Genomic DNA, 57,671 nt, shown 5'->3' with positions numbered 1-57,671 from the left:
TCAATCGCTGGGTTAACGGCTGGCCAACTGCGCGTATCAATTCCCTCTTTCGTCACTTCATTGAAAAAGTAACGTATTTCTTTTAGGGGTTGTTCATCCCGGGTTGAATTGAAATCGCCCGCCAGGATTTTAATTGAAGATGCGATATCCGGGAAATCTGTTGTTGCGTCACCAATGCTAATATCTAACAGGTAACGCGCCTGCTCAGTTCGCATGGTTGGATCTTTTTGCCAGTCGAGGTGAGTTACCATGATGATCGGTGCGGAATCAAAGCCGGGAACATCAATCTGCGCCAGTAATGCCACACGTTGTTCTGCATCACCCGACGGTAATTTCACGACCTGCGAATGCAGTATTTTATATTTGGAAAGAAGACCTAAGCCGTATTCACCGCCGTCAAAGTCGATAGCTTTTCCAAAGACATAATGCAGTTTATTAGCATCAGCGATTTTTTTGAGTTGATCAATTTTTTGGCTACGACCTGTTTTATTATCAACCTCCGGAACCGCAATAATATCGGCATTTATTCTTTCAATCGCCGAATTAAGTGCAGTAAAATCCGCTACATCAGCAGAGGCTTCATTTTTACCAATGTTATAGGTGGCAATCTTTAAATGAGGTTTTTGTTGCGTGTAAATTTTGTCGGGAACCCCACCTTTTTGAACTTTAAGTATCTCATTACCCGCAAGTTTTTCACTTGCCTGTGCATTTGCAAATAAACATCCCAGCGCAATCATCGTTAATGTAATTGTTTTTTTCATGTTATCTATTCTCCAAATAATAAAATAGTGTGCAGAGGATACTGGAGAATGTAGATCGTTGTTGTGATCCTTAACTCATACTTTTGACGCGATGAAAATTAACTTTCGCATGAATAATCTGCGTTCATTCCTTCTGAATCAAGGTAACTGTTCCCGTATCAGTGTTTACGGTTCCAATGCTGCCGCGTGCAAAGCTTGCGCGACTGCGTAACTTGCGATTACACTTTCGCTACCGATCAACATTCTGAAAAACAAAAGGAGGATACTTATGCTGTACTGTGAACGTTTTATCGTTTCACATGCTTTTGGCGATCGCCAGTGCTCAAGCGTTATCGGTATCGTGCTGCGATAACTTCTGCTTGAGCGAAGCTAACTTCTAAATCCCCTTCTCTCGGGCTTACCGGGTTATCGTCAGCGATGTTTGACGAGGCGTTTTCACGCCTGTAACTCTTGAGTAAGCAACAATGAGCACATTACTAACCGCACAATCCTTACACGTTGATACGGCATTCGGCACGCTATTCGACGATCTTTCCTTTACCCTGAAAAAAGGCGACCGCATCGGGCTTATCGGTTACAACGGCTGTGGCAAAAGCACGCTGTTAAAACTGCTCGACGGCACGATCTCGCCCACCAGTGGGGCAATCGCGCAGGCGAATCACTGTCATCTCGCTCGAGTGGAACAACATCTACCTGACGATATACTGCCGCTTACGCTGCAGGAAGCCGTTCTCGCTCAACTTCCCGAGCATGAACGCGCAGCTCAGCAGTGGCGGGTTGAAGCACTGCTTGCCGAAATGGGGTTCACGCCGGAGAATTTATCCCTGACAGCACAAACGCTGAGCGGCGGCCAACATACGCGTCTGCTATTAGCGCGGGCGCTGATGCGAAATCCTGACTTACTGCTGCTGGATGAGCCGGGTAACCACCTGGATTTGCCCACATTACTGTGGCTGGAACAGTTCTTACAGAACTGGTCTGGCAGTTTTGTGGTGGTTTCTCACGACCCGCAGCTGCTGGACGCGGTGACTCACGGAACGTGGATCTTGCGCGATCGCACTCTCCATGCTTTTGATCTGCCCTGTAGCGCGGCGCGTCAGGCGCTGGCAGAAAGAGACGTCAGCGATGCTTTGCGCCATAAGGCTGAACAAAAGGAGATCGACCGTGTGGCCGCCAGCGCCAGGCGGCTGGCTACCTGGGGGCGGGTCTACGACAACGAAGATCTCTCCCGCAAGGCCAAACAGATGGAAAAACAGGTACAACGCCTGAAAGAGGTACAGACGGAAGTGACGTCAGGGAGTCAGTGGAAGCTAACATTGCAGGGGGATGCTCTGCGTGCGGATCGTTTGCTGGAGATGACAAATCTGTCCGTAGCCCCTGCTCCCGGCGCTGATACGCTGTTTTCCATTGCCGGTATCCGGTTAAAAAGTGGCGATCGCGTGGCGATTGTCGGGCGTAACGGTTGCGGGAAATCGTCGCTGTTAAGGCTTATCTGGCAACAGTTTCAGTCACAGATGGCATCACCTTCACTGGTGTTACACCCGCGCGTTACGCTTGGGTATTACGACCAGACGCTGCATCAGCTCGCAGACAACGATTCGTTATTTGACGCGCTGGAAGCGTTTGCCCCGCAGCCGGAGATTCGCAAGATGGCGCTGATTAGCGCGGGTTTTCCGTGGGTCCGACATGCGCAGCGAGTCAGTACATTAAGCGGCGGTGAACGATCCCGGCTGCTGTTTGTGGGTCTGACGCTTGCGCGCTACAGCCTGCTGATGCTCGATGAACCCACCAACCATCTGGATATGGAAGGTAAAGAGGCGCTGGCAGAAACGCTGCAAAGTTATAACGGCGGCGTGTTGCTGGTCAGTCACGACCGTCAGCTTATCAGCCAAAGCTGTAACCGGTTTTGGTTAATCGACAATGGCGAACTGAGCGAATGGCACGATCTGGACGCGGTCAATGCGCGTATTCGGGAAACATCCTCTGAGATAACTGTTCCCAAAACGGTGGTCGAAGCGAGGGCCGAAATCAGCGTTGACAGCGATGGATTGCTGGAACAACTCCTCGAGCTGGAGCAACGTCTGGCCGACGATCTTGCGCGCAAGCCAAAACATCAAAAGCCGTTGTTACAGGCACAATGGCGAAAGGAGATTGAGCGTCTGAACTCACAACTGGAGTAAACTCTGGTGCCGGATGGCGAACGCTTATCCGGCCTACATCAGCAAAATGCGCGTGTAGGCCAGCCATCCGGCAATTCTTGCGTGACGCTTTCCAGATATTCCCCTTCTCCCTTTTTCTTTTTGCACATTCGCCGCAAAATTTAAAACATCGCAATCCTGGTGTTGCGCTTAAAGGAACATTAATGGTAATGTTCCTCTTGAAGGAACAAGGAAGATATGGATGATCATGAACTTCAGACACAAAGGATTGCGCGATTTGTTTCTTCATGGGCGAACATCAGGCGTTATGGCGAAACATGTCCGACGATTACGACACAGGCTTGCCGTTATTGATGCGGCTAGTAAGGTTACAGATATCAATATGCCCGGTTATAAGCTGCATCCTCTGGTGGGTGAGCGTGACGGCATATGGGCAATTTCTGTTTCAGGTAACTGGCGTATTACGTTTGAATTCGTCAATGGCGATGCGTACATACTGGACTACGAGGACTATCATTGATGAAGATGGCAAATCATCCCCGTCCTGGGGATATCATTCAGGAAGCGCTGGACGAACTCAATGTCAGCCTGCGCGAGTTTGCCAGGGCTATGGAAATTGCACCTTCAACGGCAAGTCGACTATTAACCGGGAAAGCGGCCCTGACGCCTGAGATGGCGATTAAACTCTCTGTGGTGATTGGCAGTTCACCTGAAATGTGGTTAAACCTGCAAAATAGCTGGAGTCTGGCAGAGGCCCAAAAAAACGTGGATACTTCACGCCTGCGTAAGCTGGCAGTACAATGATAAAAGTAAATGCCGGATCAACTTTTGCCATCCGGCATGCTAATTATTGCTGCGGTTTTTTCTCTTTCCAGGCCTCCCAGGCCTGTTTGATCTCTTGCTTCGCCGTAACGGCATCGTTGAAACCGTTTAATTCGACCTTCTTGCGCCCTTCCGGCAGATCTTTGTACACGCGGAAGAAAGATTCCAGACGTTGAACTTCAATCTTTGGCAGATCGCTCAGCTCTTTGATGTTGTCATAAGTAGGGTCAATTTTACTGGCCGGTACGGCAACAATTTTGTCGTCCTTTTCACCGCCGTCGATCATCTTCAGTACGCCAATAGCGCGCAGCTTAATCAACGTTCCCGGAGCCAGCGGCGCGCGGGTATAAAAGATAACATCCAGCGGGTCGCCGTCACCGGCTAAAGACTGGGTCAGAGAACCGTAGTTGGCGGGATAGGCAACCGGCATGGACTGGAAGCGATCGGCAATGATAAAACCGGTTTTGGCGTCAGTTTCATATTTGATTATTCCACCTGCCGGGATTTCGGTCACGGCATAAAACTCTTCCGGGTTATTCTCCGGCTGCGGAAATTCGAGGACATTCTGCGCCTGAGCGGATGCACAGAGAAATAGGCTGACTGCGAGTAATTTTTTCACCAGATGCATTGTCTTTTAACTCTTCTATTATTGGAAAGACAACACCTTACGTTCAGCAGATGACAGAAACATGACGTTTTTTTGGCAAAAAAATGGCGCTACATCGGTAGCGCCATTACGTACAGGGAACGTCAGGAGTTAGTTAACCCCTTCCTCGCTCTCTTTTTTCGCTTCTTGTCTTTCAACTTCGCGATACCAGCGCGGGTGATGTTTCTTTGCCCAGCGACGGCTCACTTTCCCTTCAACCATGCCTTTAATCGATCCTTTCACCCAGAATGCCATATACATATGGATGAGGATGGCGTGCATCAGGATAATCCCCGCCGCCGCATGGATCAGCAGGCTATAGCGCACAACCTGCATCGGGAAGAACTGCGCAAAGTACGGACGCCAGATAATGATACCAGTAATCAACAGCACGAAAATCATGCTCATGATTGACCAGAACATCATTTTCTGCCCGGCGTTGTACTTGCCCACGTCCGCCACTTTATGTTCATTGCCTTTCAGCACTTCCACAATGTTTTTCAGCCACGGGATATCTTTTTTATCCGGGATGTTGTGGTGAACAAAGCGTACAAACATGAACATCAGCGCCACGAAGATCAGTATGCCGAAGAACGGGTGCAAAATGCGTCCCATCTGCGGCGTACCGAAGGTCTGCGTCAGCCATTGCAGAGTCGGGAAGAAAAAAGAAATCCCCGACAACGCCACCAGGAAGAAGCAGATCACCACCGTCCAGTGACAGGCGCGGTCGATAAACTTCGTGCGCACAATCATTTTCGACTTACTCATGATGATCCTCCTCGTCGTCGTCCACTTCCTTATTCGGGCCGATACCAATGTAGTGGTAAATCAGCCCGGCGAAGGTGGCGATAAATCCGGCAGCGGCCAGCGGTTTCAGCGCCCCTTTCCACAGATTGATAGAGGTATCGATCTGCGGATCTTTCGGCAGGCCATGATACAGCTCCGGCTGGTTGGCATGATGCAGAACGTACATAACGTGCGTACCACCCACACCTTCCGGATTGTAGAGACCGGCGTGTTCGAAACCGCGTGCCTTCAGTTTTGCCACGCGCTGTTCGCCCATTTCCAGCATTTCCTGCTTAGTGCCGAAATGTATTGCTCCGGTCGGACAAGTCTTCACACAGGCAGGTTCCTGCCCGACGCTGACCCGGTCCACACACAGCGTACATTTATACACGCGGTTATCCTCTTTATTGAGGCGCGGAATATTAAATGGACACCCGGCAATACAGTAGCCGCAGCCAATACAGTGTTCTGACTGGAAATCGACAATCCCGTTGGCGTACTGGATGATAGCTCCGGCAGACGGGCATGCCTTCAGGCAGCCCGGATCTTCACAGTGCATACAGCCGTCTTTACGAATCAACCACTCCAGCTTGCCGTTCTGTTCGGTTTCGGTAAACCGCATCACCGTCCAGGACTTGGCGCTAAGATCGGCGGGGTTGTCATACACCCCGACGCAGTGGCCGACTTCATCGCGGATATCGTTCCACTCTGAGCATGCCACCTGACAAGCTTTACAGCCTATACAGGTGGAAACGTCGATCAGCTTCGCGACCTCCGCTTTATAATCACGGGCCTGAGGCGGCGGCGTGATGGAGTTTGTTGCGGACCTTTTGATGATGTCCTGCGTTTCCATAGACATATGTTCGCCTCCCTTACGCCTTCTCGATGTTAACTAAAAACGCTTTGTATTCCGGCGTTTGCGAGTTTGCATCACCGACATTCGGCGTCAGGGTGTTGGCGATATAGCCTTTACGCGCGACTCCTTCAAAGCCCCAGTGGATTGGGATCCCAACCGTTTCAACCTGCTGACCGTTGACGTTCAAAGTACGCAGACGACGGGTCACCACGGCAACTGCGCGAATAAATCCACGCTTGCTGCTGACTTTCACGTGATCGCCGTTGTTGATACCTTTCGCTGCCGCCAGCGTTTCGCTGATTTCCACAAACTGCTCTGGCTGGGCAATCGCATTCAGCAATGCGTGCTTGGTCCAGGTATGGAAATGTTCGGTCAGACGATAGGTCGTCCCGACGTACGGGAAGTCCTGTTTCGTACCCATGCGGAGCTTATCCGCTTCGTACAGACGCGCTGCCGGGTTGGAGATCACGTTCGGGTGCAGCGGGTTAGTACCCAGCGGTGTTTCCATCGGCTCGTAGTGTTCCGGGAACGGACCTTCCGCCATCTTATCGATAGCAAACAGACGCCCCAGCCCTTCCGGCTGCATGATAAACGGATTGGTGCCGCTGCCTGGCGCCGCAGTATTGAAGTCCGGGATATCGTTCCCCGTCCACTTCGTACCGTTCCACTGGATAAGCATGCGTTTTGGATCCCACGGTTTACCCTGTGGATCCGCCGAAGCGCGGTTATACAGCACGCGACGGTTCAACGGCCATGCCCAGGCCCAGCCCAGCGTATTACCGAGACCTGACGGGTCGGCATTATCGCGATTGGCCATCTGGTTGCCCTGCTCGGTCCAGCTACCGGTATAAATCCAGCAGGACGATGACGTAGAACCATCATCACGCAGCAACGCAAAGCTGTTGAGCAACTGACCTTTTTTTGCAACCAGCACGCCGTTGGCATCATAGAGGTCTTCCAGCGCATAGCCGTTGTTCTCTTTTGCCACTTCCTCTGAGTGCGGTTCGTCCGGCTGCTTATAGTTCCAGCTCATTTTCAGAACGGGTTCTATCGCTTTACCGCCTTCAGTGCGATACATGTCGCGCAGACGATGGTAAATACCGGCCAGAATTTCGCCGTCGTTGCGGGCTTCACCCGGTGCGTCCTGACCTTTCCAGTGCCACTGCAGCCAGCGGCCGGAGTTGGCGATAGAGCCGTCCTCTTCCGCAAAGCAGGTCGATGGCAAACGGAAGACTTCGGTCTGAATAGATGCCGGATCGACGTCGTTTGATTCACCGTGGTTCTGCCAGAACGTTGAGGTTTCGGTCACCAGCGGATCGATAACCACCAGATACTTCAGTTTGCTCAGGCACTGCACCACTTTGTTTTTGTCCGGGAAGGACGCAACGGGGTTAAAGCCCTGACAGATGTAGCCGGTGACTTTTCCGCTATCCATCATGTTGAAGTATTTGATGACGTCGTAGGACTGATCCCACTTCGGCAGCCACTCAAAGCCCCAGTCGTTCTCTTTCTGCGCCGCATTGCCGTAGAAAGATTTCATTAGACTGACGAAGAACTTCGGATAGTTACCCCAGTAGTTAACCTGGTCGGCCAACGTCGCTTTTGGCGTATTAGCAGCCAGATAGGTTTGCAGATCCGTCTGTTTCTCTGACGGCAGCGTCAGGTAACCTGGCAGACTGGTAGAGAGCAGACCTAAGTCGGTTAATCCCTGAATGTTGGAGTGACCACGTAAGGCGTTAACTCCGCCACCTGCCATCCCCATGTTGCCGAGCAGCAACTGGATCATCGCCATGGTACGGATGTTCTGCGCCCCTACGGTATGCTGTGTCCAGCCCAGCGCATACAGGAACGTAGTGGTGCGATCCGCCGCGCTGGTGGAAGCCAGTACTTCGCAGACTTTCAGGAAGTCTTCTTTCGGTGTACCGCAGATGTTTTCCACCACATCTGGCGTGTAGCGGGAAACGTGCTGTTTTAGCAGATTCCACACGCAGCGAGGATGGCTTAACGTTTCATCGCGTTTCGCGTAGCCGTTTTCATCGAACTGGTAGTTCCAGGACGATTTATCGTATTGGCGTTTTTCCGCGTCATAGCCGCTGAACAGACCGTCTTCAAAAGCAAAGTCATCCCGCACCAGCAGGCTGGCGTTGGTGTAATGCCTCACATATTCAGCGTTAATTTTGTTGTTTTCAATCAGGTACAGCAAGACACCGGACAGGAACGTAATGTCCGTGCCGGAACGAATTGGCGCATAGATATCCGCCACCGAGGCTGTACGAGTAAAACGAGGGTCAACAACAATCAGCGTGGCATCATTGTTGTTTTTGGCTTCCATCGCCCAGCGGAATCCCACCGGATGTGCTTCAGCGGCATTACCGCCCATCACCATCACGACGTTAGCGTTTTTAATATCAACCCAGTGGTTGGTCATCGCACCGCGACCAAATGTTGGAGCAAGACTTGCTACCGTTGGTCCGTGTCAGACGCGCGCCTGGTTGTCTACTGCCAGCATGCCGAGTGAGCGCACAAATTTTTGCGTCAGCATGCCAGTTTCATTACTTGCCGCAGATGCGCATAGCATCCCGGTTGAAAGCCAGCGGTTTACCGTTACGCCCTGCTCATTCTTCTCAATAAAGTTGGCGTCACGGTCAGTTTTCATCAGCTTCGCGATGCGGGTGAATGCTTCACCCCAGCTGATACGCTGCCATTTGTCGGAACCAGGAGCGCGATATTCCGGGTAACGCAGACGGTTTTCACTGTGCACGTAATCCAGTAATCCTGCGCCCTTAGGACATAATGCCCCGCGGCTCACCGGATGATCCGGATCCCCTTCAATATGGTAAATCGACTCTTTGGCGTTTTTTGCTCCATCTCCCAGGCTATACATTAATAGCCCGCAACCTACGGAACAGTATGTGCAGGTGTTTCGGATCTCTTTGGCGCGTAACAGCTTATAGTTTCGCGCCTGAGCCAGTGCCATTTTGGGTGCAAAACCCAGAGCGGCTACTGTTGTTCCCGCCATACCGCCCGCGCAGATTTTAAAAAATTGTCTGCGGCTGACGTCCATTGCTTTCCTCTTTTTTGCAGGGGTTCGTACAGGAAATCTCTCAAATTGCGCGAGCGCGGCAGTCTGAAAGATGCCATGTACAACTTCGCGACGAAACTATCAGCTATATCCATATTTTTTTTGCGTCAAATCAATAACGAAACGGTTCCGCTACTAAATAGTGCACTTTGTTTAACCTTTGTACCCATAAGGGAGTATGGGAAAGGCAATTGATTAGCGCGCTACGGTATAAAAGTGCTATAAATTTCAGCTTAATTTTTTGCCAGCACCATGGACAGACAATCAGAATGACAAAACAAAAAGCAACGTTAATTGGGCTCATTGCCATAGTGCTCTGGAGCACTATGGTCGGACTCATGCGTGGAGTAAGTGAAGGGCTGGGTCCTGCGGGCGGCGCGGCAATGATTTTTTCGTTAAGCGGCCTGTTACTGATTTTTACCGTCGGCTTTCCGAATATCAGGAAAATACCTGTTCGCTATTTAATCGCCGGTAGCGTGCTTTTTGTTAGCTATGAAATCTGTTTAGCGCTGGCTCTCGGTTATGCGGCTACTCGTCACCAGGCTATTGAAGTCGGTATGGTTAATTATCTCTGGCCAAGTCTGACGATATTGTTTGCTATTTTATTTAATGGTCAGAAAACAACCTGGCTGGTAATCCCTGGATTAATTATCGCATTGACCGGGGTGTGTTGGGTATTGGGTGGCGAAAATGGCCTTAATCTTGATGAAATTATCAGCAATGTTGCCAGCAGTCCGCTCAGCTATTTTCTCGCCTTTCTCGGCGCTTTTATCTGGGCAACGTATTGTACGGTGACCAATAAATATGCAAAAGGCTTTAACGGCATCACCGTATTCGTTTTACTGACGGCAGCAACTTTGTGGGTTTACTATTTTATTACCCCTCAACCGGAAATGGTTTTCAGTACTTCGGTGACGATTAAAATGTTCACTGCAGCATTAACGTTAGGATTTGCCTATGCTGCGTGGAATATTGGCATTTTGCACGGCAACGTGACCGTCATGGCTGTTGGGTCTTATTTTACCCCGGTGCTCTCCTCCGCGCTGGCCGCTGTGTTGCTCAGCGCCCCGCTGTCGCTTTCGTTCTGGCAAGGTGCGCTGATGGTCTGCGCAGGCTCTCTGCTTTGCTGGCTGGCAACGCGACGCGCCTGATAAAAAGTCGGGTTTTATCACAAACAAATAAAACCCGGCTATACTTTAGGCAAATTGATGAATAATATTTGTCCATTCCACCTGCGATTATGTTTATATTTGTTTAATTAAATGTTAAATATATGGTAACTAATTAACATTCGAAAGTATTACCTGGTTATTTATATCTCTTCACTTGTATATATTACACCTGCGAAATTAACACCATTTAAACCATAGCCTGCACAATAGTCCCGTATGTAAATATACCCATTCAGATCTGTCACATATTATGATTAATACAATCAGCTATATTATGTAGATCTGGATCACACAACTCCAAATATTTCGCAATAATATGAAACTTATTATTGAACTTATACCACTGCGTCATTTAAAAATAGTTTGCCATTGACGAACCCCTTCGTTTAGCAATGGTTTAGGAAACACACCAAGAAAAAATTATAAGGATTATTTAGAATGAAACTTAAATTAGTTGCAGTGGCAGTGACTAGCCTGTTGGCGGCAGGTGCGGTAAACGCAGCTGAGGTATATAACAAAGACGCAAACAAACTGGATATCTACGGTAAAGTTCACGCTCAGCATTACTTCTCTGACGACAACGGCAGCGATGGCGACAAAACCTACGCGCGTCTGGGCTTCAAGGGCGAAACCCAGATCAACGACCAACTGGTTGGTTTCGGTCAGTGGGAATATGAATTCAAGGGCAACCGTTCTGAAGATCAGGGTTCCGAAGCAGACAAAACTCGTCTGGCATTCGCTGGCCTGAAATTCGCTGAATACGGTTCTTTCGACTACGGTCGTAACTACGGCGTAGCATACGACATCGGCGCATGGACCGACGTTCTGCCAGAGTTCGGTGGCGATACCTGGACCCAGACTGACGTCTTCATGACCCAGCGTGCTACTGGCGTTGCAACCTATCGTAACACCGACTTCTTCGGTCTGGTTGAAGGTCTGAATTTTGCCCTGCAGTACCAGGGTAAAAACGCCCGTAGCAACGACAAAGAAGCTAACGGTGACGGCTTCGGTCTGTCTACGACTTATGAGTACGAAGGCTTCGGTGTAGGTGCAACCTATGCGAAATCTGACCGTACTGATTCTCAGAACAACCACAATGGTCTGTTCAAAGCTGACGGTAAGAACGCTGAAGTTTGGGCTGCTGGCCTGAAATATGATGCGAACAATATCTACCTGGCAACTACCTACTCTGAAACCCGTAACATGACTACCTTTGGTGGTACTGTTAACGGTAGTAAGATCAACGGTATTGCAAATCAAGCACAGAACTTTGAAGCTGTTGCTCAGTACCAGTTCGACTTCGGTCTGCGTCCGTCCATCGCTTACCTGAAATCCAAAGGTAAAGACATTGCATTCTTCGGCGACCAGGATCTGGTTGAATACGTAGACCTGGGTGCTACCTACTACTTCAACAAAAACATGTCTACCTTCGTTGATTACAAAATCAATCTGCTGGACGACAACAACTTCACCCGCGCTGCCGGTGTAAGCACTGACAACATCGTGGCTGTTGGTCTGAACTACCAGTTCTAATTTTGTTGTAGCCTGAATAAAAAGCCAGTCCTTCCAGGGCTGGCTTTTTCTCTTAATGTAGACTCGGTCATAAGGAGTATGCCGTGCAGACATTCACTGGTCGTTGTCTTTGCGGACAGAGTCATTTTACCGTCGACGTCGAAATGCTGGATGTCTATGCCTGCCATTGCACCCTGTGCCAGAAGTGGTCGGGCGGCATCGCTATGTATCTGGAAGCCAGCAGTCATCCGCTGATGTCGCCAGATTCAGCAGAACCTGCGCACTTTCCTTCTTCAAATCGTGGTGAACGTTTCTTTTGTTCTGGTTGCGGGTGCCCGCTGTGGTTTACCCTGACGGGCAGCGATCGCTATTTTGTGCCGTGGACGCTGCTGGAGCTTAATGAGGTAGATCGCCGCCGCCTGGTGTTAGCGGCAGAGATCTATACGGAAACGCAGCCCGCATTCTGGAGACTGACGGGGCAATACGCTCGACTCAGTGGGAAAGAAGTCGAAGAGATGGATTACCCCTGTCATTTAGCTCATTAGTTATTGACGCTGTACCTTTGCCAGACTGAACCACATTCCTACCGCTAATACGATAAGCATGCTGCCGGCGCTGCTTAAGGCTACGCTGTGCGACCAGGTAAAGGCTTCTTTAGCAGCCGACAGCAACGCCTCACTCAGCGACGATGGGAGCGAATGCGCCAACTGCACCGCCTCCCCCATTGACGATGAGGCTCGTTCTATCTCCTGCGGATTAAGGCCAACTGGCGGCAGAATCGAGGCTGAAAAGCTGCGGCTTAACAGCAAACCAAAGATAGCGATCCCAAGCCCGGCGCCCAGTTCATAAGCCATCGTCTCAATGGCGCCCGCGGCTGCGGCTTTTTCTGCCGGAGCTGCCGCCATGATAGCCGCCGTTGAGGCCAGGAGCGCACTCGCCGCGCTAAAACCGAGCAACGCCATTAATATCCAGGCTTGAATCTGCTGAGTGCTGAAATCCGTCATCGCCAGACCGTAAAAGCTCACAGCGCTCAGCGCCATACCCGCCGTGGCCACACACCGTAATCCCAGACGTGACACCAGCATGCCGGCAATCGGTCCGCTGAAGCCGCTTGCCAGCATCACCGGCAGCATAAAAAGGCCCGCCTGATAAGGCGTTAAACCATGAACAAACTGTAGCTCCTGAGCCATCAGTAACTCGAACCCTACCAGAGTTATCATCGCGGTCATCGCCATCACTACGCCGCTTAAGATAATGCGATGCGTGAACAACCGCATATCAATCATCGGGCGGGAAGCAGCTAGCTGGATACGGACAAACTGCCACAACAATAAAGCGCCGGTTAACAACGTCAGCGCGATCGCAACGGTCGCCGTATGCCCTTTCAGGGCGGTTTTAGCGCTGTAGACCAGCAGCAGAATGGCGACAATCAACATTATCGCATGACCAAAATTTAACGATTGATCGCGACGTCCGGCCTGACGCGGCACTAAGCGTGCAGTTAAGGCCATTACCACCAGGACAATCGGCACATTAATTAAGAACACGGATCCCCAGTAGAAGTGCTCCAGCAGCATCCCGCCAACGAGTGGGCCAAATGCCGCACCGCCAGAACCGACCGCGGCCCAGACGCCGAGCGCCATATTACGATGCCGTTGCTCTGCGAACGTGGCGCGAATCCCCGCAAGCGTTGCCGGCACAATCATCGCCGCGCCAATCGCCAATACCGCCCGGGTGGCTATCAGCCAGCTTGCGCTGTGGGCAAAAGCGGCCGCCAGCGATGCGAGACCAAACAGTCCAGCGCCTAACAGCAGCAGGCGTTTAAAGCCGATGCGATCGCCCAGCGCGCCCATTGGCAATACCATACCGGCCATTACCAGGGAATAAATATCAATGATCCACAGCAGCTCGTTACCACTGGCACCCAGCGTCATACTCAGCGTGGGCGCGGCAACGTGCAGCACCGTTGCATCAATCGCAACAGGGATGTAGACCAGCACAATAATGACTAACGTTAACCACTGACGAAACATAAAACTCCCTAACGAAACTTAAACTGGACACATGTCCAACTTGAGCGATCCTACGGAAAATTGAACATATGTCCAACTTTTTGTTAGACTGCGTGATACACGGGTACAGGAGGAAAGATGAGCTATCTGAATCGGGATGAACGTCGGGAAGTTATTCTGCAGGCGGCCATGCGTGTCGCGCTTGAGGAAGGGTTTACCGCGATGACGGTGCGACGCATTGCAGCTGAAGCACACGTGGCAACGGGCCAACTACACCACCACTTTGCCTCTGCCGGCGAACTTAAATCCCAGGCATTTGTACGTCTGATCCGTACCCTGCTCGACGCGGAACTGGTCAGTGAAAATGCCAGTTTTCGTGAGCGACTGCATGCCATGCTGGGCAGCGAAGATGGCGGATTCGAACCCTATATTAAGCTATGGCGTGAAGCGCAGGTTGTGGCGGGTAAAGATCCAGAAATCAAAAGCGCCTACCTGTTGACCATGCGGATGTGGCACGAAGAAACCGCCAACATCATCACTCAGGGACAGAAAGCCGGTGAGTTTTCCTCCACCCCAGATGCTGCCGACGTCGCCTGGCGCTTAATCGCATTGGTCTGCGGTCTGGATGGTATGTACATATTAGGCATTGAGGAAATGGCCGATCCTGCATTCGATCGCCATCTTGACCGTATGATTACGCTGGAACTTCTTCCATCATGAGCGCCGCACCACTACATAACCCGCTCAAAAGCGACGAACTATTTCATCTCATGGATGATACGTTCAATCACCAGAAGTTACTTTGTATGATAATGCTATTCTTGTGGTATCCATTCAGGGTTTATTGTAAATCTACCAACCCGTGCTAGCTGAACTGCAGAACTCCATTTTTTATCGATTTCCGGAGCTGCTTGTTTAATCAGCTTAGCGCATTTATCGTGTATTACCCCACCAAAATCATTCAATCCTGAAACGACTTCAGTATTAGGGATATCACCGAAATTAAAATAGATACTTTGTGCATCGATATTATAAGTCATTGGTAATGATTGAGTGAGAATGTCATTGCTTTCTTTAAATTTTGTTAAAAAACCATCGCCAAATACTGTTTTGTGAGGATAAGTGGCACCTTTAAGTTCCAGACCAACGTTTACGTAGCGGCGGAGGCCATTTTCGTCTTTGATATATTTATCTAATTGTGTTGGCGACATCGCACTGGCGATATTTTCCGGAATATCGTGTGATGTGATATATGGAAACGGTTTATCAATGATAAAATCATTTAACCTTTTGGTTAATGGTACGGTCAGTTGGCAGTATACCTTTGGGTTAAAGTCGCTATAGGGATCCGTATATCCCGTAATACTTATTTTCTGAGTATAGACAGAAACTTCCGCTTTTTCCCAGTTCAAACTCGTAGACTGGCTGCCATTTTTCTCCATGCCAGCTCTTTGTACAACATTAAGCAAATCTCTTTCACTCGCATCTTTCGCATTGGCTATATTAGTAAAGTTGACGGTTAAATTTGTATTCCGGGCATCTTTTAATCGTTCAACGTTTGATACCAACGATTCCAATTGTTCTTGAGTGTAGCCCTTATCTACTAACGTTACATAAAAAAAATGGTCATTACCTGAACTTTCTAATTCAGAAACTTCAATATCTTTTGAAGTCAAATTTTGATCAGCGCTGGTTATTAATGAAACAATATAGCTTTTATTAAAGCTGCCTTCTGGATTTATCCACTCACCTTTAATCTCTGCTTCTTTGCAACCAATTAAAAACAATGGAATAGATAACGATAAGAGATTTTTTTTGAAATTTAAAGAAAGCATTTCATATCCTTTTTTGAACGCCGTTAATTTCATGTCAACTGAAATTATTTTATCATGTAAATTACCATATAAATATTTTAAAACTATGTGGATGTGAAAAATCAGAATATATCAATAATTGGACTGATCTTGAGATACCGTGACACCTCTTTCTCCTGCCCGCAACGAAGTGGATACTCAAAAGTAAAACAGTAATCAAACTCTGACGAAAAAGAGATGTGTCTTGATAACCTAGCCCTACATCACAACCTTGATCACATGTTGGCACTGAAGTTATGTAACTGATGTTAGAGATGTATTCATAATGCACTTTTTATGTTTACAATTGGTAACACTTAAGCAGCATGTAATTCTCCCATCACGCCGCGTTATTGCGCTTTTTTATCTATTCTTTCAGTCAATATTCCTAAAACTTTTCAATAGTTTCTAAAAAGAAGCCGCGCGGCGCTGCATGCGTTTATTTCTTTTTCATGAACGGCATGTGCATGGAGAATAATATGTCATCATCAAATGAGAAAAATAATCGTTATCTTTTAACTGACTGGAAACCAGAGAACCCCGGCTTTTGGGAAAACAAAGGCAAGCACATTGCACGCAGAAACCTATGGATATCAGTGAGTTGTTTGCTGCTTGCTTTCTGCGTCTGGATGTTGTTCAGCGCCGTTGCCGTCAATCTGAATAAAATTGGCTTTAATTTCACCACCGACCAACTGTTTTTATTAACGGCATTGCCCTCTCTTTCTGGTGCAATATTGCGCGTTCCCTACTCCTTTATGGTACCTATATTTGGTGGGCGCCGTTGGACCATTTTTAGTACGATCATTCTGATTATTCCCTGCGTCTGGCTCGGATTTGCCGTGCAAAATACCGCTACTCCGTTTGGCGTATTTATTATTATTGCGCTGATGTGTGGTTTTGCTGGCGCTAACTTTGCCTCCAGCATGGGCAATATCAGCTTTTTCTTCCCCAAAGCGAAGCAAGGCAGTGCGTTAGGCGTAAACGGCGGTCTCGGCAACCTCGGCGTCAGCGTAATGCAGTTGATTGCGCCTTTGGTTATCTTTCTGCCCATCTTTACCTTTTTGGGCGTTCAGGGCGTACCGCAAGCTGACGGCTCGTTATTGTCGCTAGCCAATGCCGCATGGATTTGGGTGCCGTTACTGCTGATAGCCACCGTGGCGGCAGGTATGGGAATGAACGACATTGCCAGTTCGAAGGCTTCGATCGCTTCCCAATTACCGGTCCTCAAGCGTTTTCATCTGTGGTTATTAAGCCTGTTGTATCTTGCCACCTTCGGTTCATTTATCGGTTTTTCTGCAGGTTTTGCCATGCTGGCGAAAACCCAGTTCCCTGACGTGAATATCCTGCAACTGGCGTTCTTCGGCCCTTTCATCGGCGCGCTTGCGCGATCGGCGGGCGGCGTTATCTCTGACAAGTTCGGCGGTGTACGCGTCACGTTAATTAACTTCATCTTTATGGCGCTGTTTAGCGCCCTGCTGTTTCTCACCCTGCCAGGATCAGGCGAAGGGAACTTTGTCGCTTTCTACCTGGTGTTTATGGGCTTGTTCCTGACCGCGGGTCTGGGAAGCGGGTCGACCTTCCAGATGATTGCGGTGATCTTTCGCAAAATCACGATTTACCGGGTGAAGCTGCATGGTGGTACCGAAGAGCAGGCTCAACGTGAAGCGGTAACCGATACCGCCGCCGCCCTGGGATTCATCTCAGCCATTGGCGCTGTAGGGGGCTTCTTCATCCCTAAAGCGTTTGGCTCATCACTGGCGTTGACCGGCTCTCCGGTGGGTGCCATGAAAATATTCCTCGTGTTTTACATCGTCTGCGTGCTGGTGACCTGGCTGGTCTATGGCCGTAAATCACAAAAAAAATAACGAAATGGATACCGCAGGATCGGACATTCGGCCAGGCCGGGAGTTCGATTCACCGTCGGCAATATTATCGAAGCAGGAGTTATGTCATGAGTAAACTGTTAGACCGCTTTCGCTACTTTAAACAAAAGGGCGATACGTTTGCCGAGGGGCACGGGCAAGTGATGCACACCAACCGGGACTGGGAAGACAGTTATCGTCAGCGCTGGCAGTTCGACAAAATTGTGCGTTCTACCCACGGTGTTAACTGTACCGGCTCATGCAGCTGGAAAATCTACGTCAAAAATGGACTGGTAACCTGGGAAACGCAGCAAACCGACTACCCACGAACCCGCCCTGACTTGCCAAATCATGAACCCCGCGGCTGCCCGCGCGGCGCCAGCTATTCCTGGTATCTTTACAGCGCCAACCGCCTGAAGTATCCGCTGGTGCGTAAACGTCTGATAGAACTGTGGCGCGATGCCCTGTCCCGCCAGCCCGATCCGGTGCTGGCCTGGGAATCCATTATGAACGACCCGCAAAAATGCCAGAGCTACAAGCAGGTACGCGGGCGCGGAGGTTTTATCCGCTCCAACTGGAAAGAGCTTAATCAGTTGATTGCCGCCGCTAACGTCTGGACAGTGAAAACCTATGGCCCGGACCGCGTGGCTGGATTCTCCCCGATCCCTGCGATGTCGATGGTCTCCTATGCTGCAGGTACACGCTATCTCTCGCTACTGGGCGGAACCTGCCTGAGTTTCTATGACTGGTACTGCGACTTACCGCCCGCCTCACCAATGACCTGGGGTGAGCAAACCGATGTGCCAGAATCCGCCGACTGGTATAACTCCAGTTATATCATCGCCTGGGGCTCTAACGTGCCGCAGACCCGTACCCCGGATGCGCACTTTTTCACCGAAGTACGCTACAAGGGCACCAAGACGATTGCCATTACGCCGGATTACTCGGAAGTCGCTAAACTGTGCGACCAGTGGCTGGCACCTAAGCAAGGCACCGACAGTGCGCTGGCGATGGCAATGGGCCACGTCATCCTGAAAGAGTTCCACCTCGACAATCCCAGCGATTATTTCCTCAATTACTGTCGTCGCTATACCGATATGCCGATGCTGGTTTTACTGGATGCCCGGGAAGATGGCAGCTATGTGCCTGGACGCATGATGCGCGCCTCAGACCTTGTCGATGGTCTGGGTGAAAGCAACAATCCGGAGTGGAAAACGGTAGCCTTTAACAGTGCTGGCGAACTGGTTGTCCCGAACGGATCTATCGGTTTTCGCTGGGGTGAGCAAGGCAAATGGAACCTGGAACCCCTGGCGGCTGGCGCGGAAACTGAGCTTACTCTCTCGCTGCTCGGTCAGCATGATGAAGTGACCGGTGTGGCATTCCCCTATTTTGGCGGAAATGAAAACCCGCATTTTCGCAGCGTAAAACAAGAACCGGTGCTGATCCGTCAACTGCCGGTAAAACATCTTACTCTCGCCGATGGCAGCCGTTGCCCGGTGGTGAGCGTCTATGATCTGGTATTGGCGAATTACGGCCTCGACCGTGGTCTGGATGACGTTCTTAGCGCGCAAGATTACAGCGAAGTGAAAGCCTATACCCCTGCCTGGGGCGAGCAAATTACCGGCGTGCCACGCCGTCATATCGAACAAATCGCCCGCGAGTTTGCCGATACGGCGCATAAAACGCATGGCCGTTCGATGATCATTCTCGGGGCTGGCGTCAACCACTGGTATCACATGGATATGAACTACCGTGGCATGATTAACATCCTCGTGTTCTGTGGATGCGTGGGGCAAAGCGGCGGCGGCTGGGCGCACTATGTGGGCCAAGAGAAACTGCGACCGCAAACAGGTTGGTTACCGCTGGCCTTTGCGCTCGACTGGAACCGACCACCCCGTCAGATGAACAGCACTTCGTTTTTCTACAACCACTCCAGCCAGTGGCGTTATGAAAAACTCACCGCGCAAGAACTCCTCTCTCCGCTGGCCGATGCGTCGAAGTTTACCGGACATTTGATTGACTTTAACGTGCGTGCAGAAAGGATGGGCTGGCTGCCGTCCGCGCCGCAGCTTAACCTCAACCCACTGACCGTTAAAGCAAAAGCCGAACAGGCGGGGCTGTCTCCTGCGCAATACACCGCCCAGGCGCTGAAATCGGGGGATATTCGTTTTGCCTGCGAGCAGCCGGATAGCGGTAGCAACCATCCGCGCAACCTCTTCGTCTGGCGCTCTAACCTGCTCGGCTCCTCCGGTAAAGGGCATGAATACATGCTCAAGTATTTACTGGGTACCGAAAGCGGGATCCAGGGGGAAGCGCTTGGCTCAAGCGAGGGTATCAAACCTGAAGAGGTTGAATGGCAGTCGGCGGCGATAGAGGGCAAACTTGATCTGCTGGTCACGCTCGATTTCCGTATGTCGAGCACCTGCCTGTTCTCCGATATCGTTTTGCCAACCGCTACCTGGTATGAAAAAGACGATATGAACACCTCGGATATGCATCCGTTTATTCATCCGCTGTCGGCAGCGGTCGATCCCGCCTGGGAATCGAAGAGCGACTGGGAAATTTATAAAGGCATCGCCAAAGTATTCTCTGAAGTTTGCGTCGGACATCTTGGACAAGAAACGGATGTGGTATTGCAACCGCTGCAACACGACTCCCCGGCAGAGCTGGCGCAGCCGTTTGACATTCTGGACTGGCGCAAAGGCGAATGCGATCTTCTCCCGGGGAAAACGGCGCCGAATATCGCCGTTGTGGAACGCGACTACCCTGCCACCTACGAACGCTTTACTTCACTTGGTCCACTCATGGACAAGCTCGGCAACGGTGGGAAAGGCATAGCGTGGAATACCCTGGCGGAAGTCGATTTCCTCGGCAAGCTTAACTACACCAAGCGCGAAGGTCCGGCGAAAGGACGTCCGCTGATTGACACCGCGCTGGATGCCTCTGAGGTGATCCTTGCCCTGGCGCCGGAAACGAACGGTCAGGTGGCGGTGAAAGCCTGGGAAGCGCTGGGGGCGATGACCGGACGCGACCATACGCATCTGGCGTTGAACAAAGAAGACGAGAAGATCCGTTTTCGCGATATTCAGGCCCAACCGCGCAAAATCATCTCCAGCCCTACCTGGTCCGGGCTGGAAAGTGAACATGTCTCTTATAACGCTGGCTATACCAACGTCCATGAGCTGATCCCCTGGCGTACGCTGTCAGGTCGCCAGCAGTTGTATCAGGATCACGCGTGGATGCGTGCGTTCGGTGAAAGTCTGGTGGCGTATCGCCCGCCTATTGATACCCGCAGCGTCAGCGAAATGCGCGAAGTTCCGCCTAACGGCTTCCCGGAAAAAGCGCTCAACTTCCTGACCCCACACCAGAAATGGGGGATCCACTCTACCTACAGCGAAAACCTGCTGATGCTGACGCTGTCTCGTGGCGGCCCCATTGTCTGGATCAGCGAGACCGATGCCAAAGAGTTGGGCATTGAGGATAACGACTGGATTGAAGCCTTCAACGCCAACGGCGCGCTTACCGCGCGTGCAGTGGTGAGTCAACGCGTGCCGCCGGGAATGACCATGATGTATCACGCTCAGGAGCGAATCATGAATATCCCCGGCTCAGAAGTCACCGGAATGCGTGGCGGGATCCATAACTCGGTCACCCGCGTATGCCCGAAACCCACGCATATGATTGGCGGCTATGCGCAACTGGCATACAGCTTCAACTATTACGGCACGGTCGGCTCTAACCGCGATGAGTTCATCATGATTAGAAAAATGAAAAATATTAACTGGCTGGATGATGAAGGTCGCGATCAGGTACAGGAGGCGAAAAAATGAAAATACGCTCACAGGTAGGCATGGTTCTTAATCTGGATAAGTGCATCGGCTGCCACACCTGCTCCGTTACCTGCAAAAACGTCTGGACCGGACGTGAAGGGATGGAATACGCGTGGTTTAACAACGTCGAGACCAAACCGGGTATAGGTTATCCGAAGAACTGGGAAGATCAGGAAGAGTGGCAAGGCGGCTGGGTTCGCGATGTTAACGGCAAAATAAGACCGCGTCTGGGCGGCAAGATGGGCGTAATCACCAAAATTTTCGCCAACCCGGTGATCCCGCAAATTGACGACTACTATGAACCGTTTACCTACGATTATCAGCATCTGCATAGCGCGCCGGAAAGCAAGAATCAGCCCACCGCACGCCCACGTTCGCTGATCGATGGTAAACGGATGGACAAGATTATCTGGGGGCCCAACTGGGAAGAGCTGCTGGGTGGCGAGTTCTCAAAACGCGCCCGCGACCGTAACTTTGAGAAAATGCAAAAGGAGATGTACGGCCAGTTCGAAAACACCTTCATGATGTATCTGCCGCGTTTGTGTGAGCATTGCCTGAACCCAAGTTGCGTCGCCACTTGCCCGAGTGGTGCTATCTATAAGCGTGAAGAAGATGGCATCGTGCTGATCGATCAGGACAAATGTCGCGGCTGGCGCTTGTGTATCAGCGGTTGTCCGTACAAAAAAATCTACTTTAACTGGAAGAGCGGTAAGTCTGAGAAGTGCATTTTCTGCTACCCGCGTATTGAGTCTGGCCAGCCGACGGTATGTTCGGAAACCTGCGTTGGACGTATTCGTTATCTCGGCGTATTGCTGTACGACGCCGACCGTATTGAAGAAGCGGCCAGCACCGAGCATGAGACCGATCTCTATGAGCGTCAGTGCGATGTGTTCCTTAATCCGCACGACCCGGCGGTCATTGAAGAAGCGTTAAAACAAGGTATTCCGCACAACGTCATCGAAGCGGCCCAACGTTCGCCAGTTTACAAAATGGCGATGGACTGGAAGCTGGCGCTGCCGCTGCATCCGGAATATCGCACCCTGCCGATGGTCTGGTATGTTCCGCCGTTGTCACCGATTCAGTCGGTCGCTGACGCGGGCGGACTGCCGCACAATGGCAACATTCTTCCTGCGGTTGAATCACTGCGAATTCCGGTTCAGTACCTCGCCAACATGCTAAGCGCAGGCGATACCGGTCCGGTGCTACGCGCGCTCAAACGGATGATGGCCATGCGCCACTATATGCGCGCGCAAACCGTCGAAGGCGTGACGGACACCCGGGCGATTGAGGAAGTGGGTCTGACCGTTGAGCAGGTTGAGGAGATGTACCGCTATCTGGCCATCGCCAACTATGAAGACCGCTTCGTGATCCCAACCAGTCACCGTGAAATGGCGCGTGACGCCTTCCCGGAGAAAAATGGTTGCGGGTTTACCTTTGGTGACGGCTGCCATGGTTCAGATACCAAATTCAACCTGTTTAACAGCAGTCGTATTGATGCCATCGACATCACCGAAGTGCGCGATAAAGCGGAGGGGGAATAATGCAAATCCTGAAGGTTATCGGCCTGCTGATGGAATATCCCGACGAGCTGCTGTGGGAGTGTAAAGACGAGGCGCTGGCGCTTGTGGCCAGCGATGCCCCTATGCTTACCGAATTTAGCCAGGGGTTGCTCAATGCCCCACTCCTGGATAAACAAGCCGAATGGTGCGAAATATTCGACCGGGGCCGGGCCACCTCTCTGCTGTTGTTTGAACACGTCCACGCCGAGTCCCGTGATCGGGGCCAGGCGATGGTTGATCTGCTGGCACAGTACGAAAAGGTCGGGCTACAGCTTGACTGCCGCGAACTGCCGGATCATTTGCCGTTGTATCTGGAGTATCTGAGCGTGCTGCCGGAGGCCGAGGCCAAAGAAGGACTGCAGAACGTCGCACCGATTCTGGCGTTACTGGGTGGGCGCTTAAAACAGCGCGATACACTGTGGTATCAACTGTTCGACGCCCTGCTGCTGCTTGCCGGAAGCCCTCTTTCAAGTGACAGTGTCACCAAACAGGTTGGCGCGGAAACCCGCGATGATACCCGTCAGGCGCTGGATGCAGTCTGGGAAGAGGAACAGGTGAAGTTTATCGAAGATAACTCCACCGCCTGCGACAGTTCACCGTTACAAAACTATCAACGACGCTTTAGCCAGGACGTGGCGCCGCAGTATGTCGACGTCAGCGCGGGAGGCCCGAAATGATACAGTACCTGAACGTCTTTTTTTACGATATCTACCCGTATCTGTGTGGGACGGTGTTTATCCTCGGCAGTTGGCTACGCTATGACTACGGGCAATACACCTGGCGCGCCTCTTCCAGCCAGATGCTGGACAAACGCGGTATGGTATTATGGTCCAACCTGTTCCACATCGGCATTCTTGGGATCTTTTTCGGACACCTGTTCGGCATGTTAACGCCGCACTGGATGTATGCCTGGTTCCTGCCGATTGCGGTAAAGCAACAGATGGCAATGATTGCCGGTGGGCTATGCGGCGTGCTAACGCTGGTTGGTGGCGCAGGTTTGCTGGTGCGCCGTCTGACCAACCCGCGTATTCGTGCGACATCTTCCACCGCCGATATTCTGATCCTCTGCGTTCTGTTGATTCAGTGTATCCTCGGCTTAACCACCATCCCGTTCTCTGCGCAACATCCAGACGGCAGTGAAATGCTGAAACTGGTCGGTTGGGCCCAGTCGGTGGTGACTTTCCAGGGCGGCGCATCTGCGCATCTGGATGGCGTGGCGTTGATTTTCCGTGTGCATCTGGTTCTTGGGATGACTATCTTCCTGCTGTTCCCGTTCACTCGCCTGGTCCACGTCTGGAGTGCGCCGTTTGAGTACTTTACCCGTCGCTACCAAATAGTGCGTTCCCGCCGCTAATTTCCTCTGCTGCCCGGTAGCGCTTGCGCTTACCGGGCCTGGATGGCGCATGATGGGGAAACGTTACGTGTTCAGGGACATCAGGGCCGCGCGCTCGGGCGTGACGGGATTGTTGATGTAACGGTGACTATCCGTGAAAACCTGCCGGAAAAAGTCACCATTACCGGTTCGGCGGTGATCTTGTTTCACGCAGAATGGGCAATAGATTTTTAATCATTTCCGTAAGCCGGATAAGGCGATGACGCCGCATCCGGCATGACTTACGATGCCCCTATTTTCCCGCCTCCGGATGCGTATCAAACGCCGCCATGACCGTCGCCAGCTCACCGAGTGTAAACCCATGCTTCACATCATCCACGCCTAGTCCAAAACGTTCTTGCAACAAAGCATACAGGCTGGCGACGTCCGGCAGATTAATCTGCTCCACCGCGTGTCCATCCTGATAATGGGTAAAATGAAAATTGGTTAATGTTAATTTCCCGCCGTCAGGCAGATGACGACACATCAGCAGATGATGGCGAAAATGCGATTGTGGCCAGTGAGCAGACCAAAAGTTGCCCATCAGATAATCGCTCTGGTGCTGTACCACCAGGTCGAAATGGTACATCGATTGCCAGTGTTCATGATGACGGAACTGCAGGATCCAGTCTTCACCCTCCTGAATCAGCCGATACTCGCCGTGTGGCGTCTTCTGCTCAATGTTAGCCTGCAGACGAATCGGCGCCGTCAGCGTTTGCCCGCCGAAGCCAACGTCGGCAATCCACTGTTCTCCTTGTAACTCGACCAGCAGCAAACGATGCGTGCGCGGCGGCAGGCTTGACGGATTTGCCAGTACCACACGCCCGAGCAGACTGCGTACGTTAAAACCGATCTCACGTAGCGCTCGTTCAAACACTCCGTTCTGTTCAAAGCAATAACCGCCGCGACGCGCCGTTACCAGCTTCTCTTCCAGCGACAAATCGTCAAGCTGCATTTCACGGGGCAGCAATACATCCAGGTTTTCAAAAGGTATGGCGGCGTTGTGCAATAAATGCAGCGCTCGTAAGGTTTCAATGTCGACCCTGACCAAATCTGACCAACCAATACGGGCAAAATAAGCGGTTAAAAAAGGCGTCATACGGGTCCTGTGGGTAATTTCTGTCATTAGATGGCGACAGTATAGTGCCATTCCCGCTGAAGCAATTTATTTAGTCCGTTTTTAGCCAAAAGGGCCAACATCATGTCCTATTTTTATACGCAGGCCATTTTGTGACCTGATTCATTCTTTCATCTTATTTTCTGAAGCAAAATAACAACCCCTACAAAACATATGGAATTGACTATTATGAGACTTTTGTCACGCAAGGGCGCGATTGCAGCCTCTGTATCAGCAATACTGGCGTCAGGTTTGCTGACTTCGGCAGCACAAGCAGATAACGTAAAGCTGAAAGCAACAAAAACAAACGTTGCATTCTCAGACTTTACCCCGACCGAATACAGTACCAAAGGAAAGCCTAACGTCATTATTTTGACCATGGACGATCTGGGTTACGGACAATTGCCATTTGACCAACGTTCTTTTAAGCCTGAATCAATGGAAAACCGTGAGGTCGTTGACACTTATAAAATTGGTATTGATAAAGCGATAGAAGCAGCGAAAAATTCGACTCCAACATTGCTTTCATTAATGGATGAGGGCGTACGCTTCACGAATGGCTATGTTGCACACGGTGTTTCTGGTCCGTCACGTGCCGCTATTATGACGGGGCGTTCACCTGCTCGCTTTGGTGTTTATTCCAATACAGATGCACAGGATGGTATTCCATTAAGTGAAACGTTCCTACCAGAACTGTTTCAAAATCATGGTTACTATACCGCCGCAATTGGTAAATGGCATTTATCGAAAATTAGCAATGTTCCGGTTGCTGATGACAAACAAACCCGCGACTATCACGATAACTACACTACATATTCAGCTGAAGAATGGCAGCCACAAAATCGCGGTTTTAATTACTTTATGGGATTCCATGCGGCGGGTGTTGCCTACTATAATTCCCCCTCTCTGTTCCGAAATCGTGAGCATATTCAACCGAAGGGATATATCAGCGACCAATTGACGGATGAAGCCATTGCCACCATTGACAGAGCCAAAACCTTGGATCAGCCGTTCATGTTGTACCTGGCATACAACGCACCACATCTGCCAAACGACAACCCTGCTCCGGCGCAGTATCAAAAAATGTTCAATACTGGCAGTGCAACAGCAGACAACTTTTATGCCGCTGTATATTCCGTGGATCAGGGAGTAAAACGAGTTCTGGATAAGCTCAAAGAAACAGGACAATACGATAATACCATTATTCTTTTCACTTCAGATAATGGAGCCGTGATTGATGGCCCACTTCCTTTGAACGGCGATCAAAAGGGATATAAGAGCCAAACTTATCCTGGGGGAACACATACGCCAATGTTTATGTGGTGGAAAGGAAAGCTGCATACGGGAAATTACGACAAACTTATTTCAGCTATGGATTTCTACCCCACCGTCCTTGACGCTGCGAAAATAACCATTCCGCAAAATTTGAAACTGGATGGTACCTCGCTGCTGCCTTATCTGACAAAAAACAAGAGCGGTGCGCCACATGATTATCTGACCTGGGTCACGTCCTATTCCCATTGGTTCGATGAGAAAAACATTCCATTCTGGGATAACTACCACAAGTATGTACGGAAAGAGTCCAATGATTATCCTAACAACCCTAATACGGAAGATTTGAGCCAATTCTCGTATACCGTACGAAGTAATGATTATTCTTTGGTTTATACCTTTGAAAATAAACAATTGGGTTTATATAAGCTAAACGATCTGCAGCAAAAAGATAATCTGGCCACACAACATCCTGATGTCGTGAAAAATATGCAGGGCGTTGTGAAAAACTTTATCAAAGAAAGCAAACCACCGTTGAGTCAGGTTAATCAGGAAAAATTCAACAACATCAAAAACGCCCTTAACAGCGAACAATAATCTCGGGCTTCGCTCATGGCGGCAAGGTGTTTCCTTGTCGCCTTAATTTTCAGAGAAAAATTATGCATATCACTGCCAAACCAACCAGTTATCAATGCAATCTTAAGTGTGAGTACTGTTTCTATCTGGATAAAGAAGCACAGTTCTCTCATCAGAATCAGATGGATGACAGCACGCTTAAACATTTCATCAAGACATACATCAACGCGGGTGGCAAAGAGGTGTATTTTACCTGGCAAGGCGGTGAACCTACGCTTGCTGGAATCGATTTCTTCCGAAAAGCGGTTGCCTATCAGAGGCAGTTTGCGGGCTGCAAGAAAATCCATAATGCCTTACAGACCAACGGTTTTTTGCTCAATGAACAGTGGTGCCAGTTCCTCAAACAACATAATTTTTTGATCGGTATATCTATTGATGGTCCGCAACCATTACACGATCGCTATCGATTGACTCGTTCCGGGAAAGGGACATTTGATAAAGTCATATCTGCAATTAACTTATTGAAAAAGCATGATATTGAGTTTAACACATTAACAGTGGTGAATAATCACAATGTTCATCATCCCCTCGATGTCTATCGTTTTTTGAAATCGATTGGCAGTCAGCATATGCAGTTTATTGAGCTACTGGAAACCAGCGAACCCAATATCCATTTCGATACTCCGTCAGATACATTTCATCTGATTGATTTTTCAGTGCTTCCTGCTGATTATGGTCATTTTATGTCGGCCATCTTTAATGAATGGGTAAAAAAAGATGTTGGAACGGTATTTGTTCGCCAATTTGAAAGCACTCTTAGCCGCGTGCTCGGAAACGGGCATACCAGCTGTATCTTCCAGGAATCATGCCGTAATAACTTTGTACTGGAATCCAACGGTGACATCTATGAATGCGATCATTTCGTTTGGCCTGAGTTTAAGCTGGGAAATATTGCGAACGCAGAGCTATCTTTACTGGAGAGTGAGCAGTTAACTTCGCAAAAAACGAGACTGGCAACTGAGTGTCTGCAATGTGTCTACAAACCGCTATGTAATGGTGGTTGTCCAAAACACAGAATAAACGCAGGTTCAGGTGCAAAAATTTCTTATTTTTGTCAGGGATACCAGATGATGTTCACCACCATGGTACCTTACCTTAACGCATTTGTAGAACTCGCCCGACATAATGTGCCTCTGGACTACATCATGTCGATTAATGACAAAATAGCCATCAACAAATGATGAAGTTTTGCTCATTGCCGCGTTGCCGCAATCGAAACTTCACCCTATTCGTTCACCACAGGGTATCGCCATGAGCCATTTTCGTCCGATCGAATTAAAACACGCCAGTCGGCTACTCAATCACGGTCCTACGATATTGATAACCAGCCGGGATGAGCATACCGAGCGGCGCAATGTGATGGCAGCGGCATGGTCAATGCCCGTGGAGTTTGAACCACCGCGGGTAGCAATTGTTGTTGATAAGACCGCCTGGTCGCGTGAACTAATCGAACGTAGCGGTAAATTCGGCATCGTTATTCCGGGCGTTGCCGCCGTCAACTGGACCTGGGCCGTAGGCAGCGTTTCTGGTCGAGCGGAAGATAAATTCAACTGCTACGGCATTCCCGTAGTGCAAGGACCGGTCCTGGGTTTACCGCTGATAGAAGCGAAATGCCTGGCCTGGATGGAGTGTCGCCTGTTGCCGGCCACTGCGGCACTAGAAAAATATGACACGCTGTTTGGGGAAGTCGTCTCGGCTGCCGCTGATGAGAGAGCCTTTGTCGAAGGACGCTGGCAGTTTGATGATGGCAAGCTCAATACGTTGCATCACCTTGGGGCCGGAACGTTTGTCTCCAGCGGGAAGCGCATTATCGCTGGTGAATGATACTCTGCCAACGGATGGCAGTTCTCCGCTGTCATCCGCAACTGTTTTCTTAAAACTGCTGAAAAACCAATCAGATAAATTCTCCCTCCTTCCTTGCTGAATCATTCGCGTGAATTATAGTTAATCTTGCACTAACGCAAATATCTAATCAAAACACTATCCGTGAAAGCAGCATCCCCCAACTGTACTTATGAAGTGTCAGAGAGGTTTTACGATGCAACTTAATAGAATCGCACAGAGTTTTATACTGGCTGGGTTACTCACATCGTTATCTGTTCCCGTTATGGCCGCTGAAGCTCCCAAAGACGCCACCGCCTCCACGCAACAAGCCAACAACGCGCTATACAACCAACTGCCATTCTCCGATAACACCGACTTTACCGACGCCCACAAAGGCTTTATCGCTCCACTCCCGCAGGAAGTGATCAAAGGTGAAGAGGGAAATGTTATCTGGAATCCGCAGCAATACGCGTTCATCAAAGAAGGCGATAAAGCGCCGGATACGGTAAACCCGAGCCTGTGGCGCCAGTCCCAGTTGATCAACATTAGCGGGCTATTTGAAGTAACGGATGGCGTTTACCAGATTCGTAACCTCGATCTGTCGAACATGACCATTATTGAAGGTAAAGAAGGCGTTACCGTCGTTGACCCGCTGGTTTCTGCAGAAACGGCTAAGGTCGGGATGGATCTTTACTTTAAAAACCGTGGTCAAAAACCGGTTGTCGCGGTGATTTATACCCACAGCCACGTTGACCATTACGGCGGCATACGCGGCGTTGTTGATGAAGCCGACGTTAAAGCGGGCAAAGTGAAAATTTATGCGCCTGCCGGATTTATGGAAGCAGCGGTCGCTGAGAATATCATGGCAGGTAACGTCATGAGCCGTCGCGCGAGCTACATGTACGGCAACCTGCTAAAACCTGATGTCAAAGGTCAGGTCGGCGCGGGACTGGGAACCACAACTTCTGCGGGAACCGTTACCCTGATTGCGCCAACGAATATCATTGAGAAAGATGGACAAAAAGAGGTCATTGACGGCCTGACCTATGATTTCATGCTGGCTCCGGGTTCTGAAGCGCCTTCGGAGATGCTGTGGTACATCGAAGAGAAGAAACTGATTGAATCTGCTGAAGATGTCACCCACACCCTGCACAATACCTACTCTCTGCGCGGAGCCAAAATCCGTGAACCGCTGCCGTGGTCCAAATACATCAACGAAGCGATTGTCCGCTGGGGTGATAAAGCAGAAGTGCTGATGGCGCAGCACCACTGGCCTACCTGGGGTAATGACAAGGTTGTAAGCCTGCTGAAAAGCCAGCGCGATTTGTACCGTTACATCAACGACCAGACGTTGCGCATGGCTAACGAAGGTCTGACCCGCGATGAGATCGCCGCAAACTTTAAGCTGCCGGACTCACTGGCCCACACCTGGGCTAACCGCGGTTACTATGGCTCCGTGAGCCATGATGTAAAAGCAACCTATGTGCTCTATCTTGGATGGTTTGACGGCAACCCGGCCACGCTGGATGAACTGCCGCCGGAAGAATCTGCGAAGAAATTTGTCGACTATATGGGCGGCGCTGACGCTATTTTGCAGAAAGCAAAAGCCGACTATGACCAGGGTAACTACCGTTGGGTAGCTCAGGTGGTGAGCAAAGTGGTGTTTGCCGATCCGAATAATCAGGCCGCGCGTAATCTGGAAGCGGATGCGCTGGAGCAATTGGGATATCAGGCTGAATCCGGCCCGTGGCGTAACTTCTATCTGACCGGGGCGCAAGAGCTGCGTAACGGCGTAGTCAAAGGCCCAACTCCGAATACCGCCAGCCCGGATACCGTTCGCGCCATGACGCCGGAAATGTTCTTCGATTATCTGGCGGTGCATATCAACGGACAAAAAGCGGGCGATGCGAAGTCGGTGTTTAACATCGACCTTGGCAGCGACGGTGGTAAATACAAACTTGAGCTGGAGAATGGCGTACTGAACCATACCGCCAATGCCGAGGCAAAAGACGCCGACGCCACCGTCACGCTGAATCGCGACACGCTGAACAAAATCATCCTCAAGGAAGTGACGCTAAAACAGGCGCAAGACAGCGGTGATGTGAAGATAACCGGTGACGGCGCCAAGCTTGATGCCATGCTCGGCTATATGGATAAGTTCGAATTCTGGTTCAACATCGTTACGCCGTAAGCACAACGAAAATGGGCGGATTATCCGCCCGTTTTTTCTTACATACTGTAGCCGGGTTTTTTAATCAACTTTGCCATCTGCGGCGCTATTTCCGCATCCCACACGCCCTGCCACGCCTCGGGCTCAATTTCATTGAGCGCCACGCTCACGGAACTGTCTTTGCTTTGCAAATGACGAATAATGACCTCGGTAATATCCGCCGCCAGCGCATTTTTTTGTTCGTCGGTAAGGGAGCGGGGAAAACATTTAATATCAACGTGCGGCATAGCAGATTCCTTAATGTTTTGGGATGCAGGTAACTTATGCGGACTCTCGTTCAACCAGGTGAAATCCGACATCAATAATATCGTCTTCACGCGGAATTTGTTCGATACGATCGGCAAGCAGAGAGGCGGCACGTTGTCCAATGGCCCGTCGGTCGACGCTGACGGTGGTGATGGCTGGTCGGTTACTGGCAGCAAAATCGAGATCGCCAAAACCGATAACCGCTAACTCCTGCGGCACGCGTAGACCACGACTTTCGGCTTCCATGATCGCCCCCTGGGCTAGCGTATCTGAGCTACAGACAATGACATCAAAAGCGCCTTCAGCCAATAGTTGAGCTAATCCGCTGCGCCCCAATGCCAGAGAGGCAGGTAGCGGGACATCCACCTGAGCCTCAGCGGCAATACCATGACGACTCAGCGCATCGCACAGTCCTTGTTTACGCTGGCCTGCCCGACGATCGGCTGTCCATAGCAAGCCAGGACGGCGATAGCCTTTTTCCAGCAAATAATCTGCCACCGCCATCCCGACTTTTTCATGCGAAAATCCGACCAGCATATCAATAGGTGTTGGCGTTAAATCCCAGATCTCCACGACCGGAATGGCTGCATTAAGAATCACCTTTTTCAGTTCGGCGGTATGATGAATGCCGGTGAGCAGTACGCCATCCGGGCGGCGAGAAAGCAGTGTCGCCACCAGCTCAGCCTCTGTTTGCGGCGTATAACCCGACACACAGAGTAAGATGTGGTATCCGCGTTCAGCCAGTTCATCGCTCAATGACTGGATGGTATCGACAAACATATTGTTATTAATTTGCGGGACCACCACGGCGATAAGCTTACTGCGTCGTGACGCCAGTCCGCCGGCCAGCGCGTTGGGAATATAGCCGGTGGCGCGTACCGCTTGCATTACTTTTTCCACCGTTTTCGGGCGCACCAACTGCGGGGTATTCAACGCCCTGCTCACCGTCATGGGTGACAATCCCGCGGTACGGGCAACATCTTCCAGCGTGGGCGCGCGCGGAGGTCTGGAGTTTTTCACTGTCGATGCCCTTGTCAAAAATCGCCGATGTATCCTGGCATTATTCATCATGATTTGGGCTATTGCCAGCGTCGCTCGGTGATAATGCAGGGAAAACAGCAGCTTAGTTAATTATCGCCGCTCAAAATGATAGCGCAATCACAACGATTTGTGCATTTCTCCATAAAGTATTGGAATGTGACGTCGTTTATAATTTACCACCCTTTTCTCTCAGTATTTGTGAGCGATTGTTCAAATCGCAGTCAATTCACTGGCGCAGTGATTGCGCTAATATTAAAAATGATAGCGCAATCATTTGTCATAACCAGGAGAGAACATTATGTCTTTAAGTGCCAATTCTGATGCCGTGACCTATGCCAAATCGGCCAATGCAAAAACCGCGGCAGAAACCGGCGATCGGATCGAATGGGTTAAGCTATCCCTCGCTTTCCTTCCCCTGGCAACACCAGTAAGCGATGCCAAAGTGCTGACCGGTCGTCAGAAACCTCTAACCGAAGTCGCCATTATCATCGCCGAGATCCGCAGCCGTGACGGGTTTGAAGGCGTTGGATTCAGTTACTCAAAGCGGGCTGGCGGTCAGGGGATCTATGCGCATGCCAAAGAAATTGCCGATAACCTGTTAGGCGAAGACCCAAACGATATCGACAAGATCTACACCAAGCTGTTGTGGGCTGGCGCCTCCGTGGGACGTAGCGGCATGGCGGTTCAGGCAATCTCCCCTATCGATATCGCCTTGTGGGATATGAAGGCCAAGCGTGCAGGGTTGCCGCTGGCAAAACTGCTGGGTTCGCATCGGGACTCCGTGCAGTGCTACAACACCTCCGGTGGATTCCTGCATACCCCGCTGGATCAGGTGCTTAAAAACGTGGTTATTTCCCGTGAAAACGGCATTGGCGGTATCAAGCTCAAGGTTGGTCAACCAAACTGCGCTGAGGATATTCGTCGCTTAACCGCGGTGCGTGAAGCGCTGGGTGATGACTTCCCGCTGATGGTCGATGCCAATCAGCAGTGGGACCGGGAAACCGCCATCCGTATGGGACGTAAAATGGAGCAGTTCAATCTGATCTGGATTGAAGAGCCTCTGGACGCCTACGACGTTGAAGGTCACGCCCAACTGGCCGCCGCGCTTGATACCCCGATTGCCACCGGTGAAATGTTGACCAGCTTCCGCGAACATGAACAGTTGATCCTCGGAAATGCCAGCGATTATGTGCAGCCCGATGCTCCGCGTGTGGGGGGAATTTCACCGTTCCTGAAAATTATGGACCTGGCGGCGAAACACGGACGCAAACTGGCTCCGCACTTCGCCATGGAAGTTCACCTGCATCTGTCCGCAGCGTATCCCCTTGAGCCATGGTTGGAACATTTTGAATGGCTGAACCCGTTATTTAATGAACAGCTTGAGTTGCGTGATGGCCGGATGTGGGTTTCCGACCGTCACGGCCTGGGGTTTAGCATCAGCGAGCAGACGCGCCGCTGGACACAATTGACCTACGAGTTTGGTAAACGTCCTTAATTTATTTGGCGGGTAAGTAATACCCGCCCTCTTCCCTACAGAAACGCTCTCAACCTTATGAAAGGAGTGGGTGATGAACACAATAATAAAGCGTACAAAAGTGCGTTACGGCATTCTGATATTTCTGTTTCTTGCTACCGTATTTAATTACGCCGATCGCGCGACATTATCCGTCGTGGCTCCGATTATGAGCAAAGAATTAGGTTTTGATCCTGAAGCAATGGGGCTGGCCTTTTCTGCCTTCGGTATTTCTTATGTCATTATGCAACTGCCCGGCGGCTGGCTCCTGGATCGCTATGGTTCTCGTCTGGTATACGGCTGCGCATTGATTGGCTGGTCGCTGGTAACGATGTTTCAGGGCACCATTTATCTGTACGCCAGCCCACTTGTCGTATTGATTATCTTACGACTACTGATGGGGGCGATTGAAGCTCCAGCCTTTCCAGCCAACAGCCGATTAAGCGTGCAGTGGTTTCCTAATAACGAACGGGGCTTTGTTACCTCTGTCTATCAGGCCGCACAATATATCTCGTTAGGGATTATTACGCCGTTAATGACGATTATTTTGCATAATCTAAGTTGGCACTTTGTTTTTTATTACATTGGGGCGATTGGCGTTATTCTTGGCATTTTCTGGCTGGTGAAGGTCAGAGACCCTATGCATCACCCGAAGGTAAACCAGCAGGAAATTGACTATATCAGGGAAGGCGGTGGCGAACCGTCGCTGGGTAATAAAAAAGAGCCACAGAAAATTACCTTTGCGCAAATTAAAAGCGTCTGCGTCAACCGCATGATGATTGGCGTTTATATTGGACAGTTCTGCGTGACGTCAATCACCTGGTTTTTCCTGACCTGGTTTCCTACCTATCTGTATCAGGCTAAAGGCATGTCGATCCTTAAAGTGGGATTTGTCGCCAGTATCCCTGCCATTGCCGGTTTTATCGGTGGATTGTTGGGTGGCGTTTTCTCCGACTGGCTTTTAAAACGCGGCTACAGCCTGACAATTGCCCGTAAGCTGCCGGTTATCTGTGGGATGTTGCTTTCCTGCGTCATCGTTATCGCGAATTACACATCGTCAGAATTTGTGGTTATCGCTGCGATGAGTCTGGCGTTCTTCGCCAAAGGCTTTGGCAATCTGGGATGGTGCGTTCTCAGCGATACCTCACCAAAAGAAGTGCTTGGCATTGCAGGAGGCGTATTCAATATGTGCGGCAATATGGCCAGTATCATCACACCACTGGTGATCGGCGTCATTCTGGCGAATACCCAGTCCTTTGATTACGCCATCCTGTATGTCGGCTCGATGGGGCTGATCGGCCTGGTTTCCTATCTGTTTATCGTGGGTCCGTTGGATCGTATTACGCTCACCCCTTCTGTTGCGTAATTTAAACTTATGGCGATAGTCCGCCCGCTGTTCCGGGAATTGCACTCCTGCGGAACAGCGTTTTTTTTATTTAAATAATCTTATTGTTTTTCAGTACAGTACGCAGCCGTGGGTGCTGACAAACCGCATCGGCGATAGCGCTAATATTCGGCGTGTTGTCCTGAAACCAGTCATGACCCGGTCCCCAGGTGCGCATAACGGCAATATAAACGTCCAGCAGCGTTAACTGCTCCCCGAACGCGTACGGCTCGGCGCTTAGCTGGTCGTTCAGCCATATATAAAGCGATTTACGGTACTCAATACAGTTCTTTTTCAACTGCGCCGGGGCGTCCGGTGCCCAGCGTTGTGGGTAATCGGCATAGGTAAACGTGGGATAGACATTTGCCACCAGCCATATCAACAGACGCTGAAACTGCTGGCGCTCAGGGTGACCAACGGGTGGTGAAAGTGCTGGACAACGATCGAGGATCATCAGCGCGATCGCCGCCGTTTCCGTCATCACGCTGCCATTTTCCAGTATTAGTGTGGGCACCTGGCATAGCGGATTCATTGTTTTAAGCAACTCCCGCGAAGGACCATCGCTGTCAAAACCGTCCACATCAATAAAGCGGTAAGGGATATCCGCCAGTGTGAGCATCACTTCACTGATGGCCGATCCCCAGCCCGGTACCCCATAGACCTTAATCATGCTGCACCCCACAAAGTTAAAACCCTAAGTGTAGAGCAGCATTCGACATCCTATGCAGACATGCCCATCTTTCCCTGAAACTCACAGCACTTTCGACAAGAACTGCTGGGTACGTGTGTGGCGCGGATGATTCAACACCTGCTCGCTGCTGCCCTGCTCGACGATTTTGCCATCGACCATAAACACCACCTGATCCGCGACTTCCCGGGCGAAGCCAATCTCGTGCGTCACCACAACCAACGTGGTTCCCGACTGTGCCAGTGCTTTAATGACATCCAGCACTTCACCGACCAGTTCAGGATCCAGCGCAGATGTCGGTTCATCAAACAGCATAACGCGCGGATTTAGCGCCAGCGCACGGGCAATAGCGATCCGCTGCTGCTGACCGCCGGACAGATGTCGCGACCAGGCATCGGCTTTATTCCGCAGTCCTACCGCATCAAGCAGAGTTAATGCTCGCTCGGTGGCGGCTTTTCGCGATGCCAGACCGTGCGCAATGGGCGCTTCAATCAAATTCTCCAGCACGGTTAAGTGCGGGAACAGATTAAAATTCTGGAACACATAGCCGACGTTAACGCGCTGGCGCAAAATTTCCGCCTCTTTCAGCTCATACAGCGTGTCTCCCTGCCGACGATAGCCAATGTAATCACCATCGATTTGAATAAATCCCTCATCGACGCGTTCCAGATGGTTGATGGTCCGCAGGAGTGTGGATTTCCCTGAACCGGACGGCCCGAGAATGACCGTTACCGTACCAGGAGGGATCTCCAGCGACACATTATCCAATGCTTTGTGGCGGCCAAAGTATTTGCTGACGCCGGTAATGGAAATATGGCCTTCAGGCGAGTGGGACATGGACGGCCTCCTGCTGTGGATGTTGACGACTGCGTTTTTCTGCACGACTCACCCGGGCAGTATTGATGGCTGAACGTCGTTCGCTGCGCGCCAGCGCGCGTTCGACCAGGTGCTGAATTAGCGACAAAATGCTGGTGATCACCAGATACCATACCGCGCCCACCATCAGCAGCGGGATCACTTCCTGCGTGCGGTTGTAGATCATCTGGATGGTATAGAACAGCTCCGGCATTGCCAGCACGTATACCATCGCAGTCCCTTTTGCCAGACTGATGATTTCATTGAATCCAGCAGGCAAAATGGTGCGCAGCGCCTGCGGCAGAATAATCCGCAGCGTACGTCGCCATGCCGGTAAACCCAGCGCTGCCGCTGCCTCATACTGACCGTGATCGACCCCTAAAAATCCACCCCGAATAATTTCAGCGGTATAGGCGCTTTGCACCAGTGTCAGGCCAATCACCGCAGTGGAAAACTGGCCGAGCACATTGATGGTCTCAAAACTTCCCCACTGAATGGGCGTAAACGGAATACCAATCGCCAGCGTGTCGTACAGATAGGAGAAGTTGTATAAAACGATCAGCACCACAATCAGCGGTAACGAACGAAACAGCCAGATGTATCCCCATGCCAGAAAGTTCAACAGCCAGGAAGATGAAAGCCGTGCCAGCGCCAACAGACCGCCGATAAGAATACTCAACAGCGTCCCGATAAGCGTCAGTAACAGCGTTTGCCCGAGGCCGGACAAGATAACCGGATCAAAGAACCAGCGGGCAAACACGCCCCATTCCCAGCGCGGATTAAACGCCACAGACTGGATAATCACCGCCAGTACAAACAAAGCAATGACCGCGCCAACGGTGCGCATGGGATAACGCGCCGGTACGACTTTAATGCTATCCGTCGTTTTCATCTTCTCTCCTCAGGCGATTCTGGCCTGACCGGCGATAGTTAACAGTTTGGTAAAGCGCAGCCGGCCATCAAACGGCGGCAGGCTGTACTCTTCGGGATCGCGCGTCGTATCAAATTGCGGATCGTAGCCCTGACTTAAGTAAAGCCGGACGGCTTCCGGCTGGCGAAATCCCGTGGTCAGATAAATCCGGCTGTAGCCCGCGAGCAGCGCCCGGCGTTCCAGCTCCTGCACCACACGCGCCGCCAACCCCTGCTGACGCAGGCTGCTTTTCGTCCAGATGCGCTTAATCTCAGCGGTGTCCTTGTCGTAAGGTTTGTAAGCTCCGGTGGCGATAATCTCACCGCGGCGCTCCAGTACCACGAAAAGTCCCTGAGGCGCCAGATACCATTCCGTCAGTTCTACTTCAGCGTCGCGAGAAAAATAATCGCCATAGCGGGCGGCATATTCACCGAACAGACCGTTCAAAATTGGCTGCAGTTCGCTGGCTTCAGGTGAGACCACGCGAAATTTATCGCTCACGATGACCTCCTTAGTCGCCTAAACCGGCCGGGTTTATTTCAGATTGCGGAATACGTTCCACCCCTTCACCCCAGCGATTCAGAACCTTGTCATAGTCGCCGTTGCCAATGACCCCGTTGAGGGCAGTTTGTACTGGCAAAACCAGACCGCTGTCCTTTTTCAGCGTCACGGCAATATGCGCCGCTTTTGGCCAACCGCCATCAACGCTACCCACTAATTGTGTTTTACCGTTGAGCGCGGCTTTCCACGCGCCAATAACGTTGGGCCCGAAGTAGGCATCGGCACGGCCCGACTGCAGTGCCAGGGTTTGCGCGGCATCGTCTTTGGTATACACCGGCGTAAACGGCTGCAACCCTTTCTTCACGTTCTCATCGTTCCAGGCGAGCAGGATGGCTTCCTGGTTCGTCCCCGAACCGACGATGATGCGCAGACCGGCGATATCTTCCGCCTGATCGATTTTCTTCAGCTTGCTGCCGGTTTTGACATAAAAGCCAAGAGAGTCTTTCCGGTACGTCGCGAAATCGAATTTCTCTTTGCGCGCTTTGGTGACGGTAATATTGCTGATCGCGGCATCGTATTTGCCGGAAGTGACGCCCAGCGGCCAGTCTTCCCATGACGTGGGTACAACGTTGAGCTCCAGCCCCAGACTGTCTGCCACCAGACGCGCGATGTCCGCCTCGCTGCCGATCAGCGTTTTATTGTCATCGGCAAAGACGGTCAGCGGCGGCTGGCTGAGCCCGGCAATCGCCACGGTGAATTTGCCCGGTACGGCCAGGTGCAGGTTTGCTGGCAACTGTGCAATCGCCTGCGGATTTTTTACCGTATTAATCGGCGCTTTATTCGCTTCCAGGCTTACGCCCGTGCCGTTGATCGTTACCTCATTTGCCCAGACGGTAGCGCTGAAAGCCAGTGACAGCGCGAGGAATACTGATTTTTTCTGCATAGCGTTTTCTCTTATTGTGTGAATTGATTTGCAGGTGTCGCTAATCCCAGACTTGCGCGCAGGGTCGTACCGGGATATTCATGGCGGAACAGGCCGCGCGCCTGAAGCTCGGGGACAACCTGTTCGACAAACCGCGGGAAGGTATCCGGCGTTCCGCCCTGGATGATAAAACCGTCAGCGGCTTTTTCGTCGAACCACTGCTGCAGACCGTCGGCAACCTGTTGCGGCGTGCCGCTGAAGCGCGGACGTGGGCTGGCCGCCTCCAGTGCAACCTGGCGGAGAGTTAAGCCACGCTCACGCGCAGTGCGTTTGATCTCATCAGTCGTACTGCGAAAGCTGTTTTGCCCGAGAGAGCCCAGATCCGGGAACGGTGCATCCAGCGGATATTGGGTAAAATCATGATGTTCAAAGTAGCGACCAAGGTAGTTCAGTGCGTCGGTAATAGAGACCAGCGCAGCGGTAGTCTGATACTGCTGCTCAACGTCTTCCGCGCTGTCGCCAACAATAACGCTAACGCCCTGGAATATATGCAGTTGATCGGGATGTCGTCCGGCGTTTTCCAGCTGGCTTTTTACATCCTGATAGAACGCTTTCGCCTCTGCCAGCGACTCCTGATGGGTAAAAATGGCATCAGCATGCTCCGCCGCTAATTTCTTGCCATCTGCTGAAGCGCCCGCCTGAAATATAATCGGACGGCCTTGTGGCGTACGCCCAATATTTAATGGCCCAGCGACCTGGAAATAATCTCCATGATGGTTAAGCGTGTGCAGTTTTTGCGGATTAAAAAATTCCCCGCTTGTTTTATTACGGGTAAAAGCATCGTCTTCCCAGGAATCCCACAATCCTTTCACTACCTGTAAATATTCATCGGCAATACGATAACGCTGAGCATGCTCTGGATGCTGAGCACGGGAATAGTTTTTTGCCGATCCTTCCAGAGGCGACGTAACCACGTTCCATCCTGCGCGCCCCTGACTGAGGTGGTCCAGACTGGCGAACTGCCGTGCGATCGTAAACGGCTCGCTGTATGAGGTGGACACCGTGCCAACCAGCCCCAGATTCTGGGTGATGCTGGCCAAAGCGGATAATACCGTTAACGGCTCAAAACGATTTAAAAAGTGCGGGATTGATTTTTCATTAATATACAGGCCATCGGCGACAAAAATAAAATCCAGCTTCCCTTTTTCCGCAATAAGCGCTGTCTCTTTGACAAAATCAAGATTAATACTGGCATCGGCCTGAGCCGCTGGATGACGCCATGCGGACATATTTCCCGATGCGCCATGCAGAATAGTGCCGAGCCGTAGTTGCCGATTTTCAGCCATAATAACCCCTACCCAACAGGTAAACTTAAAGATGTGCGAATGCCGTTTTTGCTAACTGCGCAAAATAATGCGCGGCAGGTTCAATTAAACGCTCGTCCGGTTTGAATCCCGGGTGATGTAATCCGTATTCACTGGCGCTGCCAATACTGACGAATGCGCCAGGCGTATTTTGCAGGTAGACGGCAAAATCCTCCCCGCCCATATGCAGATCGGCATGGTGGGTGGTATAACCTGACTGTTTCGCCACCGCGGTGGCAATACCGGCCCAACGATCATCATTAACCAACGCAGTCGGTCCCGCATGCCAGATTACGTCGATTTGTGCGCCAAAGGCGTGAGCAAATCCGGCAGCGATGTCATTAACCCGGGCCTTAACCTGCTGCTGTACCTGGGTTCTGTGCGTTCTGAGCGTCCCTTCCAGCTCAACGGACTCTGGTAATACGTTCCATGTATTTCCTCCCTGAATACGGGTTACGCTTAGTACGACTGAATCCAGCGTGTTAACGTCGCGACTGGCAACGCTTTGCAACACCGTTACCAGTTGACTGGCGAGCAGGATGGCATCTTTGCCTTCATGCGGACGCGCCGCATGTGCGCCTTTGCCATTAATGCGCAGTACGAAGCGGTCGACATTGGCATAAAATGCGCCGCCGCGTGTGGCAAAATCGCCCACCGGTAAACCCGGCTCATTGTGCATACCAAAAATAGCCGCTACGTTTTGTAGCGCACCAGCGCGGATCAGCGTTTTTGCGCCACCGAAACTCTCTTCAGCTGGCTGAAATAAAATACGTACTCGCCCCGGTAGATATGTTTCCTGCTGTTTAAGCAGCAGCGCAGCGCCAAGCATGACGCTGGTGTGAACATCGTGCCCGCAGGCATGCATCACACCTGGCGTGAGGGAGCGAAACGGAACATCGGCACTTTCTTCAATTGGTAGCGCATCGATATCCGCGCGCAGCGCGATGATATCTTCTCCCTGGCCGATTTCCGCGACCAGACCGGTATTCAACTCAAACGGCAAAATGTCGACGTCCGCTGCGCGCAACCAGGCGTGAATGCGCGCCGTGGTTGCTTCCTCCTGCAGGGAAAGCTCCGGATGCTGATGTAATTCACGACGCCAGTCGATAAGCGTTGAGCCGAAGGTCATCAGAGCACCTCCACGGCGTTATGGGCTTGCGCCAACAAACGCAGCGATGTCAGACGCGCGTGCCCTTCCGCCACTGGCGTGTCGATAATGAACTCGTCAATACCAAATTGCGTATGCAGAGCATTCAACTTTGCCATCACTTCCTGAGCGGTGCCGTGTAACAACGCCAGCTCACGACGCGCTATTTTGCGTGGGGGACTGCCAGCCTGTGCGGCAAATGCCAGCGCCTGTTCTTCGCTGGCTACTGTGACACGTTGACCATCTTCCAGCTCTACGCCCCAGATTTGTACGTTTTCCGCCAGTTGCGCAGCGGTGTCGTGACTGTCCGCCACAATCACCTGGACGGCGACTATCGTCGGGCGTGTGCTGTGGGCCTGCCAGAAAGACAAAACGTCATGCAATAACGCTCTGTCACCGTTAAGGTGCGCAGCGAAGATAAAATTCCAGTCGGATTGCGCTGCTAATTGAGCGCTTTGCACACTGGCTCCCAGCACAAATCCTTCCGGCGGTAACGGTGGAATTGGCGTTGGGAATACCGTTACCCCACTTTCCGTTCCACTCAGCACCAGCCAGTCGTTAAGCTGGGAAAGCTGGTCAGCAAAACTGCCTTTTTCATCCTGATGTAGTCCCTGCTGTAACGCCTGGGTCGAAAGCGGTAAGCCGCCAGGGGCTTTCCCTACGCCGAGATCGACACGTCCAGGGGCCAGTGATGCCAGAAGATTGAAGTTTTCCGCCACTTTGTACGGGCTGTAATGTTGCAACATCACGCCGCCGGAACCTACGCGGATACGCTGGGTTTGCCCGAGGATCCAGGCGATCACCAACTCCGGCGATGGACTGGCCATCTGTGGCGTATTATGGTGTTCCGCGATCCAGAAACGATGGTATCCCCACTCTTCTGCCAGTTGCGCCAGACGTAACGTCCGGGCAAGCGCCATCGCGGCGGTTTCACCTTCCCCGATGGGGCTTTTATCCAGAATACTCAGGCGATATGACATGTTACGGGCCTATGCTTGTTAACATGTCTTTATTATTAATTTATTGAATAACCATACAGAAACATTTAATTCACATTTGTTCAGCTAAAAAGTAGATAACCAACCCTGTTGCCATCAGGGATAATACCAGGGGCTTGCTTTACTGGTCGGAACACTCAGCGGAACACATCCGGACTTTATGGCCTACAAAATATAATAGGGTTACTGGTTTCACAGAAATAGCATCAAAATAATTTCATACCAGTTTTCTTTTTACGAAAACGTTTTTTAGCGCGATTTACGTTAAGTCAGGTTAAACGACTTGCAACGTTATGCGGTTGTATTAAATGTTTCACTTTTATGACGCTGAATGAATAGTTCACCTGGTTTTTTTAAATTTAAATACTTCCACAGCAATGATGATTAGTAGAGAATGCAGCGTTTCTTATTAAAACGGTTTAAAACAGCTTTTTAATATCCCCCGATTTTATTGCGGGGATTTTTGTATGGATTATACATACCATCATGGGGCCTCTATGAAAAGTAACATGCCCGTTACACAAATTGAGCACACACTTAACGGCAAAGCGACGCTGCTTTCAACGACGGATAAAGAAAGTCATATTACCTACGCCAACTCTGCTTTTATTGATGCCAGTGGATTTGACGAACATCAGTTAATGGGCGAACCGCATAATATTATTCGCCATCCCGACATGCCTCCGGCTGCTTTCGCCGATATGTGGTACACGCTACAGCAGGGAGACAGCTGGACAGGGATGGTGAAAAATCGCCGGCAGAATGGCGACCATTACTGGGTTCGCGCCAACGTTACGCCGGTCTGGCACAATGAAAAGCTCACTGGCTACATCTCGGTGCGTACCGTTCCTTCGCGCGATGAAATAACTCAAAGCGAAAGCTTATATCAAAAAATTAATAATCAGCAGCTTAAAGGATTTCAACTTTTTAAGGGCATTATGATTCGTCGCGGCATATTGTCATGGGCATCAATGTTTAAATGGTTGAGTATTGGTCAGCGCGTCAATTATTCTTTAGGGGTAATCTCCCTGTTCTCTTTGTTATTTATCTTCGCCCCTGTCAATCCATTTATTCAGGCGGGTGGATTGTTGTTCTTATTTCTAATGCTTGCTATTTACCTTAAGTATCAAATTTGTCAGCCAGTTAATACGCTACTGACGCAAATGAAGAAAGTGGTATCGGGGCGAAAACCTGATAACTATCATTTAAATCGGGTGGATGAGATCGGAATGCTGATGCGTCTGGTTAATCAATCCGGGCTTAATCTGAATTCTCTGGTCGATGACGTCAGTAAGCAAATAACCGGTATTCGCGCTATCAGTCAGCGGGTATCAAAAGAAGGTACAGCGCTGCATAAGCGTTCAGAAGAAACCTCTGCCGACCTGCAACAAACGGCTGCAGCCATCGAAGAAATTGGCAGTGCGGTACAGCAAACCGCTGAAACCGCGGCACATACTATGACGATGGCCGATAAAACCAGCGCCAACGCAGCAGAAGGTGGCGATATCATGAAACAAACTATCGCCATGATGCAGGCGATATCGCGTGACAATGGACAGATCGTCGACATCATTGGCGTTATCGACAGCATCGCCTTTCAGACCAATATTCTGGCGCTCAATGCCGCGGTTGAGGCCGCACGAGCCGGGGAATCAGGGCGCGGCTTCGCCGTTGTCGCGGCAGAAGTTCGCAATCTGGCGCAGCACTCGGCGTCGGCGGCAAAAGAGATTAAACAGCTTATTGAGAAGAATGTCGCTAACGTTAACAGCGGCGTCAAAATGGTGGAGCAAACGGAAACGCATCTCACCGGGATGATTGGCGATGTAATGCAGATGTCGATGATGATCAAAGACATTAGTCTGGCCACGCGCGAGCAAACCCAGGCGCTGGATCTGATTAACGATTCGATTTCACGCGTTGGCGCCATGACACACAATAATGCCGAGATGGTGGAGCGCGTCACCGACGCTACCGCCGATCTGACCCAGCGTTCATCGCGCTTACAGCAGGCCGTTCAGGTCTTTGGCGTATCAGCATAACGTTGCAGCGCTTATCGGGTAAATGTCTCGATAAGCGCACGCCTCTCCATGTATTAACACCCTTCTCTTTTATTGGCTGAATCGAGGCCACACCGCACCAGCTGTGGCTGCATAAAAATGCTGAATTCTTGTTATCGGGGCTTTGCGGAACCGATCAATTGAATGTAGGATGCTCGGCCGGCCGTTTTACTCCGTAACACCATGAAGGGTAAGGCTGTTTTCGCCGCAACTGGTGCGGCAAAAAGGATTTTGTATTTTGTCAGGTCAACAGGAATCGTAATGAACACAAACAACACGCAAGCCGCGGAGCAACATGCGGCGAAACGACGCTGGTTGAATGCCCACGAAGAGGGGTATCACAAAGCGATGGGCAATCGACAGGTACAAATGATCGCCATTGGTGGCGCAATTGGTACCGGGCTGTTTTTAGGCGCTGGCGCACGCTTGCAGATGGCCGGCCCCGCTCTGGCGCTGGTCTATCTGGTGTGTGGTATTTTTTCGTTCTTTATACTGCGCGCGCTCGGCGAGCTGGTTTTACATCGCCCTTCCAGCGGCAGTTTTGTCTCCTACGCCCGCGAGTTTCTCGGCGAAAAGGCCGCCTACGTGGCGGGCTGGATGTACTTCATCAACTGGGCAATGACCGGTATTGTCGATATCACCGCGGTGGCGTTGTATATGCACTACTGGGGCGCCTTTGGTGATGTACCGCAATGGGTGTTCGCTCTCGGCGCGCTGGCCATTGTCGGCACCATGAACATGATCGGCGTGAAATGGTTCGCAGAGATGGAGTTTTGGTTTGCGTTGGTGAAAGTGCTGGCAATTGTCATTTTCCTTGTAGTGGGTACCGTCTTTTTAGGCACCGGAAAACCGCTGGACGGTAACGCCACGGGTTTTCATTTGATTACCGACAACGGCGGATTCTTCCCGCATGGCCTGCTGCCTGCGTTAGTTCTGGTACAGGGTGTGGTTTTCGCATTCGCCTCTATTGAACTGGTGGGTACAGCCGCCGGTGAGTGCAAAGATCCGCAAACGATGGTGCCGAAAGCGATCAATAGCGTCATCTGGCGTATTGGTCTGTTCTATGTGGGTTCTGTCGTACTGCTGGTTCTGTTATTACCATGGAACGCCTATCAGGCGGGGCAAAGTCCGTTTGTTACTTTCTTTTCCAAACTGGGCGTGCCGTACATTGGCAGTATCATGAATATTGTGGTGCTCACCGCGGCGCTTTCCAGCCTTAATTCAGGGTTGTACTGCACCGGACGTATTTTACGTTCCATGTCGATGGGCGGATCGGCGCCGAAATTTATGGCTAAAATGAGTCGTCAACAGGTGCCCTGGGCTGGGATCCTCGCCACGCTGGTCGTGTATGTCGTCGGTGTTTTCCTGAACTATCTGGTGCCGTCGCAGGTATTTGAGATCGTGTTGAACTTCGCGTCATTAGGCATTATTGCGTCGTGGGGATTTATCATGATCTGTCAGATGCGTCTGCGCCGGGCCATAAAAGAAGGCAAAACGGCAGACGTCAGCTTTAAACTGCCGGGCGCGCCATTTACCTCCTGGTTAACGCTGCTGTTCCTGCTGAGCGTTCTGGTGCTGATGGCGTTTGATTATCCGAACGGCACCTATACCATCGCCTCATTACCGCTGATTGCTATCCTGCTGGTTGCGGGCTGGTTCGGCGTTCGTAAACGCGTTGCAGAAATCCACCGCACCGCGCCATAACGGCAGAAGGCCTGACAGGTTACCCCTTCAGGCCTTCTTTTTTAGTTCGCTTCAATCAACTGCGCAACGTCGTTGCTGTTAATTTCCCGCGCATTCCCATCCTGATCGGTATAGCTGGTCATTCCCGTGTCTTTATCCAGTTTTGGCTTACCCTGGGTGGTGATGGTTTGTCCGCTTTTCGTCGTCATGACGTAATCGGTGGTGCATCCTGCCAGGGTAAACAGCATCACGCCTGCACACAGACAGATAAGTGGCTTTTTCATGGTATTCCTGCGTTATTCAGTTAGCCGTTGAGGGCGTAGTGTAAGTCCCTGAAGTGGGTGAGGCTACTGGCGGGGTGTAACGAGGCGTATCGTGGGGTTTAGAGAAATGACAGGAGGGGTTTCCCCCTCCATTTATATTACAGCGCAATACGAATAACATCGTCCGGCTGAGTGGCTTCCTGCTCGCGAGTGGATTTTTGTTTCACGCTGACGTACAGGGTTTTACCATCGGCGGAGAGCGCCAGGCTGTTCGGGAATGTTGGGGTCTCGAACGTTTTAACGACTTTATAGCTTTTCGCGTCGATCACGCTCACTTTGCCGGCCTGACGATGGGTCACGTAGGCTTCATTACGTGCCGGGTTAAACAGTACGGCCAGGGATTCCGGCGCAGCGACTTTTGCCAAAACGTTGCCATTACGGGTGTCGATGACCAGCACTTCCGCCGCTTTAGAGTCGGTGACAAAGGCGCGGTTGCCCGCGGTGTCCAGGCTCAGATTGATGAAGAAATGCTCTTTTCCATCATCCAGCAGCTTTTTACGGCTGAGAATTTTGTTGGTGGTAGTATCGACGGTGATGAATTCACCGTCCGCATTGGCGGTGTACAGGCGCTTAGCTTTACTGTCGACAGCCAGAGCGGTGCTCATTTTGCCGGTATTTTGAATGGTGTCCTTCAGTTTAATAGCATCACCGTCCACAACCCAAATCACGCTCTCTTTACCAATACCGCTAATGTATACGGTGTTGGTAGCATCATCGGCGACCAGTTCACGCGGCTGCAGCGGGCGAACATCTTCAGAACGCTTACGCGCATCAAGTACCAGGCGTCCTTTCACCGCGCCGGTTTTGGCATCCATCGCCGTTACCGCGCTGTTTACCGTGTTGCCGAACCACAGCGTTTGCGTGGCGTTGTTGATGGTGGCGCCAAACGGTTTGAGATCGTTATGAATAACCTGAGTCACTTCGAGGGTGACAGGGTCAAGACGATAAACCACCCCGCCGGTATCCAGTTTGCGGCTCTGTGAGGTCGCCAGCCACAGTGCGTTCTCTTGCTGGCTGTATGCCATTTCATAGGCACCTTTGCCCACGGCTTTGCGCAGCAGTTCTTCTGCAGCCTGCGTAGTAAAAGATGATGCAACGAGCAGTGAACCTAACAGTAAAGAACCACGCAGACGCGGTGAAAACAGATGACGTAAAGACATGACGACTCCCTTTGATAAATTCGTTTGTTACTGCTTCACATAGCTTCAATGAGCAAAATCATGGTTTTGCTTTTTTAGGAATGAGAATAGTAATCATTATTCATCGCAAAGTGGAGCACTTCTTCACATATTGACTACAATCGTTTTCATTGCCCGAAAAATTACCGCAATTACGCAGCGCTAAAATTCATCTTTTATAAAAAAATTCACATGCTTACCGTTAGTTTTTGAACGTAAGCATCATAACTGGCCTTATTCATGACGATTTTTTCAGCCCGCTATACTGTTGTTCCTGTTTCTTTATTGCCTGCCTTCTTCTCGCCTTTTGCCCTGGCAGAAAGTGAGATAAACGATCAAACGCTGATCGTGAGTGCGACGCCACAGTCCGTTTCTGAGCTGGACACTCCTGCTGCCGTCAGCGTTGTTGACGGGGAGGATATGCGTCTGGCAACGCCGCGCATTAACTTGTCTGAATCCCTGACCAGCGTCCCGGGGCTACAGGTACAAAACCGACAGAATTACGCCCAGGACCTCCAGCTATCGATTCGTGGATTTGGTTCGCGAACCACTTATGGTATCCGCGGTATTCGTTTGTACGTCGATGGTATTCCAGCAACCATGCCGGATGGACAGGGTCAAACATCCAATATCGACATTAGCAGCGTACAAAACATTGAGGTTTTACGCGGCCCCTTCTCTGCTCTGTATGGCAATGCGTCCGGCGGAGTGATGAATGTCAGTACTGAAACGGGACATGAGCCGCCAACCATTGAAGCCAGTAGTTATTACGGCAGTTTTGGCACCTGGCGCTACGGGTTAAAAGCAACGGGAGCTCTGGGCGATGGTACTCAGCAAGGCGATGTGGATTACACCGTTTCAACAACCCGGTTTACCACCCACGGTTATCGCGATCACAGTAGCGCGCAAAAAAATCTGGCCAATGCCAAACTTGGCGTGCGCATAGACGATGCGAGCAAACTGACTCTGATTTTCAATAGTGTAGACAGTAAAGCCGACGATCCCGGCGGTCTTACCGAGTCGGAATGGCAGGTCGATCCGCAGCAATCGCCCCGCGCTGAGCAATTCGATACGCGAAAAACCATCAAGCAGACCCAGGCGGGATTGCGCTATGAACGCCAGCTTAGCGCGCAGGATGATATCAGCATCATGACCTATGCGGGGGAACGTGAAACCACTCAGTATCAGTCAATCCCGATGGCTCCACAGTTAAAACCGTCTCATGCGGGAGGCGTCATTACCCTGCAACGTCATTATCAGGGGATAGACAACCGCTGGACTCATCGGGGTGAGCTGGGCATACCCGTGACTTTCACCACCGGTCTGAATTATGAAAACATGAGCGAAAACCGTAAAGGCTACAATAACTTCCGTCTTGATGATGGCGTGCCGGAGTATGGGCAAAAAGGCGACTTACGCCGTAACGAACGCAACCTGATGTGGAATGTCGACCCCTATCTGCAAACCCAGTGGCAATTAACGCAGAAACTCTCACTGGATGCCGGCGTTCGTTACAGTTCAGTGTGGTTTGATTCTAACGATCGCTATATTACGCCCGGTAACGGAGATGACAGCGGTGACGCCAGCTATCACCAATGGTTGCCTGCCGGATCGTTAAAATATGCCATCACCGATGCCTGGAACGTCTATTTGGCCGCGGGTCGCGGGTTCGAAACACCCACCATCAACGAACTGTCCTACCGTTCCGACGGCCAAAGCGGCATGAATTTTGGTTTACAGCCGTCCACAAGTGACACCGTTGAAATCGGTAGCAAAACACGTGTTGGCGATGGATTGTTTACCGCGGCCTTGTTCCAGACTAACACGGACGACGAAATCGTCGTTGACAGCAGCAACGGCGGACGGACAACGTATAAAAACGCCGGAAAAACTCGCCGTCAGGGAGGCGAGTTATCCTGGGACCAACGCTTTGCCGCAAACTGGCGCGCAAAAGCGTCATGGACCTGGCTGGATGCCACCTACCGCAGCAACGTTTGTGGGGATCAAAACTGCAATGGCAACCGACTGCCCGGCATAGCGCAAAACATGGGATTTGCGTCACTGGGCTACGTTCCTGATGAAGGTTGGTATGCGGGAGCAGATGTTCGTTATATGGGCGACATTATGGCCAATGATGAAAATACGGCGAAAGCCCCGTCATATACCGTTGTTGGCTTGAATATCGGTTATAAATTTTATTACAGCAGTCTCATGGTAGACCTGTTCGGTCGGGTAGATAATCTGTTCGATAAAACTTATGTCGGCTCGGTGATTGTGAATGAGTCAAATGGCAGATACTACGAACCGGCGCCAGGACGAAACTATGGCGTAGGTATTAATCTGGCCTGGCATTTTGAGTAAAACTGGCGGGAATGACTCCCGCCATCAGTTTTTACGCATCATCGGCAAGACGAATAACCACCTTGCCGAAGTTTTTACCGGTCAGCAAACCGATAAAAGTCTGCGGTGCATTTTCCAGACCGTCGGTGATTTGCTCGCGGTAATGGATTTTGCCCTCTTTAACCCAGCGCCCCATCTCCCGCTGAAACTCATGAATGCGGTGACCGTAATCCTGACCAATAATAAAGCCCTGCATGCGGATACGCTTTTTCAGTAGCGTTGCCATCAGCAAAGGTAATCTGTCAGGTCCTGCCGGAAGCGATGTGGCGTTATAACCGCTGACCAGTCCGCAAAGCGGAATGCGCGCAGAGGTGTTGAGTAACGGCAGGACTGCGTCAAATACCTTACCGCCAACGTTTTCGTAATAAATATCAATCCCCTGCGGGCAGGCTTTTGCCAGCTGTTGCGCAAAATCTTGCGCGTGGTGATCGAGACAGATATCAAAACCCAGTACTTCGGTGGCATGTCGACATTTCTCTGCCCCGCCAGCAACGCCGATCACCCGGCAGCCTTTGAGCTTACCAATCTGCCCTACCGTTGCGCCAACCGGGCCGGTCGCGGCGGCTACCACCAGCGTTTCTCCCGCTTTCGGCTGACCGATATCCAGCAGCCCCATATAAGCGGTAAAACCGGGCATCCCCATAACACCCAGCGCCCAGGAAGGATGCTCGGGATTATCGCCAAGCTTCACCAGGCCACTACCGTCGGAGATGTCATAATCCTGCCAGCCGCTGTAGCTCAGCACCCACTCGCCAGGCTGGTAGTCAGGATGGTTGGATGACTCCACTCGACTTACGGTGCCGCCCACCATAACGCCGCCAATCTCTACCGGTGGGGAGTAAGATGGCTCATCGCTCATACGGCCACGCATGTACGGATCGAGGGAAAGAAAAACGGTACGCAGTAAAACCTGGCCTTCACCCGGCGTTGCCACCTCATCTTCTTCAAGACGGAAGTTTTCCGCAACCGGCGCGCCATGCGGGCGGGAAGCCAGTACCCAGCGACGATTACGATTAGTCTGTTGACCCATGATGTGCTCCTCTGCTTTTGGCATGAATCCATCAATAGTAGCAGCCTGTGCCTGCCATTTAGCTGACGGCATGATTTAACCGCACAACCAGGTAAACGCAGGGTTGCGCGGTTTCATTGATAAATCGACAGTCATTCGGCGGGCCAAGTTCCAGACAATCGCCCGCCTGCATTTCATGACGTACGTCTCCTTCTACAAAGACGAGTTCTCCCTGTTGTAGCCAGATAAGCTGTCTGGCCTGCACGTAGGAAGAGGCTGGCATTGGGATATCGCTACCGGCAGGCAATTCTATCTGCACCAGATCGATAGGCAGATCGCTGCGCGGTGAAACATGGCGGCGCAGATAGTGGCTTTGCGGGTCGTGCCAGACGGGCTGGTCAGCGAAGCGCAGCAGCTTGCCCTCCTGCATTTCGGCCCGCGCAATCAGCATAGACATGCTGATACCAAAGGCTCCGGAGAGCCTGCCCAGCAGCGTGGCCGTTGGGCTGCTCTCACCGCGCTCTATTTTGTGGATCATCGCCCGCGACACCCCTGCTCGCTCGGCAAGTTCCGTCAGTGACCAGCCGCGAGATTCCCGCTCAATGCGAATTCTTGCTCCGATCCGTTGATTTATGCTGTCTTCAATAGTATTCATATTGTAATACTATAGTGAACAATCCCTGAGGTTCAACATGTCAATTCGATTTGCCAGCAAAGAAGACTGTGCCGCCATTGCAGAAATCTACAACCACGCGGTACTGCATACGGCGGCTATCTGGAACGATCAAACCGTCGATGCCGAAAACCGTATCTCCTGGTATGAAGCCCGCCAGTTGATGGGCTATCCGGTGCTGGTGAGTGAAGACCGTGGCGTGGTCACGGGGTACGCCTCCTTTGGCGACTGGAGAAACTTTGATGGATTCCGTCATACTGTTGAACATTCGGTATACGTACATCCGGATCATCAGGGAAAGGGCCTGGGACAAGCGCTGCTCAGCAGACTGATAGCAGAAGCGCGCGAGTGCGGCAAGCACGTGATGGTGGCGGGCATTGAGTCTCAGAATCAGGCGTCGCTACATCTGCACAGCACGCTGGGTTTTAAAATTACCGCGCAAATGCCGCAGGTTGGCACCAAATTTGGTCGCTGGCTGGATCTGACCTTCATGCAATTACAATTAGACGATCGCCGCGATCCGGATGCCAGCAGATGAACCAGACGCTGACCCTCTCCTTTCTGATTGCCGCAGGTATTGGTCTGGTGGTGCAAAATACCTTGATGGTACGCATTACGCAGACATCCTCGACGATCCTCATCGCCATGTTGCTTAACTCGCTGGTCGGGATCGTGCTGTTTGTCAGCATACTGTGGTTTAAGCAAGGTGCGGCGGGATTTGGTGAGCTGGCCTCCAGCGTACGCTGGTGGACGCTAATCCCCGGATTACTGGGATCGTTCTTTGTTTTTGCCAGTATCAGTGGGTACCAAAATGTGGGGGCTGCGACCACTATCGCGGTGCTGGTGGCCAGCCAGTTAATCGGCGGACTGGTGCTGGATATTCTGCGCAGCCACGGCGTGCCGCTGCGAGCGCTGGTGGGTCCGGTCTGCGGCGCGGTGCTGCTGGTCGTCGGGGCCTGGCTGGTGGCGAGACGCTCATTTTAATTACGCTTATCCGGCCTACGAAACGTGCATGCAGGCCGGATAAGAGGCAACAAAAAGTCAGAGAATAGAGCCGCCTTTGGTCAACTGTTCGCGACGGGATTCCATATCCTCTTTATGCTGACGGCCATGATGTGCGATCGCCGTACGCAAACGCTGTTGCTGGGTATAGCGTTCTTCCCGGCTCAGCGCGGCATCATCGCTGAGTTCAATCAGCAATTCGTTCATATGCGTAATGACGCTCTCTTCAATGGCGGCATCAACACGTGCGCTAACCTCATCCAGATGCGACATAACCTCTCCTTAACTCATTAATTTAATTTTGCTTTTGAAAAATCACTGCCCATCAGGCTGACGCTGTATCCGCTAACGTTGCTGCGCGTAGCGTAGAACGTTTTGCCGTTTGCCAATGCAATCCACGGAGCCTGCTGGTAAAAAATCTCTTGCGACTGCTGGTAAAGCGCGGCGCGTTCCTCTGGTTTGCTTACCAGTTTCGCCTTTTGCACCAGCGAATTATACTCTTTATCGCACCAGCGCGCGGCGTTAGATCCGGTTTTAATGCTGTCGCAGCCCAGCAGTACATCGGCGAAGTTATCCGGATCGCCGTTGTCTGACATCCAGCCGAACAGCGCGGTGTCATGCTCACCTTTGCGCATTCCGGAGAGATATTCGCCCCACTCGTACGACACAATTTTCGCCTTCACGCCAACCTTTGCCCAGTCGCTCTGGATCATCTCGGCAATTCGTCGGGAGTTCGGGTTATATGGGCGCTGAACCGGCATTGACCACAGCGTCGCTTCAAAGCCATTTTCCAGCCCAGCCTGCTTCAGCAGGTCTTTCGCTTTTTGCGGGTCGTAAGCGTAATCCTGCAGATCTTTATTAAAGCCCATCATATTCGGTGGAATCGGCGATTTTGCCACCGTACCGGAACCTAAAAAGACAGCGTTTATAATGGCCTTTTTATCGGTCGCGTAGTTTAGCGCCTGACGTACCAGCACGTTATCAAACGGTTTTTTCTCGGTATTAAACGCCAGATACCCGACGTTTAGCGCTTCAACTGAATGCAGCGTCAAATCTTTATTCTTTTTAATCTCGTCAAATTGTACGGGGGCTGGCGCCGGGATTATCTGGCATTCATTGGTTTGCAGTTTTGCCAATCTGGTCTGAACGTTTGGCGTGATGGAGAAGATCAGGTGCTTCGTTGGGACAGCGCCATCCCAGTAGTTAGGGTTAGCGAGATAGCGGATTTGCGAATCCTGCTTGTACTGCTGCAACACGTATGGCCCGGTGCCAATCGGCCAGTTATCGACATTTTCCGGGGTACCTTTTTTCAACATCGCGTCGGCATACTCGGCAGAGAGGATGGAGGCAAAATCCATTCCCCAGTCGGCAAGAAATGCGGCGTTAGGTTCATTGAGGACAAACTGAACGTGATAGTCATCGACCCTCTTAACTTCTTTAATCAGTTTATCCAGACCGACATCGTTAAAGTATTCGTAGCTTCCCTGAGAAATCTTATGATACGGATGATCGGCATCTTTCTGCCGTAATACCGAGAAAATCACGTCATCAGCGTTGAAGTCGCGGGTCGGTTTAAAGAATTTATTACTGTTAAATTTTACGCCCTGACGCAGGGTAAAAGTGTAGGTTTTACCGTCCGGGGAAATCGTCCAGTCCGTTGCCAGAGAGGGTACTGGCGTATTTTTTACCGGGTCGAAGTTGATGAGTCGGTTGTAGAGCACTTGTGAACTGGCCACAAACGATGGACCGGAACTGGCAATTTGCGGGTTAAAAGATTCCGGCGATGCTTCTGAGCAGTAGATGATGGTGTCAGTATTGGCCGCGAACGCTGCGCCTGACGGTAAGACGGCGCTGAGAGCCAGCGCGAGTAACGTTTTCCTTGCAATCATGGTTATAAGCCTTCTTATTTTATTATTAACTGGAATATCAGAGCATAGCTGACAAAAACTGACCAATAACAAATCACTATCAGGTTATTCTAATCTGGTGTATTTCGCTGAATAATTCATCAGCCTGAGCGAATTAATTTCCCTTAAGTCTTTTTCAAAACGTCAAGATTTTTCCCGGCACTCTATGCCATGAAAATTCGCCCCTTTTTGCCTCTCTTCCACCGTTTGCTCGTTTTTATAAAACGTAAAGTAGATACGTGAAGAAGTCTAAGGGGTAACAACGTGGCAAAAACTCTCTTGCGCAGCGGCAATTTGGATGACTATCAGGCCGTGGGCGGCGGCGGTCAGGCCGTGTTTGATTCAGCATTGCAAATTCGTGAAACGCTTCGTCTACGCAAACAGCAGGCGATGGTGGATTGTCTGGCGATCCCACAAATTAACGACAGCGGCGATCGGGTGGACTGGTACTCGCGGGTTGAAGGGAAAGCCGTTGCGTGGAAAGCCGCTGATGAAGATGCACGTTTTCGTGCGCTGCGCTATCTGGGGAGCACGCTGGAAAATGCGGCGGCCCTGAGCCGTAAAAGCCTGCAATCGGGTAAAACCTCCCTGCAGCTATTTGGCTCACTGCTCGAAAAAGCCATCCAGTTTCCTGGTGAAAACCACGTGTTTCTGGTTGATGGCAAACCCGTTATTACGTTCTGGGGCTTCGTCAATCTGAATGAAAATCCTCGCGACGATGTGCTTGATTGCCTGCGCCTTATTGACAATCCTCCGGTCATCACCGTAACAGAGCCTGAACCGGAAGAAGAAACCACCGCGGAAATCACCTTCGCCGAGGCCGACGCGCCTTTGCTGACCCCGGTCGTTGAGCTGCCTAAACCGGCAGAGCCTGAACCTCAACCCCCGGTCGTTGTTAACGAACCTGAAGTTACACCGCCCCCGGTACAGAAAAAGCCCGCACGCCGCCTGCCGCTGTGGAGCCTGCCCGTTGCCGCAGTGATCGTTGCCGCCATTGTTGGACCACTGCTGTGGAAGCAACAAACCGCCGAGCCCGTACCCGTAGTGCCTCACGGCGAGGTTGCGAAAGCTGATGTGGCGCCGCTGCCAGAACTGACATCGGCACTGCCGCTGCATCGGGCTGAAGTGATCCCGGCTGCGAAAAAAGAGAAACCCGTCGAAGGGCCGGTTGTGATCGCTGCTATTCCAAAAGATGCGCTGGTGATGGACGCCAACCAGATGAAGGCTGGAACGACGCGTTTTCTTAACGGCAACTGGCGCGTCATAGTCGATGTTAAAGATCCGGTTAGCGGTAAAGCGCCGTCGCTGCGCTATCAGATCCAGACCAATAAAGGCACTGCGCGCGTGGTTCATGGCGACAATATCGTTTGTCGCGCCGAGATTTTCTCCGGTTTGCACCAGTCAGGTGAATTAATGATTAAGAGTCGCGGCAATGCCCGTTGTACGGACGGTTCTCGTTATCCGATGCCTGAAATTACCTGCAAAGCGGGAACCAATGACGTCGCCGCCTGTACCGCACGATATGACGCTCACGCGGAAATCCCTCTGACGATCAAAAAGATAGGTGCCTGATTTTATGTTGGTGAATCTGTGTGACTACAAACAGAGCGTGACGCTCATCGCCAATAGCGGTGTGCAATTTCTGGATTTTGGCCTGACGCCGCAGGAGTCTGCGCATCATGGCCGCTTTGTGCGCAAAACGGCCAACGGCCCCCTGCTACGGCTGGACTTCGATCTGACAACGGGACGCTATACCCTGCCAGGCAGCACCGGCGGTCAGCCCGAAGTCGTAAAGCCGGAAAGCACCCAAATGCTGCATTATTCCCTGGACGTGCTCGACGGCGTCTGGCTGCCGCTGCCGTTCCTGCGCTTTAACCCGCCGCGAACGTTTGTTGAAGGCCCGGATAACTGGGCGCGCGTACAGGTACGAAAACTGGCGCAACCTGACAGCGCGGGCAACACTCACCGCGTTAGCGTGGCGCTGGACAGCCAGCTCGCTGAAAATGCCCCTGCGGCATTAACCCCCAACGAAAATGACCTGCTAAACGGTACACGGTTTGCGCTAGCCTGGCATGACAACGAAATTGCTGATTTCCTCGACCAGACCTGGATTGACGGCTGGTTGCGCGAATCCTTTATGCATCATGTCACTCAACATGAGAACCGCTCAGAACAAGAGATCCAGCAGGCGCTGCGTAACTTTGAATACCAGGCGCACTGGTTGAATGTTCTGACCCTGTTAGGCGAGCAGCTTTCTGTCCCGGAAGTGAAACTGGTCACCCATACCCTCAGCACGCCCGCCATTCCGGTCGATCTTATCCTGGATATCGGTAATACCCATACCTGTGGCGTCCTGATTGAAGATCACGGCGATGCCAATGACGGACTACGCCAGACCGCTGAATTGCAGGTGCGTTCCTTAAGCGAGCCACAGTTCCTTAACGATCCGCTGTTTACCAGCCGGCTGGAGTTTTCCGAAGCCCGTTTTGGCAAGCAGCACTTTTCCG

49 protein-coding genes and 1 pseudogene (2 of these 50 running past the window's edge) are annotated in these 57,671 nt (G+C 51.3%); 26 read left to right on the top strand and 24 right to left on the bottom strand.

What is annotated here, in order from left to right; all coding sequences use genetic code 11:
* Positions 1 to 761, bottom strand: partial view of an endonuclease/exonuclease/phosphatase family protein gene (locus tag OGV80_RS09825; protein ID WP_043016304.1) — the 5' portion only. 142 nt of this gene lie to the left of the window's left edge; 761 of the gene's 903 nt are visible here — the first part of the coding sequence; it begins with the start codon at positions 759 to 761; its stop codon lies off the left edge, out of view.
* A 464-nt stretch (positions 762 to 1,225) separates the two neighbouring features.
* On the opposite strand from OGV80_RS09825, the gene OGV80_RS09820 reads away from it, so the two are divergent.
* From OGV80_RS09820 to OGV80_RS09810, 3 genes are all read left to right on the top strand, one after another.
* Positions 1,226 to 2,941 carry an ABC-F family ATP-binding cassette domain-containing protein gene (locus OGV80_RS09820; RefSeq protein WP_286514723.1) on the top strand — a complete coding sequence of 572 codons (1,716 nt, stop codon included), beginning with the start codon at positions 1,226 to 1,228 and terminating at the stop codon, positions 2,939 to 2,941.
* A 220-nt stretch (positions 2,942 to 3,161) separates the two neighbouring features.
* Entirely contained in the window at positions 3,162 to 3,440 is a 279-nt protein-coding gene (locus tag OGV80_RS09815) for a type II toxin-antitoxin system RelE/ParE family toxin (protein WP_003833016.1), read from the top strand.
* Entirely contained in the window at positions 3,440 to 3,724 is a 285-nt protein-coding gene (locus tag OGV80_RS09810; RefSeq protein ID WP_159121198.1) for a HigA family addiction module antitoxin, read from the top strand. Before OGV80_RS09815 ends, OGV80_RS09810 begins: the two co-directional genes overlap by 1 nt.
* 45 nt (positions 3,725 to 3,769) lie before the next feature.
* Here OGV80_RS09810 and OGV80_RS09805 read toward each other — a convergent pair.
* The 4 genes and pseudogenes from OGV80_RS09805 to fdnG all read right to left on the bottom strand — a co-directional run.
* A pseudogene (locus tag OGV80_RS09805) lies at positions 3,770 to 4,370 on the bottom strand (inorganic diphosphatase); the annotation flags it as partial.
* A gap of 129 nt (positions 4,371 to 4,499) precedes the next feature.
* Positions 4,500 to 5,156 (bottom strand): formate dehydrogenase-N subunit gamma, encoded by a 657-nt coding sequence (gene fdnI, locus OGV80_RS09800; RefSeq protein ID WP_003020054.1) that lies wholly within the window; start codon positions 5,154 to 5,156, stop codon positions 4,500 to 4,502.
* A complete protein-coding gene (gene fdnH / locus OGV80_RS09795; protein ID WP_003833024.1) occupies positions 5,149 to 6,033 on the bottom strand; it encodes a formate dehydrogenase N subunit beta in 885 nt (294 codons plus the stop codon). The genes fdnI and fdnH overlap by 8 nt, the downstream gene beginning before the upstream one ends.
* Positions 6,034 to 6,046: 13 nt before the next feature.
* The gene (gene fdnG, locus OGV80_RS09790) at positions 6,047 to 9,094 is read right to left on the bottom strand and encodes a formate dehydrogenase-N subunit alpha (RefSeq protein WP_286514719.1); all 3,048 of its coding nucleotides are present in this window, start codon (positions 9,092 to 9,094) and stop codon (positions 6,047 to 6,049) included.
* Between the two features lie 287 nt (positions 9,095 to 9,381).
* Here fdnG and yddG point away from each other — a divergent pair, with 287 nt between their 5' ends.
* From yddG to OGV80_RS09775, 3 genes are all read left to right on the top strand, one after another.
* Positions 9,382 to 10,263 (top strand): aromatic amino acid efflux DMT transporter YddG, encoded by an 882-nt coding sequence (yddG, locus tag OGV80_RS09785; protein WP_043016299.1) that lies wholly within the window; start codon positions 9,382 to 9,384, stop codon positions 10,261 to 10,263.
* Positions 10,264 to 10,722: 459 nt separating this feature from the next.
* The gene (ompC, locus tag OGV80_RS09780) at positions 10,723 to 11,817 is read left to right on the top strand and encodes a porin OmpC (protein ID WP_043016298.1); all 1,095 of its coding nucleotides are present in this window, start codon (positions 10,723 to 10,725) and stop codon (positions 11,815 to 11,817) included.
* 83 nt (positions 11,818 to 11,900) lie between these two features.
* Entirely contained in the window at positions 11,901 to 12,341 is a 441-nt protein-coding gene (locus OGV80_RS09775; RefSeq protein WP_047411200.1) for a GFA family protein, read from the top strand.
* Here OGV80_RS09775 and OGV80_RS09770 read toward each other — a convergent pair whose 3' ends face one another.
* Entirely contained in the window at positions 12,342 to 13,829 is a 1,488-nt protein-coding gene (locus OGV80_RS09770; protein ID WP_043016296.1) for an MFS transporter, read from the bottom strand.
* Between the two features lie 117 nt (positions 13,830 to 13,946).
* Here OGV80_RS09770 and OGV80_RS09765 point away from each other — a divergent pair, with 117 nt between their 5' ends.
* The gene (locus OGV80_RS09765) at positions 13,947 to 14,528 is read left to right on the top strand and encodes a TetR family transcriptional regulator (RefSeq protein ID WP_286514716.1); all 582 of its coding nucleotides are present in this window, start codon (positions 13,947 to 13,949) and stop codon (positions 14,526 to 14,528) included.
* A 95-nt stretch (positions 14,529 to 14,623) separates the two neighbouring features.
* Here the strand turns inward: OGV80_RS09765 and OGV80_RS09760 are convergent, their stop codons facing one another.
* Positions 14,624 to 15,643 (bottom strand): hypothetical protein, encoded by a 1,020-nt coding sequence (locus OGV80_RS09760; RefSeq protein WP_140389875.1) that lies wholly within the window; start codon positions 15,641 to 15,643, stop codon positions 14,624 to 14,626.
* A 497-nt stretch (positions 15,644 to 16,140) separates the two neighbouring features.
* On the opposite strand from OGV80_RS09760, the gene OGV80_RS09755 reads away from it, so the two are divergent.
* The 6 genes from OGV80_RS09755 to OGV80_RS09730 all read left to right on the top strand — a co-directional run bounded on the left by OGV80_RS09755 (position 16,141) and on the right by OGV80_RS09730 (position 24,479).
* A complete protein-coding gene (locus OGV80_RS09755; RefSeq protein ID WP_043016294.1) occupies positions 16,141 to 17,526 on the top strand; it encodes a NarK family nitrate/nitrite MFS transporter in 1,386 nt (461 codons plus the stop codon).
* Positions 17,527 to 17,612: 86 nt separating this feature from the next.
* Positions 17,613 to 21,353 carry a nitrate reductase subunit alpha gene (locus OGV80_RS09750; protein WP_286514714.1) on the top strand — a complete coding sequence of 1,247 codons (3,741 nt, stop codon included), beginning with the start codon at positions 17,613 to 17,615 and terminating at the stop codon, positions 21,351 to 21,353.
* Positions 21,350 to 22,894, top strand: coding sequence for a nitrate reductase subunit beta (gene narH / locus OGV80_RS09745; RefSeq protein WP_008784807.1), 1,545 nt, complete (start codon positions 21,350 to 21,352; stop codon positions 22,892 to 22,894). The genes OGV80_RS09750 and narH overlap by 4 nt, the downstream gene beginning before the upstream one ends.
* Positions 22,894 to 23,589 carry a nitrate reductase molybdenum cofactor assembly chaperone gene (gene narW / locus OGV80_RS09740; RefSeq protein ID WP_286514711.1) on the top strand — a complete coding sequence of 232 codons (696 nt, stop codon included), beginning with the start codon at positions 22,894 to 22,896 and terminating at the stop codon, positions 23,587 to 23,589. Before narH ends, narW begins: the two co-directional genes overlap by 1 nt.
* Positions 23,586 to 24,266, top strand: coding sequence for a respiratory nitrate reductase subunit gamma (narI, locus tag OGV80_RS09735; protein ID WP_003833047.1), 681 nt, complete (start codon positions 23,586 to 23,588; stop codon positions 24,264 to 24,266). The genes narW and narI overlap by 4 nt, the downstream gene beginning before the upstream one ends.
* Before the next feature lie 6 nt (positions 24,267 to 24,272).
* A complete protein-coding gene (locus tag OGV80_RS09730; protein WP_286514958.1) occupies positions 24,273 to 24,479 on the top strand; it encodes a PhzF family phenazine biosynthesis protein in 207 nt (68 codons plus the stop codon).
* A gap of 58 nt (positions 24,480 to 24,537) precedes the next feature.
* On the opposite strand, the gene nhoA is transcribed toward OGV80_RS09730, so the two are convergent.
* Entirely contained in the window at positions 24,538 to 25,383 is an 846-nt protein-coding gene (gene nhoA, locus OGV80_RS09725; protein ID WP_286514710.1) for an N-hydroxyarylamine O-acetyltransferase, read from the bottom strand.
* A gap of 207 nt (positions 25,384 to 25,590) precedes the next feature.
* Here nhoA and OGV80_RS09720 point away from each other — a divergent pair, with 207 nt between their 5' ends.
* From OGV80_RS09720 to OGV80_RS09705, 4 genes are all read left to right on the top strand, one after another.
* Positions 25,591 to 27,270 (top strand): sulfatase-like hydrolase/transferase, encoded by a 1,680-nt coding sequence (locus OGV80_RS09720; protein WP_286514708.1) that lies wholly within the window; start codon positions 25,591 to 25,593, stop codon positions 27,268 to 27,270.
* A 62-nt stretch (positions 27,271 to 27,332) separates the two neighbouring features.
* On the top strand, positions 27,333 to 28,490 hold the full coding sequence (locus OGV80_RS09715) for an anaerobic sulfatase maturase (RefSeq protein WP_286514705.1): 1,158 nt from the start codon (positions 27,333 to 27,335) through the stop codon (positions 28,488 to 28,490).
* A 70-nt stretch (positions 28,491 to 28,560) separates the two neighbouring features.
* A complete protein-coding gene (locus OGV80_RS09710; protein ID WP_286514702.1) occupies positions 28,561 to 29,133 on the top strand; it encodes a flavin reductase family protein in 573 nt (190 codons plus the stop codon).
* Positions 29,134 to 29,347: 214 nt separating this feature from the next.
* Complete coding sequence (locus OGV80_RS09705) at positions 29,348 to 31,324, top strand: alkyl/aryl-sulfatase (RefSeq protein ID WP_286514696.1); 1,977 nt, start codon at positions 29,348 to 29,350, stop codon at positions 31,322 to 31,324.
* A 38-nt stretch (positions 31,325 to 31,362) separates the two neighbouring features.
* Here the strand turns inward: OGV80_RS09705 and pptA are convergent, their stop codons facing one another.
* On the bottom strand, positions 31,363 to 31,590 hold the full coding sequence (gene pptA / locus OGV80_RS09700) for a tautomerase PptA (RefSeq protein WP_043016288.1): 228 nt from the start codon (positions 31,588 to 31,590) through the stop codon (positions 31,363 to 31,365).
* 34 nt (positions 31,591 to 31,624) lie between these two features.
* Positions 31,625 to 32,677, bottom strand: a complete 1,053-nt coding sequence (locus tag OGV80_RS09695; RefSeq protein ID WP_370638287.1) for a LacI family DNA-binding transcriptional regulator — start codon at positions 32,675 to 32,677, stop codon at positions 31,625 to 31,627.
* 271 nt (positions 32,678 to 32,948) lie between these two features.
* Between OGV80_RS09695 and OGV80_RS09690 the strand changes: the two genes are divergently transcribed.
* Together OGV80_RS09690 and OGV80_RS09685 are read left to right on the top strand one after the other, a co-directional pair.
* Positions 32,949 to 34,145 carry an L-talarate/galactarate dehydratase gene (locus OGV80_RS09690; protein WP_286514693.1) on the top strand — a complete coding sequence of 399 codons (1,197 nt, stop codon included), beginning with the start codon at positions 32,949 to 32,951 and terminating at the stop codon, positions 34,143 to 34,145.
* 73 nt (positions 34,146 to 34,218) lie between these two features.
* On the top strand, positions 34,219 to 35,529 hold the full coding sequence (locus OGV80_RS09685; protein WP_043016285.1) for an MFS transporter: 1,311 nt from the start codon (positions 34,219 to 34,221) through the stop codon (positions 35,527 to 35,529).
* 70 nt (positions 35,530 to 35,599) lie between these two features.
* Here the strand turns inward: OGV80_RS09685 and OGV80_RS09680 are convergent, their stop codons facing one another.
* The 8 genes from OGV80_RS09680 to OGV80_RS09650 all read right to left on the bottom strand — a co-directional run bounded on the left by OGV80_RS09680 (position 35,600) and on the right by OGV80_RS09650 (position 42,914).
* On the bottom strand, positions 35,600 to 36,217 hold the full coding sequence (locus tag OGV80_RS09680; RefSeq protein ID WP_286514690.1) for a glutathione S-transferase family protein: 618 nt from the start codon (positions 36,215 to 36,217) through the stop codon (positions 35,600 to 35,602).
* Positions 36,218 to 36,298: 81 nt separating this feature from the next.
* Complete coding sequence (locus OGV80_RS09675; RefSeq protein WP_043016283.1) at positions 36,299 to 37,072, bottom strand: amino acid ABC transporter ATP-binding protein; 774 nt, start codon at positions 37,070 to 37,072, stop codon at positions 36,299 to 36,301.
* A complete protein-coding gene (locus tag OGV80_RS09670) occupies positions 37,056 to 37,982 on the bottom strand; it encodes an amino acid ABC transporter permease (RefSeq protein ID WP_286514688.1) in 927 nt (308 codons plus the stop codon). Before OGV80_RS09670 ends, OGV80_RS09675 begins: the two co-directional genes overlap by 17 nt.
* Before the next feature lie 9 nt (positions 37,983 to 37,991).
* Positions 37,992 to 38,501, bottom strand: coding sequence for a GNAT family N-acetyltransferase (locus OGV80_RS09665; RefSeq protein WP_075146187.1), 510 nt, complete (start codon positions 38,499 to 38,501; stop codon positions 37,992 to 37,994).
* Between the two features lie 10 nt (positions 38,502 to 38,511).
* Positions 38,512 to 39,444, bottom strand: a complete 933-nt coding sequence (locus OGV80_RS24500) for an ABC transporter substrate-binding protein (protein WP_087053348.1) — start codon at positions 39,442 to 39,444, stop codon at positions 38,512 to 38,514.
* A gap of 11 nt (positions 39,445 to 39,455) precedes the next feature.
* Entirely contained in the window at positions 39,456 to 40,769 is a 1,314-nt protein-coding gene (locus tag OGV80_RS24495; protein ID WP_502873994.1) for an LLM class flavin-dependent oxidoreductase, read from the bottom strand.
* 25 nt (positions 40,770 to 40,794) lie between these two features.
* Entirely contained in the window at positions 40,795 to 41,916 is a 1,122-nt protein-coding gene (locus tag OGV80_RS09655; RefSeq protein ID WP_286514683.1) for an amidohydrolase, read from the bottom strand.
* Positions 41,916 to 42,914, bottom strand: coding sequence for an MsnO8 family LLM class oxidoreductase (locus OGV80_RS09650; RefSeq protein ID WP_286514681.1), 999 nt, complete (start codon positions 42,912 to 42,914; stop codon positions 41,916 to 41,918). The genes OGV80_RS09655 and OGV80_RS09650 overlap by 1 nt, the downstream gene beginning before the upstream one ends.
* 515 nt (positions 42,915 to 43,429) lie before the next feature.
* Here OGV80_RS09650 and OGV80_RS09645 point away from each other — a divergent pair.
* The gene (locus tag OGV80_RS09645; RefSeq protein WP_286514680.1) at positions 43,430 to 44,971 is read left to right on the top strand and encodes a methyl-accepting chemotaxis protein; all 1,542 of its coding nucleotides are present in this window, start codon (positions 43,430 to 43,432) and stop codon (positions 44,969 to 44,971) included.
* A 279-nt stretch (positions 44,972 to 45,250) separates the two neighbouring features.
* The gene (gene ansP, locus OGV80_RS09640; RefSeq protein ID WP_047411154.1) at positions 45,251 to 46,693 is read left to right on the top strand and encodes an L-asparagine permease; all 1,443 of its coding nucleotides are present in this window, start codon (positions 45,251 to 45,253) and stop codon (positions 46,691 to 46,693) included.
* A 41-nt stretch (positions 46,694 to 46,734) separates the two neighbouring features.
* On the opposite strand, the gene OGV80_RS09635 is transcribed toward ansP, so the two are convergent.
* The gene (locus OGV80_RS09635) at positions 46,735 to 46,956 is read right to left on the bottom strand and encodes a YgdI/YgdR family lipoprotein (RefSeq protein ID WP_043016274.1); all 222 of its coding nucleotides are present in this window, start codon (positions 46,954 to 46,956) and stop codon (positions 46,735 to 46,737) included.
* A gap of 137 nt (positions 46,957 to 47,093) precedes the next feature.
* The gene (gene yncE, locus OGV80_RS09630; RefSeq protein WP_043016273.1) at positions 47,094 to 48,155 is read right to left on the bottom strand and encodes a 7-bladed beta-propeller protein YncE; all 1,062 of its coding nucleotides are present in this window, start codon (positions 48,153 to 48,155) and stop codon (positions 47,094 to 47,096) included.
* 258 nt (positions 48,156 to 48,413) lie between these two features.
* Here yncE and pqqU point away from each other — a divergent pair, with 258 nt between their 5' ends.
* Positions 48,414 to 50,534, top strand: coding sequence for a TonB-dependent receptor PqqU (pqqU, locus tag OGV80_RS09625; protein ID WP_286514678.1), 2,121 nt, complete (start codon positions 48,414 to 48,416; stop codon positions 50,532 to 50,534).
* Between the two features lie 31 nt (positions 50,535 to 50,565).
* On the opposite strand, the gene curA is transcribed toward pqqU, so the two are convergent.
* Together curA and OGV80_RS09615 are read right to left on the bottom strand one after the other, a co-directional pair.
* Positions 50,566 to 51,603, bottom strand: a complete 1,038-nt coding sequence (gene curA, locus OGV80_RS09620) for an NADPH-dependent curcumin/dihydrocurcumin reductase (RefSeq protein WP_087053355.1) — start codon at positions 51,601 to 51,603, stop codon at positions 50,566 to 50,568.
* Positions 51,604 to 51,661: 58 nt separating this feature from the next.
* Positions 51,662 to 52,237, bottom strand: a complete 576-nt coding sequence (locus tag OGV80_RS09615) for a helix-turn-helix domain-containing protein (RefSeq protein ID WP_047411144.1) — start codon at positions 52,235 to 52,237, stop codon at positions 51,662 to 51,664.
* 37 nt (positions 52,238 to 52,274) lie between these two features.
* Between OGV80_RS09615 and OGV80_RS09610 the strand changes: the two genes are divergently transcribed.
* Positions 52,275 to 52,793 (top strand): GNAT family N-acetyltransferase, encoded by a 519-nt coding sequence (locus OGV80_RS09610; protein WP_043016269.1) that lies wholly within the window; start codon positions 52,275 to 52,277, stop codon positions 52,791 to 52,793.
* Positions 52,790 to 53,239, top strand: coding sequence for a DMT family transporter (locus OGV80_RS09605; protein WP_043016268.1), 450 nt, complete (start codon positions 52,790 to 52,792; stop codon positions 53,237 to 53,239). The genes OGV80_RS09610 and OGV80_RS09605 overlap by 4 nt, the downstream gene beginning before the upstream one ends.
* A gap of 57 nt (positions 53,240 to 53,296) precedes the next feature.
* Here OGV80_RS09605 and OGV80_RS09600 read toward each other — a convergent pair whose 3' ends face one another.
* Together OGV80_RS09600 and OGV80_RS09595 are read right to left on the bottom strand one after the other, a co-directional pair.
* A complete protein-coding gene (locus tag OGV80_RS09600) occupies positions 53,297 to 53,530 on the bottom strand; it encodes a YdcY family protein (protein WP_043016267.1) in 234 nt (77 codons plus the stop codon).
* 17 nt (positions 53,531 to 53,547) lie between these two features.
* On the bottom strand, positions 53,548 to 55,146 hold the full coding sequence (locus OGV80_RS09595) for an ABC transporter substrate-binding protein (RefSeq protein ID WP_087053356.1): 1,599 nt from the start codon (positions 55,144 to 55,146) through the stop codon (positions 53,548 to 53,550).
* 282 nt (positions 55,147 to 55,428) lie between these two features.
* Between OGV80_RS09595 and OGV80_RS09590 the strand changes: the two genes are divergently transcribed.
* Together OGV80_RS09590 and OGV80_RS09585 are read left to right on the top strand one after the other, a co-directional pair.
* Positions 55,429 to 56,736: an SrfA family protein gene (locus tag OGV80_RS09590; RefSeq protein WP_087053357.1), complete on the top strand. Its 1,308-nt coding sequence runs from the start codon at positions 55,429 to 55,431 to the stop codon at positions 56,734 to 56,736.
* 4 nt (positions 56,737 to 56,740) lie between these two features.
* A protein-coding gene (locus OGV80_RS09585) for a virulence factor SrfB (protein ID WP_286514673.1) crosses the window boundary here: on the top strand, positions 56,741 to 57,671 show its start. 2,051 nt of this gene lie beyond the right edge of the window; only the first 931 of its 2,982 coding nucleotides appear in the window; the start codon lies at positions 56,741 to 56,743; its stop codon lies off the right edge, out of view.

Origin of the sequence: Citrobacter sp. Ce119, assembly GCF_030334525.1 — a bacterium.
GTDB lineage: Bacteria > Pseudomonadota > Gammaproteobacteria > Enterobacterales > Enterobacteriaceae > Citrobacter > Citrobacter europaeus.
Note: the sequence above shows the minus strand (reverse complement) of the source record. Positions and strands in the feature narration are given on the sequence as shown.

Excerpts from the sequence above, each read along its gene's own strand:
- fdnI (WP_003020054.1), bottom strand. The coding sequence starts at position 5,156 with ATGAGTAAGTCGAAAATGATTGTGCGCACGAAGTTTATCGACCGCGCC.
- OGV80_RS09755 (WP_043016294.1), top strand. The coding sequence starts at position 16,141 with ATGTCATCATCAAATGAGAAAAATAATCGTTATCTTTTAACTGACTGG.
- nhoA (WP_286514710.1), bottom strand. The coding sequence starts at position 25,383 with ATGACGCCTTTTTTAACCGCTTATTTTGCCCGTATTGGTTGGTCAGAT.
- OGV80_RS09695 (WP_370638287.1), bottom strand. The coding sequence starts at position 32,677 with ATGAATAATGCCAGGATACATCGGCGATTTTTGACAAGGGCATCGACA.
- OGV80_RS24495 (WP_502873994.1), bottom strand. The coding sequence starts at position 40,769 with ATGGCTGAAAATCGGCAACTACGGCTCGGCACTATTCTGCATGGCGCA.
- ansP (WP_047411154.1), top strand. The coding sequence starts at position 45,251 with ATGAACACAAACAACACGCAAGCCGCGGAGCAACATGCGGCGAAACGA.
- OGV80_RS09690 (WP_286514693.1), top strand. The coding sequence starts at position 32,949 with ATGTCTTTAAGTGCCAATTCTGATGCCGTGACCTATGCCAAATCGGCC.
- OGV80_RS09710 (WP_286514702.1), top strand. The coding sequence starts at position 28,561 with ATGAGCCATTTTCGTCCGATCGAATTAAAACACGCCAGTCGGCTACTC.
- ompC (WP_043016298.1), top strand. The coding sequence starts at position 10,723 with ATGAAACTTAAATTAGTTGCAGTGGCAGTGACTAGCCTGTTGGCGGCA.
- OGV80_RS09615 (WP_047411144.1), bottom strand. The coding sequence starts at position 52,237 with ATGAATACTATTGAAGACAGCATAAATCAACGGATCGGAGCAAGAATT.
- OGV80_RS09600 (WP_043016267.1), bottom strand. The coding sequence starts at position 53,530 with ATGTCGCATCTGGATGAGGTTAGCGCACGTGTTGATGCCGCCATTGAA.
- OGV80_RS09670 (WP_286514688.1), bottom strand. The coding sequence starts at position 37,982 with ATGAAAACGACGGATAGCATTAAAGTCGTACCGGCGCGTTATCCCATG.
- OGV80_RS09605 (WP_043016268.1), top strand. The coding sequence starts at position 52,790 with ATGAACCAGACGCTGACCCTCTCCTTTCTGATTGCCGCAGGTATTGGT.
- OGV80_RS09650 (WP_286514681.1), bottom strand. The coding sequence starts at position 42,914 with ATGTCATATCGCCTGAGTATTCTGGATAAAAGCCCCATCGGGGAAGGT.
- curA (WP_087053355.1), bottom strand. The coding sequence starts at position 51,603 with ATGGGTCAACAGACTAATCGTAATCGTCGCTGGGTACTGGCTTCCCGC.
- OGV80_RS09595 (WP_087053356.1), bottom strand. The coding sequence starts at position 55,146 with ATGATTGCAAGGAAAACGTTACTCGCGCTGGCTCTCAGCGCCGTCTTA.
- OGV80_RS09820 (WP_286514723.1), top strand. The coding sequence starts at position 1,226 with ATGAGCACATTACTAACCGCACAATCCTTACACGTTGATACGGCATTC.
- OGV80_RS09680 (WP_286514690.1), bottom strand. The coding sequence starts at position 36,217 with ATGATTAAGGTCTATGGGGTACCGGGCTGGGGATCGGCCATCAGTGAA.
- OGV80_RS09720 (WP_286514708.1), top strand. The coding sequence starts at position 25,591 with ATGAGACTTTTGTCACGCAAGGGCGCGATTGCAGCCTCTGTATCAGCA.
- OGV80_RS09705 (WP_286514696.1), top strand. The coding sequence starts at position 29,348 with ATGCAACTTAATAGAATCGCACAGAGTTTTATACTGGCTGGGTTACTC.
- narI (WP_003833047.1), top strand. The coding sequence starts at position 23,586 with ATGATACAGTACCTGAACGTCTTTTTTTACGATATCTACCCGTATCTG.
- yddG (WP_043016299.1), top strand. The coding sequence starts at position 9,382 with ATGACAAAACAAAAAGCAACGTTAATTGGGCTCATTGCCATAGTGCTC.
- pptA (WP_043016288.1), bottom strand. The coding sequence starts at position 31,590 with ATGCCGCACGTTGATATTAAATGTTTTCCCCGCTCCCTTACCGACGAA.
- OGV80_RS09610 (WP_043016269.1), top strand. The coding sequence starts at position 52,275 with ATGTCAATTCGATTTGCCAGCAAAGAAGACTGTGCCGCCATTGCAGAA.
- OGV80_RS09810 (WP_159121198.1), top strand. The coding sequence starts at position 3,440 with ATGAAGATGGCAAATCATCCCCGTCCTGGGGATATCATTCAGGAAGCG.
- narW (WP_286514711.1), top strand. The coding sequence starts at position 22,894 with ATGCAAATCCTGAAGGTTATCGGCCTGCTGATGGAATATCCCGACGAG.
- OGV80_RS09655 (WP_286514683.1), bottom strand. The coding sequence starts at position 41,916 with ATGACCTTCGGCTCAACGCTTATCGACTGGCGTCGTGAATTACATCAG.
- OGV80_RS09645 (WP_286514680.1), top strand. The coding sequence starts at position 43,430 with ATGAAAAGTAACATGCCCGTTACACAAATTGAGCACACACTTAACGGC.
- yncE (WP_043016273.1), bottom strand. The coding sequence starts at position 48,155 with ATGTCTTTACGTCATCTGTTTTCACCGCGTCTGCGTGGTTCTTTACTG.
- OGV80_RS09685 (WP_043016285.1), top strand. The coding sequence starts at position 34,219 with ATGAACACAATAATAAAGCGTACAAAAGTGCGTTACGGCATTCTGATA.
- pqqU (WP_286514678.1), top strand. The coding sequence starts at position 48,414 with ATGACGATTTTTTCAGCCCGCTATACTGTTGTTCCTGTTTCTTTATTG.
- OGV80_RS09715 (WP_286514705.1), top strand. The coding sequence starts at position 27,333 with ATGCATATCACTGCCAAACCAACCAGTTATCAATGCAATCTTAAGTGT.
- OGV80_RS09765 (WP_286514716.1), top strand. The coding sequence starts at position 13,947 with ATGAGCTATCTGAATCGGGATGAACGTCGGGAAGTTATTCTGCAGGCG.
- OGV80_RS24500 (WP_087053348.1), bottom strand. The coding sequence starts at position 39,444 with ATGCAGAAAAAATCAGTATTCCTCGCGCTGTCACTGGCTTTCAGCGCT.
- narH (WP_008784807.1), top strand. The coding sequence starts at position 21,350 with ATGAAAATACGCTCACAGGTAGGCATGGTTCTTAATCTGGATAAGTGC.
- fdnH (WP_003833024.1), bottom strand. The coding sequence starts at position 6,033 with ATGTCTATGGAAACGCAGGACATCATCAAAAGGTCCGCAACAAACTCC.
- OGV80_RS09675 (WP_043016283.1), bottom strand. The coding sequence starts at position 37,072 with ATGTCCCACTCGCCTGAAGGCCATATTTCCATTACCGGCGTCAGCAAA.
- OGV80_RS09770 (WP_043016296.1), bottom strand. The coding sequence starts at position 13,829 with ATGTTTCGTCAGTGGTTAACGTTAGTCATTATTGTGCTGGTCTACATC.
- OGV80_RS09815 (WP_003833016.1), top strand. The coding sequence starts at position 3,162 with ATGATCATGAACTTCAGACACAAAGGATTGCGCGATTTGTTTCTTCAT.
- OGV80_RS09750 (WP_286514714.1), top strand. The coding sequence starts at position 17,613 with ATGAGTAAACTGTTAGACCGCTTTCGCTACTTTAAACAAAAGGGCGAT.
- OGV80_RS09760 (WP_140389875.1), bottom strand. The coding sequence starts at position 15,643 with ATGCTTTCTTTAAATTTCAAAAAAAATCTCTTATCGTTATCTATTCCA.
- OGV80_RS09635 (WP_043016274.1), bottom strand. The coding sequence starts at position 46,956 with ATGAAAAAGCCACTTATCTGTCTGTGTGCAGGCGTGATGCTGTTTACC.